Origin of the sequence: Eubacterium sp. An11 (assembly GCF_002161065.1) — a bacterium.
GTDB lineage: Bacteria > Bacillota > Clostridia > Lachnospirales > Lachnospiraceae > Anaerobutyricum > Anaerobutyricum faecale.
In genome coordinates this window covers 346028-402284 of the sequence record NZ_NFLV01000001.1, presented here as the reverse complement: position 1 = coordinate 402284, position 56257 = coordinate 346028, and the positions used below count along the sequence as shown (strand labels likewise).

Sequence of the window (56257 nt, the reverse complement as noted above, 5' to 3'; positions counted from 1 at the left end):
TAATACCTTAAATGCAGTGGTGAAAAATAATACTATTACCACCTACAGCACCCGGAAAAATGAATCCTACTCGGTGGGATTAAATATCACCATTCAGGGAAAGGCGGCTGCGAAGAAATTAAATAAATCAAAGGTGACCGTATCCGGCAACACAGTGTACGGATACCGCCAGGGCATCCAGGTAGTCACCCAGTCTTCTTCCCGCTATAAAAAGGCGGTGCTGAAGAAGAACAAAGCTTACGCTTCTTCCAAGAGCAGCGCCATCGTGACCAGCGGCGCCCGCAGCGTTACCAGTAAGGGAAACAGCGCAAACAAGCGCTGAGTTTTTCGGGGGCAAGGAGGTAGCAGACAGAAGGGATAACACAGGAAAAGCAAACATCCAAAAAGAAAGAGAAAAAGAGGGGGCGGCAGTTATGAAGATAAAAAGAATCCGGGCGGCATCGTTCAGTCCTACCGGCGGCACAAAGCACATCGTCAATCTGCTGGCGGAGGAGATGGGAAAATGTCTGGCACTTCCGGTACATAGGATTTCCTTCACTCTGCCGGACGAGAGAAAAAAGAACTATACATTTACGGAGGAAGATCTGCTGATCCTCGGTACGCCGGTTTACGCCGGGCGGATTCCCAACAAAATCCTCCCCGATGTGGACCAGAGCTTTGAGGGAAAACGCACGCCGGCCGTGGCAGTCAGCGTGTTCGGAAACAGGAATTATGACGACGGGCTCATGGAGCTGGCGCTGCTATTGGAGAATCACGGCTTCCATGTGGCTGCCGCCGCCGCGGCAGCGGCCCGCCACGCATTTTCCGACGATATCGGCGCCGGGCGGCCTGACCAGCAGGATGAAGAAGAACTGCGTGCCTTTGCCCGGCAGGCGGCAGAGAAAATAAAGGAACTGTCCGGAAAAGAAAAGATTGTCGGCGGCAAAAAGGCTGCCGGCGGCATCGGCTGTGGCCCGGAAGACTCATCGGAGCAGCCGCCGGCCTCCTGCGGCGTATCGGCGCTTAAGATTGCCGGCCATAACCCGGTGGGGCCATACTATACGCCCCTGCGGGCCGACGGAAAACCGGCGAAATTCCTGAAAGCCAAACCAGTGACCGACGCAGACCGCTGCATTCAGTGCGGCGCCTGCGCGTCCGTCTGTCCTATGGGAAGCATCCGCAGGGATGACTGCTCGGTGGTGGAGGGCATCTGCATCAAATGTCAGGCGTGTATCCGTGCCTGTCCGACGCAGGCTAAATATTTTACAGACGAAGACTTCCTTTCCCATAAAGAGATGCTTAAGAATCATTATACGAGAAGAGCAGAGAATGCATTTTTCCTGTAAAAGAAGTTGATATACTGTATCATGGAGTTATTACAGGATGATATGATTTACCCCGGTCTTGCCGTACAAACGGGAGACCGGGGCTTTTTCGCCTGCAGAAGCCGATTAAGGGGGAAGGATATACAGGAAAAATAAATATCGTTGGCTTCTGCGAAGCTTTTATTTTATATCTATAAAAATTTTTATTTCATGGAAGATTTCACTTTCTTTCTTACCAGGAAGGCCGGCAAATTACTTTGTAGAATAATGATAAAAAATACTGCTTTTATTCACCATTTTTATGAATTAAGGCGGTATTTTTTTATAAATACAAATAAAATCATGGAAAAGTTAATAACATCATGTCGGGATTTGTTGAATTTTTATCATTCTTGTGATAAAGTTAGAGGTGAGTTTTCTTAACAGGAACGATATGGATGTGCAGATTATAAGGTGGGATCAAAATGGAATTATCACAGCATGTCGCACTGGAGACGAAACAAATCCTTTGTCAGTCGCAGATTCAGTCTCTGGAGATTTTGGCGATGGACGCCATCGAGCTGGAAGAATTTTTGCAAAATGAATATATGAGTAATCCGCTGCTGGACTGTAATCTCGACAGTAGCGTTCCTTCTGGTATGGGGCAGGATGTCCGCTGGTTTGATCATGATACGCGAAAGAGAAGAAATCGCGGGGATGAGGATGAAGACTATGATTCGCGGAATAATCTTGCGGCGCCGGAGGAGGATTATCTGAAAAAGTATTTGTTAAGCCAGATTGAGATGAGCGCTTTTTCCGGCGAGGAGTGGAAGCTGGCGGGTTATCTGGTGGACTGCCTGGAAGATGACGGCTTTTTCCGGATGAGTATAGAAGAGACGGCAAAACTTACCGGCGTACCGGAACAGACTGTGGAAAGAGTCCTGGCCAGGCTGAAAGATCTGGAACCCTTTGGTGTGTTTGCTTCCGGGCTTTCGGAATGTCTTTTAAAGCAGCTGGAAGTCATGGGCGAAGAAGATGAGGGTTTGAAACTGGTGGTGAGCCGGTATCTGCCGGAGGTCAGCGAAGGAAAAATCAGTGTTATTTCCAGACAGACTGGTCTTTCCACAGCGCAGATACGGAAGTACATCGCCCGGATTGCAAAACTGAATCCGAAACCTCTCTCCGGGCTTCAGCAGACGGAAGTCAATTATATTGTGCCGGATATCATCTATGATTTCAGAAATGGCCAGTGGGAGATTTCCATTAATGATCGCTGGTCCGGCAATTATCATGTCAATGATCAATATGTGGCTATGATGCACAGTTCAACAGATGCGGAACTGACGGGTTATTTCAAAAAGAATCTGGACCGGTGCCGGTTCATTTTAAACAGTGTGGAACAGAGAAGGGAGACCATGAAGTCCATTGCCCGGGCAATCCTTGGAAGGCAGGAAGCATATTTTTCGGGCAGGGGGAATCCGGCTCCCATGACCATGTGCGCCCTGGCGGAGGAACTTCATGTACATCCGTCCACGGTGAGCCGTGCGGTGCGGGGAAAATACGTGAAATCGCCGGCGGGCACAATCCTCATGAAAAAGCTGTTTGCAGGCACTGTATCCTGCGAGAGAGGAGAGGAACTTTCCGCAGGACATATCAAAGACCGGATCAAGTCCCTGGTGGACGGTGAGGACAAGCGCAGGCCGTACAGTGATGCCAGACTGGTGGAATTGCTGGTGGCTGAAGGTATTCATATTTCCAGAAGAGCGGTGGCCAAATACCGGGATGAATTATGGATCAAGAGCAGCTTTGACCGGAAAATACGATAAAACAGTCAGGAATATTGTGAAAATTAAAAGAATTCTTAGAAATAAATGAAATATATAGTAGAATTGATTTATTCGTAATGTAGCTATGAAAATCAAAGGAGCAATAGATAGAGAACTTTCCTTATTGTATAGGGTAAAACGAATTGCCCAAAAAGTTATGTTGTTAAAGTAGGTTTTTATAAAAAATTCCGCCAGCCAAAAGACTGACGGAATTTTTTATTACGGGGCATCGATATCATAGAATATCGATACTATGATCATTGTTATTGGGCGGTGGCGTCTTCTTCCAGGATTTTCACCACACTGCAGCGGTCGCTGCCTTCGGTGTATTCCAGGGTGATACTGTCTCCTGTGTTATAGCGGATGACAGAGAGGTTCTCCGCCACATTGACATCATAAATCGTATCGGACTGGTCCAGAAGCAGATAGTAGTGGGAGTTGCCTTCCACGACACTTTCGGCAATCTTGCGGATGGTGCCGGTGACAGTTTTTGTCTCTTTCTCCTCCGGCTGCGTTTCGCTGGTCTCAATGCCGTTGTCGGCCATGAGACTTTTGTAGGCGGCTTCGCATTCCACCACAGAGTTGCCGGTGGCGACAATCTGGTAATTCTGGACATTGACCATGGCATACATTTTCACCAGACCGGCAGCGTCTTTCAGCGCCATGAGATAGGTCGGTTCATTGTCAATATTCAGGAGAAGAGGGAAGGCGGATTTATAACCGAGGTTCTGTACTTTACCTTCCGCCGACGCCATGGCGGAATCCTCGATGGCCCCTTCGACCTCATAGTAGCGGGTCTCCATGGTCCGCTGATTCATAAGGACAAATCCCACGTTGGACTGGTCACTGGTGATGGAAGTGACGCCGGTGTATACCCAGACATCATCTCCGATGGCAAGATAGTTGTAGCCGTTGGTGGTGACCAGGCAGTCCCGCTGACTGATCACGCTGTTGATATAGCCGTGTTTTAAGGTTCCGTAATAATCATAAAGCTGAATCAGGAGGTCTGCCCGGTATACCTGATCCACCCAGCCGGGAACGTCTTCCACAGCATAATCCGTACATTCCCCGGTGATGGCGTTGCAGATGACCACATTGCCGATGGTCTGTCCGCCGAAGAGACCGATGTTATACTTTTTCGTGCTGCAGATCCAGTACGGCGTACCGTTGTCATCCACTTCAAAGCTGATGTTATCAAAGATATAGGTCGGATATTTAAACCGCAGGTGACGGTACAGATTCCGGCCGAAATGGTCATACGGCGTATATTTCATACCTTCATCGAGACGGACAAGTTTGGTCTCCTGGGTTGCCATATCAATCATGATATAGGCCGGAATGCCGTCCTTCCGGTTGGTGAACCATTTGATGATATCGGCATATTTCAGCGGTGTGATCCGTACCGGGGTATCATTGTAGTTGCTCTGGGTATAGAGCTCCGCAACCTCAAACTGGGAGGCCAGATCCACAAGACTTCCCATCTTTCTCTCACCGAGAAGCTCTGCGGACGCCCGGTCCAGAAGAGGAATCTGATCATAGGAAATCTGGGTGATATCTTTGGAGAACTCTCCGGTCTCCACGGTCATAAGCTTCTGATAACGGGAAGCATTGATGATCGGGGAAGATAGCAGGGTACCCGCTCCGTAGATAATGAGCAGCAGCAGGATAATGCCTGCCAGAATCTTAAAGAGAGCAGTATTTAATAGCTTTCCTGCCTGTACAGGGTTCTTCCGGCCGCCGTTGGTGTGAAACTTCTGAACTACATATAGAATAAGAAGAATCACCGGAATTGCAATGATAAACTTCCAGATGGAAGCGTTGTGGATGTTGATGGCCGGCAGCGCAAAATAATAGTAGATGGCTGCCAGTACCACGATCACCGCGATGATCATACATTTATTCAGTTTTTTGCTTTTTTTCATATGACTCCTTTCGTGTGTTTCCTTCATACAGGGTGAAATCCGGCGCGCGGAGCCGTGGCTGTACGGAACCGGAGAAAGGTGAATCATCTGTCCGCCGGCCGTGGAACCCGCGCGCTGGTAAATCTGCTGTGAAAAAAGTATAATACTTTCCCATGGGTTTGTCCAGATAAAACCGGTTTTTCCTTCCGGTAAACCGGGTGTTTTCATAAGGATAAGTTATCACACATAACAGAAATCTATTTTACAATCTTAAAAAAAAGTGTTATATTATTAAATATATCAAAAGCTGGATGCTGCCGGCAGAGAGGCTGAAGTTTGCCGGTGACAGTATTGGGTCAGGGAGGAAACGTATCATGAGAAGAATGGTATTGATTGGCCGCAGTGAGTGCGGCAAGACGACGCTGAAGCAGGCGCTCCGGGGAGAGAAGATTACGTATCATAAGACGCAGTATGTCAGTCAGTATGACTGCCTGATCGATATGCCGGGAGAGTATGCGGAGAATATTGATCTGGCACACGCCATCGCCCTTTACATCGCAGAAGCGGATGTGGTGGGCATTGTGCTGAGCGCCACGGAGCCATATTCGCTTTATCCGCCTAACGTGGCGGCGGTCAGCAACCGGGAGACTATCGGTATCGTGACGAAGATTGATCATTGGTGCGCGAACCCGCAGCAGGCGGCGGAATGGCTGAGGCTGACCGGCTGTGAGCACATCTTTTTTACAAGTTCCTATACCGGCGAGGGTATTGAGGAGATTCATGATTTCCTCAAGGTGGAGCATGAGATCTGTACCGTGGATATGGTAAGTTCGCGGATTCAGGAGGAGACCTTCGAGAAGCCGGCGAAGCTGTATGATTATCATCTATTATAGGAAGCGGAGCCTGATTCTGGTCAGACATAGGATATGCGGAATATCGCAGAAAGATTAAGGAAGACAGCGGGGAACCAGAGAAGGCAGAACATAAAAAACGGGGAACCTCTCCTGCCGGCGCGAAGCTGCCGGCGGGGGAGGTTTTTGTGAATGAAAAGAGGTATGGAAGGGGGCTGGAGGCCGGATAGTTGTTCCGCTAAAAATACTTGACTTAAAATGATATTGTGTTATATTGTTACTCAAAAAGTTTGATAATCAAAATATTCAGGTTTCAAACAATGTGACAGCTCAGTCTTTTCAGGTGCATGGCGGAACTGTTACCAAACAATGTGAAAAAAGATGTACATTTATGAAAAATGATGTACAATAAGAAGTGGAGAAAATCTGTCTCCGGTGCGGTCTGCCGCATGGAAAAAGCGGATGCCGCTCCGGAGAGATATAAGCTGATGAAAGAAAGAGGATAACAGATATGTTTGTAAAGATTGCAGGTACGGGATCCTTTCTGCCGGAGAGGGTGGTCGATAATTTTGAGATTGCCCGGATGGTGGATACTTCCGATGAATGGATTCAGACCCGGACCGGGATACGGACCCGTCATATAGCTACGGATGAAACCGTTGCGGGCATGGCGACAGAAGCTGCGAAGAGGGCAGTGGAGAATGCCGGCATCACTCCGGAGGAGATTGATCTGATCATCGTCTCCACCGTTTCTGCAGAGCAGAGTCTTCCGTGTGTTGCCTGTGAGGTACAGAAGGCTCTGGGAGCGAAAGGTGCGGCTGCTCTCGATGTGAATTCGGCCTGCAGTGGTTTTATTACCGGATATCAGATGGCGGCAGGACAGATCAAGGCAGGATTGGCGAAGACCGCACTGGTCATTGGAAGCGAGTGCCTTTCCAATTATGTGGACTGGACAGACCGGGGAACGTGCATCCTGTTCGGAGACGGGGCGGGAGCGGCCATATTGAAGGCTGACTGTGCTCCGGAAGATTTAAGGATTCCCTGTGTGTTACATGCGGACGGCAGTAAGGGCGATTCCCTGACCTGCAGTCTCGGTCACGGGAAGAACAAGGTACCTTATGATGAATATTACCGCATGGACGGCAGAGCCATTTTCAAGTTTGCAGTGAAGAAGGTGCCGGAGGTCATCCATGAGGTGCTGGATTTGAGCGGCCACACGGTGGAGGAGATTGATTATTTCATTCTTCATCAGGCTAACAAGAGAATTATCGATGCCATTGCCAAGAGACTTCGCCAGGACGAGAGCAAGTTCCCGATGAATATCATGGATAACGGCAACATTTCTTCCGCCTGTATTCCGATGCTTCTGGACGATATGAACCGGAAGGGACTTCTGAAACCGGGAATGAAGCTGGTGCTGGCAGGATTTGGCGCAGGTCTTACCTGGGGCGGTTTCTATCTGGAGTGGTAATCCCCGGCGTGAATGCCGGATTACATAAAAAGCAATGATGACAAATTAAAAAAGGATGAAAGAGAGGACAAGTTATGTTCGAGAAAATTAGAGATTTGATTGTGGAAGAAGTTGGTGTTGACGCGGATCAGGTAACCATGGACGCATCTTTTAAAAACGATCTGAATATCGATTCTCTTGATTTATTTGAGATGGTCATGACTCTGGAGGAGGAATTCGACGTGGAGATCCCGTCCGAAGATCTGGAGAACATTGATACCGTGGGTGATCTCATCAATTACATTGAGAATCACCAGGACTGATCAGAGACGATACTTTACTGAGAATCAACGGAGCTGATGAAAATCAGGACGATTAAGGAAAACAGCGATTGGGAGTAAGATATTATGAAAACGGAAATTACAGAACTTCTTGGAATTGAATACCCGATTATCCAGGGCGGTATGGCCTGGGTTGGTACAAACGAGCTGGCTTCTGCCGTATCTGAGGCAGGCGGCCTGGGAATTATTGGTTCCGGCGGAGCGCCGGCATCCTGGGTAAAAGAACAGATCCAGCAGGTAAAAAAGAAAACAGATAAACCATTCGGTGTCAACGTGATGCTGATGAATCCGGAAGCTGACGCGATCGCGCAGGTGATCGTGGACGAAAAGGTGCCGGTGGTGACTACCGGTGCAGGTAATCCGGAGAAATATATGGAAATGTGGAAGGCTGCCGGCGTGAAAGTGATTCCGGTGGTTGCCAGCGTGGCGCTTGCCAAACGTATGGAAAGAACAGGCGCGGATGCTGTGATCGCAGAGGGAACAGAATCCGGCGGACATATCGGTGAGACCACCACCATGGCGCTGGTTCCTCAGGTAGTGGACGCCGTTTCCATCCCGGTTATCGCCGCAGGCGGTATTGCCGACGGACGTGGTATTGCGGCAGCATTTATGCTGGGTGCGAAAGCAGTACAGATGGGAACCATTTTTGTGGCTTCCAAGGAATCCATTGCCAGCGATGCCTACAAGAATAAAGTGGTGAAAGCAAAAGATATCGATACCAAGGTAACCGGCAGAAGCACCGGTCATCCGGTTCGTTGTATCAGAAATAAACAGACACAGGAATACCTTCGTCTGGAATCAGAGGGAGCCACTCTGGAAGAGCTTGAGCATCTGACACTCGGAGGCTTAAGAAAGGCTGTTGTGGACGGCGATGTGATCAACGGCAGTGTTATGGCAGGACAGATCGCCGGTCTGGTAAAAGAGATCAGAAGCTGTAAGGATATCGTGAAAGGCCTGAATGCACAGGCAGAGGAACTGTTAAAGGGGACAAAGGTTTATGAGTAAGATTGCATTTCTTTATCCGGGACAGGGCGCACAGACTGTCGGAATGGGAAAAGATTTTTATGAGCAGAGCGCTCTTGCTAAAAGTGCTTATGAGGAGAGCGCAAAGATTCTTGATATGGACATCCAGTCCATCTGTTTTGAGGAGAATGATTTACTGAATCGTACCGATTATACACAGGCGGCATTGGTGACTACCTGTCTGGCCATGACCAGAGAGATTGAAGCCCAGGGACTGAAACCGGACATGACAGCAGGTTTAAGCCTTGGCGAGTACTGTGCCATCGTGACAGCAGGCGGTATGAGTTATGAAGATGCTGTGAAGACCATCTGGAAAAGAGGATGTCTCATGCACAATGCCGTTCCGGATGGTTCCGGCGGTATGGCAGCGGTTCTGGGACTCTCCGGGGATCAGGTAAAGGCAGTGACAGACGGAGTGGAGAACGTATCCGTGGCCAACTATAACTGTCCGGGACAGATCGTTATCACCGGAAAGAAAGACGCCATTGAGGCGGTGACTCCGGCGCTGAAAGAGGCAGGAGCCAAGAGAGTGCTTCCGCTGAACGTCAGCGGACCGTTCCATTCTCCGTTCTTAAAAGAAGCGGGAGAGGAACTTTATGAGACCCTCGAAAAGGTAGACTGGAAACCGCTTTCCATCCCGTATGTGACCAATGTAAACGCAGAGGTTATCACGGATATCAGCAAAACAAAGGATCTTCTCCGGGCGCAGGTATCCAGCTCCGTTATGTGGGAGCAGAGTATCCGCCGTATGATCGCGGAAGGTGTGGATATCTTCGTGGAGATCGGACCGGGAAAGACGTTGTCCGGTTTTATGAGAAAGATTGACAGAAGTGTAAACATGTTTAAAATCGGCAGTATGGAAGAAATGCATACCGTCGTAGAAAAGATTAAGGAGTTGACAGGATGTTAGAGGGAAAGGTTGCGGTTGTAACGGGTGCTTCCGGAGGAATCGGAAGAGCGATTGCCCTGGCTTTTGGAAAAGCGGGCGCATCTGTTGCAGTGCATTACAATGGAAATGAAGCGAAGGCGGCTGCCGTGAAGGCCGAGATTGAGGAAGCCGGCGGTAAGGCGGAGATTTTCCGCTGCAACGTGGCAGACTTTGACGCCTGCAATGATTTCATCAAAAGCGTGGTAAAAACATTTGGAAAGATTGACATTCTGGTGAATAACGCAGGTATCACCCGTGACGGGCTGGTTATGGGAATGTCAGAAGAAGATTTTGACGCAGTCATTGATACAAACTTAAAGGGAAGCTTTAACTGTATCCGTTTTGCCAGCCGTCAGATGATGCGCAAAAAATATGGCAGGATCATCAATATCACGTCTGTATCCGGCGTTGCGGGCAATGCGGGGCAGGCAAATTACAGCGCTTCCAAGGCAGGCCTTATTGGTCTTACCAAGTCGGTGGCAAAGGAGCTGGCATCCAGAAATATCACTGCCAACGCCATTGCGCCGGGATTCGTCAAGACAGAGATGACGGAGGTTCTCTCCGACGATGTAAAAGAAGCGGCCATGAAACAGATTCCGCTGGGACGTTTTGCGGAGCCGGAAGATATTGCCAACGCGGCAGTGTTCCTGGCATCTGACATGGCGTCATACATTACCGGACAGGTACTGCTGGTTGACGGCGGAATGGTCATGTAAAACAAAGTAAGAAAGGGTTATGTAAATGGATAAGAGAAGAGTTGTCATTACCGGTATGGGTGCGATTACACCAATCGGAAATACACTGGAAGAATTCTGGAATGGAGTAAAAGAAGAAAAAGTGGGAATCGGTCCGATTACCAAGTTCGATACTGCTGATTACAAGGTGAAAATTGCGGCTGAGGTCAAAGGATTCGTTCCGAAGGAAAGAATGGATGTGAAATCCGCCAGACGTATGGAGACTTTTTCTCAGTACGCGATCGTTGCGGCAACAGAAGCCATGGAAGACGCCGGCCTTAAGATGGAAGAGGAAGATCCGTATCGTGTGGGCGTGATCATCGGCTCCGGTATCGGCGGACTTTCCAGTATGGAAAAAGAACATGAGAAGATCCTCACAAAAGGACCAAAAAGAGTAAGCCCGATGCTGATTCCTATGATGATCAGCAACATGGCGGCAGGAAATGTATCCATCGCCCTGGGCTGCAAAGGTAAATGTACTAACGTGGTGACAGCCTGTGCCACAGGTACACATTCCATCGGTGATGCCCTGCGTGCCATTCAGTATGGAGATGCTGATGTGATGTTTGCAGGAGGAACCGAGAGCAGCATCACTCCGATCGCAGTTGCCGGATTTACCAATCTGACAGCTCTTTCCTCTGCGGAAGATCCGATGAAGGCTTCGATTCCTTTTGACAAGAACCGCAGCGGTTTCGTCATCGGTGAGGGAGCCGGCGTTGTTGTTCTGGAAGAACTGGAACATGCCAAAAAACGTGGCGCGAAGATTTATGCGGAGCTGGCCGGATACGGCGCAACCTCCGACGCTTATCATATTACTTCCCCGGCGGAAGACGGCAGCGGCGCTGCCAAGGCCATGGAGCTTGCCATGGAAGAAGCCGGCGTGAAACCGGAAGAAGTGGATTATGTCAACGCCCATGGAACCGGAACTCACCACAACGACTTATTCGAGACAAGAGCCATTCATCGTGCCTTTGGCGATGCGGCATCACACCTGAAAGTAAGCTCCACCAAGTCCATGATCGGCCATCTTCTGGGAGCAGCCGGTGCGGTGGAACTGATCACCTGTGTGAAATCCATCGAGGAAGGATACATCCATCCGACAGTGGGAACCACAGAACCGGATGAGGAATGTGATCTTGATTATGTAATTAACGGACCAGTACAGCAGGATGTCAATGTGGCCATCTCCAATTCTCTGGGATTTGGCGGTCACAACGCAACCCTTCTGGTTAAGAAATATGAGGAGTGAGAGGTCCGGAAGTAAACTTCCAGATCTACCAGGATTGACGCAGCAGGTGCGTCAGGAAAGGAGAAAAAATGCAGTACGAAGAGATTCTTAAATTAGTAAAAGGTGTCTCCGAGGCGGGACTGACCAACTTTGAATATACAGAGGGAAATATCCGGATTGTCATGAGCTGTCCGGAGAACAAACAGGCACCGGCAGCAGCACCGGTGGTTTCCGTACAGGAAGGCGGACAGCAGGTGGAGATCCCTGCTCCGGCACCGGCTCCTGCGGCACCTGCGCCTGCAGCAGCTCCTGTAGCGCCGGCATCCGATGATCAGTCCGGAAATATCGTAAAATGCCCGCTTGTCGGTACATTTTATGTGGCTCCTTCCGAAGATGCTCCGGCTTACGTTCAGGTCGGTGATACAGTGAAGAAGGGACAGGTTCTCGGTATCGTGGAAGCAATGAAACTGATGAATGAGATTGAGAGCGAATATGACGGCGTGGTAAAAGAGATCTACGTTCAGAATGAAGAAGCTGTAGAATACGGTCAGCCGTTATTCCGGATTGGATAATAACTGCCCGCTGTTTTTAAAAGGAACAGACTGTCTCCGGGAGATGCTGATGCGTATTTTCCGGAGACAATCTGCGGACAGGATGAAAAGGAGATAACAAGATGAGACTGGGAATCAAAGAAATCGAACAAATTATTCCTCACAGACATCCGTTTCTTCTGGTGGACTACATCGAAGATATGGAACCGGGCGTCAGCGCCGTTGGTTATAAATGTGTGACGTTTCATGAAGACTTTTTCCGGGGACATTTCCCTCAGGAACCGGTGATGCCGGGTGTGCTGACAGTGGAGGCACTGGCGCAGGTAGGCGCGGTCGCCATTCTTTCTCTGGAAGAAAATAAAGGAAAAACTGCTTACTTTGGCGGAATCAATAAATGCCGTTTCCGCGGCAAGATCGTTCCGGGTGACAAGGTACGTCTGGAGACAAAGATCATCAAGGTAAAAGGACCGATGGGAATCGGCGAAGCGACAGCCAGCGTGGACGGCAAAGTCGTGGTGAAAGCCGAACTGACATTTATGATTGGATAAAAGGAGAGAAAGATGATTCGGAAAATATTAATTGCAAACCGGGGTGAGATTGCCATTCGCATTATCCGGGCCTGCAGAGAGATGGGGATTGAGACCGTTGCAGTGTATTCCGAAGCGGATCGGGAAGCACTTCATACACAGCTTGCAGATGAAGCGGTCTGTATCGGACCGGCAGCGGCAAAAGACAGTTATCTGAACATGGAGCAGATTATCAGCGCCACGATCGTATCGGGAGCTGATGCGATTCATCCCGGCTATGGTTTCCTCTCGGAGAACAGCCGGTTTGCTGAGCTTTGTGAAGCCTGCAATATTACATTTATCGGCCCGGATTCAAAAACCATAGCGAAACTTGGCAATAAGGCGGAAGCCAGAACAACGATGATCAATGCCGGTGTTCCGGTGATTCCCGGCTGCGAGGAGCCTCTGACAGATGACAAGAGAGCCCTGGAGATTGCCAAAGGAATCGGTTTTCCTGTAATTATCAAGGCGGTGCTCGGCGGCGGCGGAAAAGGAATGCGTGTGGCCTACTCGGAAGAAGAGTTTTCCACAGAGTTCCTGACTGCTCAGAAAGAGGCCTCTCAGGCGTTTGGTGACAACCATATGTATCTGGAACATTTCGTGGAGAATCCGCGCCATATCGAAGTACAGATTCTTGCGGATAATTACGGAAATGTCATCCATTTAGGAGAGAGAGACTGCTCTATCCAGAGAAATCATCAGAAGATGATCGAAGAAGCGCCTTCTGCTGCGGTGAGTGATGAGCTCCGGGAAAAAATGGGAAAGGCGGCCGTTCAGGCGGCAAAGGCAGCGGGATATACCAATGCGGGAACCATCGAATTTCTTCTGGAAGAAGACGAAACCTTCTATTTCATGGAGATGAACACCCGTGTTCAGGTGGAACATCCGGTGACAGAATGGGTTACAGGCATTGATATTGTAAAAGAACAGATTCGTATTGCCAGCGGCAGACATCTGTCCTATACCCAGGATGACGTACACATCACCGGTCACGCCATTGAGTGCCGGATCAATGCGGAAGATCCGAAACATAACTTCCGCCCGTGTCCGGGAACCATCACGGATATGTATCTTCCGGGAGGAAAGGGAATCCGTATTGACAGCGCCATTTACAGCGGCTATACCATTACTCCTTACTACGACTCTATGATAGCCAAGCTGATTGTCTATGCAAAGAGCCGGAAAGAGGCCATTGCAAAGATGCACAGCGCCCTCGGGGAGGTTATCATTGAAGGCATTACGACAAACATTGATTTCCTGTACGACATTATGGAACGGGAGGATTATCAGGAAGGAGATATTAATATTTCCTATCTGGAAAATGTTTTGAAAGAGATGCAGGAGGAGAGTAAATGGATTTAAATAAGATGTTTAAAAAGACTTCCATCCGGCGGCCGTCCAGCCGTTTTGTGGAAGAGGGAAATAAACCGGAAGCGCCAAAAGGCCTTCTGAAAAAATGTAATAAATGCGGAAAAGCCATTTTTACAGAAGAATATAAGAATAATCTTTATATCTGCCCGAAATGTGGCGGATATCTCCGTATGCCTGCCTATGAAAGAATTGCTCTGGTCACAGAGGAAGGATCCTTTGAGGAATGGGATACGGGACTGGTAAACACCAATCCTCTCCGGATGAAAGGATATCCGGATAAAGTAAAGGCACTGCAGGAAAAGACAGGGCTTGATGAGGCGGTTGTGACCGGAAAGGCCAGAATCGGCGAGAATGAAGTGGTCATCATGGTAATGGATGGAAGATTCATGACAGCCAGCATGGGAGCCGTTGTGGGTGAAAAGGTCACACGAGGCATCGAGAAGGCCACAGAGATGAAGCTTCCAATCGTGATCTTTACCTGTTCCGGCGGAGCCAGAATGCAGGAAGGCATGACTTCTCTTATGCAGATGGAAAAGACCGCCGCAGCCTTAAAACGGCACAGTGATGCGGGATTGTTATACATTGCTGTACAGACAGATCCGACCACAGGCGGTGTGACGGCAAGTTTTGCCAGTCTCGGAGACATTATTCTGGCGGAGCCGAAGGCCCTCATTGGTTTTGCCGGCCCTCGTGTTATCGAACAGACCATTCATCAGAAACTGCCAAAGGGATTCCAGCGTTCTGAATTCCTGCTGGAGCACGGATTTGTGGATCGCATCGTGGAACGGCAGAATATGAAAGAAGAACTTCGCCATCTGCTTGACCTGCACAGAGTCGGAAATGACGAGGCGTCAAGAGAGCTTAAGGATCTCAGCGAAGCCGTGAAGAAACAGGGCAAATATAAGGCACCGTACAAAGTTTCCACGGAGCATGCCAAGGATAAGACTGCCTGGGAGCGGGTAGCGCTTGCCAGAGCCAAGGGAAGACCGATCGGCGAAGATTATATTCACGGCCTGTTTGACGAATTTGTGGAATTCCACGGAGACAGATATTTCGGGGATGACCATGCCATCTGCGGCGGTATCGCTCTGTTCCACGGTCAGCCGGTGACGGTCATTGCCCAGATGAAAGGCAAAAATACCCAGGAAAACATGGAGAGGAACTTCGGTATGCCGATGCCGGAAGGATACCGGAAGTCTCTGCGTCTCATGAAGCAGGCGGAGAAGTTCCACCGTCCGATCATCTGTTTTGTGGATACACCTGGCGCTTATCCGGGCATGGGTGCAGAAGAGAGAGGACAGGGCGAGGCCATTGCCCGCAATCTCTTCCATATGTCTGATTTAAAGACGCCGATTCTTTCGATTTTAATTGGAGAAGGCGGCAGCGGCGGTGCGCTTGCCATGGCTGTTGCCGATGAAGTATGGGCTTTGGAAAATGCGATTTATTCCATTTTGTCTCCGGAGGGATTTGCTTCCATTCTCTGGAAGGACGCCAGTCTGGCTGAGAAGGCGGCGAAGGCGATGAAACTGACCTCCTATGACCTTTATAAGGCAGGATTTGTGGAAACGATCATTCCGGAGCCGGAGACGTATACACTGGAAACCATGTTGGAAATCTGTGAACACTTAGACGAAATGATTTGTGCTTTTCTGAAAGAAAAAATGAATCTGCCGGAAGAGGAATTAATAGAGGCCCGTTACGCGCGTTTCCGAAGAATGTAGCACAGGGGTGGAGTTATGGAGAGAAAGACATTTGCCATTAGAAATAAAGAAGTGAAAATCCCGCTGTTACAAGGGGGAATGGGGGTTGGAATCAGCCTCGGCGGTCTTGCCGGAGCCGTTGCGAAGGAAGGCGCTGTGGGGGTGATCTCCGCAGCTCAGCCAGGTTACAGAGAACCTGATTTTTATCAGAATCCTGTGGAAGCCAACAAAAGAGCCATGCGTTCAGAATTAAAGAAGGCCCGGGAGATTGCGCCGGACGGCATCATCGGTTTTAATATCATGGTAGCCATGAATTATTATGAGGATTACGTTCGTGAGGCTGTCAATGCCGGAGCAGATCTGATTGTATCCGGCGCCGGACTTCCGGCGGATCTGCCGGCATATGTGAAAGGAAGCGATGTGGCCATTGCGCCCATCGTATCCACAGAGAAATCCGCCAAAGTAATCTTAAAATACTGGGACAGAAAGTATAAGCGTACAGCGGATCTTCTGGTGATCGAGGGGCCGCTGGCCGGCGGTCATCTCGGTTTTCATATTAAACAGCTGGAAGAATTTACTCCGTCTGTCTACGATGAGGAAGTGAAGAAGATTCTCCAGGTGGTGAAGACCTACGAAGAGAAGTATGACCACAAGATCCCGGTGATTCTGGCCGGAGGTATACGCAACCACGAAGATTATGTTCACGCCATGAATCTTGGGGTGGATGGCATCCAGGTGGCTTCCCGTTTTGTTACCACAGTGGAATGTGATGCTGACGAGAGATACAAAATGGCTTACGTGCAGGCAAAGGAAGAAGATATTGAGATTGTAAAGAGTCCCGTGGGCATGCCGGGCAGGGCAATACACAACAAGCTGATGGACAAAGTGGCGTCCGGCATTCGTGTCCCTGCGATAAAATGCCTGAATTGCATTCATACCTGTAATCCTGCCACGACCCCTTATTGTATCACCGATGCCTTGATCCATGCTGCCAAAGGCGAGCTGGATGACGCTCTGCTGTTCTGTGGCGGAAAAGCCTATGAGGCAGACCACATTGGTACCGTAAAGGAAGTCATCGATTCTTTCCGGTTTTTTGAAGATTAAGTTTTGAAGAGTATGAGTAGATAATCTGGACTGTACGAACCGTATATTCGGTAAAAAGGAAGATGAGAGCAGAAAAATGCAGAGGAATAAATCCATGGATGAAGTAAGAAATACTATCAATACAATGTTAGTAAATACATTTCATGAGATACTGGAATTGGAAGAAAAAGCAATAATTACAGATAAGTTCAGAGATATCAGCAATAATGATATGCATATTATTGAGGCAATCGGAGAGGATTCCGGAGCCAGGATGACGGATATAGCAAAGAAGCTGAAGATTACCGTTGGCTCCCTGACCACGTCTATGAATGGTCTGGTAAATAAAGGATATGTGTCCAGAAAGCGCAGTGAAAATGACCGCCGTGTGGTAAACATTTATCTGCTTGATAAGGGACGGGAAGCGTATGAACATCATAAACAGTTCCACAAGGAGATGACGGATGCTCTGGTCAGCTGCCTGACACCAGAAGAGCTTGGCGTGTGGATGAAGAGCCTTGATTCACTAACTGCATTCTTTCAATCCCACAGAGAAAATAAATAGAAAAAGAGAAAAGAAAAACACTGTATGAAAAGAGAGAGGCCTTCTGGCAAAGGAATTTGCCAGAAGAGAATTGTCCATCATACAGTGTTTTTTATTGTTTGAAACTGTGCCTCCATGAAACTGTGTTTTCGTGAAACTGTGTCTCATGAGACTGCGCTTCCATGAAACTGTGCTCCCGTAAAACTGTGCCTCATGGGACTGTGCTTCTGTGAAACTGTGCCTCCATGAAACAGCGTTTTCAGAAAGAAAACTCTGTTTTGCAGGAAGCGTATCGCTCTCTGGGTCCTGCTGATGTCCCGGTCTATGCAGTACGGACCTCTGCTTCCGGAGGATCTTTCATGATCAGCTTCAAAAGAATCGGCGTGATCAGGGTGGTCACGATAACCACAAGGACGATCGGCGCAAAGAGGGTGTCATCCAGCAGTCCGCACTGGTATCCTTTTTGAGCGACGATCAGGGCCACTTCTCCCCGGGAGATCATTCCCACGCCGATCTGAAAAGCCTGTTTATTCTGGAAGTGGCAGAATTTGGCGCCCAGTCCGCAGCCGATGATTTTTGAAAAAATGGCAATCAGCAGCAAAAGGATGGAGAAGGCCAGGATATTCATATTGAAACCGGAAAGAGAAGTCTTTAATCCGATTCCGGCAAAGAATACCGGTGAGAAGAACAGGTAGGAGGCAATCTCCACCCGGCGTCCCACGTAAGGTCCGATCTTAAGGCTGCACAGAATCAGTCCTGCGAAATATGCGCCGGTGATATCCGCAATGCCGAAGACCGTTTCTGAAATAAAAGAGAGGATCAGACAGAAAGAAACAGCCAGGATGGCGATTCTCCGGAGCTGATTCCACTGTTCCAGATACCGGCGGAACCGGATGATCACGAAGGTGATGGCGGCGATCATGATGAAATAGAGAACAATCTTGATCAGAACCACACTGATATGTACGGAAGAATCCTGTAAGCTGGTGACAATGGTCAGGACGATGATACCAAGAATATCATCGATGACAGCGGCACCCAGAATCGTTGTGCCGACTTTTCCTCTCAGACGTCCCAGCTCCCGGAGCGTCTCCACGGTGATGCTGACAGAGGTGGCAGACAGAACGACACCCACAAATACTGCTTTCAGACAATCCGTATAGCTGTCAAGCGGCACATGGAAAAAGATGGCGTATCCGACGAATCCGCCCAGCACGGGAACGATAACGCCTACGGTGGCTACCACCAGGGCTGCCAGCCAGTTCTCCTTTAATTCTGACAGTTCTGTGCTGAGACCTGCGGAAAACATCAGGAAAATAACGCCGACCTCAGCGGTACATTCGAGAAATGTTCCCGTGTCTCCCTCGAGACTGATGATGCCAAGAAAGGATGGCCCCAGCAGGATTCCTGCCACCAGGGCGCCGACCACCTGCGGCATATGTACTTTTCTTGATATCATTCCTAAAAATTTAGTTGACAGAAGAATGATGGCAAGAAAAAGAAGAAAATTATAAGACTCCATTTCTATTTCCCTTCCTATTTATTTATTGTGAAAAACGAATGAAAACGATCATTGGATAAAATAAACGACAGCGGAACAGAAAATATCGTCTATTTTACCCAATGAAAATCAAAGATCCATTTCTCCGTGAACAGTATACTGCAAAAAACAGTCAGCCGCAAGATAAAATCGGGCAAATACGACAAAAGGTGTGTGTGGTTGCGGTTCGTTCTTTTTTTGTGTATAATGATGCCCATGATGGAAAAAACAGACAGAACAGATAACAGGGCTGCCCGGGGCAAATTATTTGCAGAGAACAGAGCAGCAGCCCGGGGGACAAAAGTTATGACAGAGGGTGCAGCCGCCCATTACCTGAGTTACAGGATAAAAAAAGAAGAGTCCGGTCAGGAGGTCCGCAGCATTTTGTATGGGAAATTGAAGCTGACCACAAGGAAAATCCGGGCCCTCAAGAAGAATTCCCGCGGTCTTTTGTTAAACGGGGAGCCGGTCACCGTGCGTCAGACTGTGAGGGAGGGAGAACTTCTTCAGATCATGATGGACGACAACCCGGATATCTCCGGAAGAAATCATATTCTTCCGGTTCCCATGGATCTTCATATTCTCTATGAAGATGACAATCTGCTTTTTATGGATAAACCCGCGGGGATGGTCTGCCATCCTTCCAAAGGACACCTCACGGATACCCTGTGCAACGGTGTCAGCGGCTATTATGAGAAAACCGGGCAAAATGCCGGTATCCACCTTTTCGGGCGTCTGGATAAGGATACTTCCGGCGTCGTCGGTATTGCCAAAAACAAGGTAACGGCTGAGAGAATGCAGAGCTTGAGAGAACAGGGCCTTTTCAGGAAAGAATACCTGGCTCTGGTTCATGGCTGCCCGTTCCGCCCTTCCGGAACTATCACTGTATCCATGGAAGAAGACCGGAGCGAGGGAATCCTCAAAATGCGCGCAGGCACAAGTCCTTCGGCAAAAAAAGCAGTGACCCATTATCAGACGCTGCGATATTTTTCCGGCGGTGTCCGGGGAAATTCATCTGGCGACCGGCGGCATGCCGCCGGCGGCGACGGAGTCTCTCTCTGCCGGGTGCTCATTGAAACCGGACGCACCCATCAGATTCGTTTTCACATGGCGTCCCTGGGATGTCCCCTGCTGGGTGACCCGCTGTATGGCGATGGAAGCCGAAAAGAAAAAGGAATGGGACGGACAGCCCTTCATGCCTGGAAAGTGAGATTTCCCCACCCCTTCACCGGGGAAGAAGTGACTGTCACAGCCGGACTGCCGGAAGATCTGAAGGGGACGATGGTCCGGATGAAGAGAGGAGAGAAAAATGCGACCACCAGCAATTGAACATTCCACCAGAGAAGAGCGGCGGCAGTACATCGCCGAAACATTCCGATGCCGCAATAACTGTGAACTCTGCGGCATCTGCCGGGTGTACAACGGGAAAGACCCGCTGATCGTCTATGAACCTTACATTGAAGGTAAGGAAGAATTTTACGAGATTGCAGGACGGTACCGTTGAGATTTCGCACATTTTCCCGGATGCTGCATACACTGATTTAGAAAAACGTATGGAGTTTCGGGGGATTATCCATGAATCAAGACTTTAAATGCAGGACGAAAACGGGAAAGGCTGCCACCCTTGTTCTGGCCGGCGCTGCCGTTCTGGCGGCTGTCTTCGGACTGGCTGGCTGCGGCACAAAAAACACCAATCTGAAAACGGTCCGCTTAAATGAGGTAGCCCATTCTATCTTCTATGCGCCGCAGTATGTGGCCATGGAACTGGGCTATTTTGAGGATGAGGGCATCAACCTTGAATTGACCACAGGATTTGGGGCCGATAAAACAGCTACGGCCGTCATCAGCGGCGACGCAGATATCGCCTTTATGGGGCCGGAGGCTACGATCTACCAGTATAATGAAGGCAATGAGAATTATCTGGTCAATTTCGCCCAGCTCACCCAGAGAGCCGGAAACTTTGTGGTCAGCCGGACAAAAGACGATGATTTCCGGTGGGAGGATCTGATCGGGAAAGAAGTGATCGGGGGACGGCCGGGCGGCATGCCGGAGATGGTCTTTGAATATGTGTTAAAGAAACACGGCATTGACCCGCAAAAAGATATCAACCTGGTGCAAAACATTGATTTTGCCAATACCTCCGGCGCCTTTGTCGGCGGCACAGGCGATTATACGGTGGAATTTGAACCGTCGGCGACTCTGATCGAGGAAGAAGGAGCCGGCTATGTGGTGGCTTCCGTGGGAACGGAGAGCGGTTATGTGCCATATACCGCCTACAGCACCACAAAAGAATTTCTGGCAAAGAATAAAGAGCTGCTGCAGTCCTTTACCAAAGCCATTGAGAGAGGGCAGAAGTATGTGGAGGAACACACTGCTGCGGAAGTGGCAAAGGTGATCGCTCCGCAGTTCAAGGAGACTGACGAGAAGACCATCGAAAAAATCATTGATCGTTACGCACAACAGGACAGCTATAAGACCAATACCTATTTTGAGGAAGACAGCTTTACCCTGATTCAGGATATCCTGGAAGAAGCCGGAGAACTCAGCCAGAGAGTGCCTTATGAGGAACTGGTAACGACAGAATTTTCCACCAGATAAAAAGTGATTGTATGAAGCAATAAAATAGCAAAAAGGTCATGATTTCTTGTTTTTTGAAAGACATGGCCTTTTTTCTATGCTATAATAAATATGATAATACATAATGAGGAGGGTTACTATGGGAATTTATACAATGGAAAATGAAAAGATGTCCGTAACCATTGCGGACCACGGGGCGGAGCTTGTGAGCCTTTATGACCGGGAAAACCAGAGAGAGCTGATGTGGCAGGCAGACCCGGCTTATTGGAACAGGCATGCGCCGATCTTGTTTCCGAATGTGGGCAAATATTACGGAGGAAGTTTCACTTATGAGGGGAAAGAATATCCGGAAGGACAGCACGGATTTGCCAGAGACATGGATTTTAAGCGGGTGGAAGGCAATGGAGACCTGGTAAAACACCGGCTGGTTTCCAGTGAAGAGACAAGGGCGAGATATCCCTTTGATTTTCAACTGGACGTGACCCATCTTCTCAATGGAAATCGTCTGACTGTGCGGTGGACCGTGGTCAATCAGGGGGACAAGACCATGTACTTTACCATCGGCGGGCATCCGGCTTTTCGGGTGCAGATTCTTCCGGGCACGAAGTTTGAAGATTATTTTCTGCAGTTTGCGCCGGATGTGGATGAGCTTTCCTATCTGCTGCTCGATACCAGCAGCGGCACGGCCATAGCGGACAAGATCTGGCCGCTGGCACTCAACGACCATCGGTATCGTCTGAGAAAAGATATGTTTGATAAAGACGCTCTGGTGTTTGACGGCGGACAGATTCAGTGGGCGGCGCTGGCACTGCCGGATGGTTCTCCGTACATCGCCCTGGAGAGCAAAGATTTTCCGAATTTTGGCATCTGGTCAAAGCCGGGCGCGCCGTATGTCTGCCTGGAACCGTGGTGCGGACGCTGCGACAACCGGGGCTTTGCGGAAGATATCTCAAAGAAACCGGGCATCAATGCGCTGGCGCCGGGAGAGATCTTTGAGAAGTCGTATGATATTATTGTATATTAATTTCTGAGAGAGAAAAATGCCGCCGCAAAAACTCATATTTGCGGCAGCATTTTTTGTTTAGATTTCTCTTTCAAATAAATATTTCGACAACCGGATCTTCTCCGGATCTTCGGAGCTGTTTAAGAAGGTAACCTGTCCTTTGTGACCGTCGGTGCGGAGCAGTCCTGCCGCAGCGACGCGGCGTCTGAGTTCTCTGGCGGTGCCGAAACTGCCGTCGAAGATCTCCACGGACGGCCCGACGATGGCGCGGATCTCTTTCTTTACAAAAGGATAATGGGTGCAGCCAAGGACGACGCCGGTGAGATTTTTGTCAAGATAAGGGGTGATCTTTTCCCGGAGATATTCGTCCAGATCAGAGCCGTCCAGATCGCCCTGCTCCACAAATTCCATGAGGCCGGGACACGGAAGAGGGTAGATCTCCGCCTGGTCATCGTAGAGAGCCTCCAGATTGTGGAATTTCTCTTCTTTTAGGGTGACCGGGGTGGCCATGACTAAAACCCTCGGATTCTCACAGGCGAAGACGGCCGGTTTGATGGCCGGTTCCACGCCCACCAGAGGGACCGACGGATACATTTTGCGCAAAAGTGCCACCGCGGCGCTGGTGGCAGTATTGCAGGCCACAGCGATGGCTTTGGCGTGTTTGTTTTCGATGAAGTCCGTGATGCGGCTGATGGTCAGGCGGCGGACTTCTTCAGTGGGTTTAGTGCCGTAAGGGGCATGCAGAGAGTCGCCAAAATATATAAAATCTTCCTCCGGCATCAGCCGGACCATTTCTTTCAATACGCTGATACCGCCCATGCCGGAATCAAAGACGGCGATGGGGTCCGTAATCTTTGCCATAATATCCTCCAAAAGTCTGTAAAACAGGTTGTTTCTTTTCTAAAGTCTGTATAACAGATAATTTTTTTAAAATCTGTAAAACGGAATTTTTTTCATTTTTATCCAAAACATAAATAGTATAGTTTCTTTTTCCGGCGAAATCAAGTATAATCTATATTTTAAGAGGACAATAAAGTATGTTAAAGAGGGACTGTTATGGGAAAGAAGATATTGGTGGTCAGTGATAACCATGGAAACTGGGCCAATCTCAATGTGGCCCTGGAATTTATGAAAGGGAAAATGGACGCTCTGGTGCACTGCGGCGATTCAGAATTTACGCCGGAGATGCTTCGGGGTATGGCAGACTGCCCGGTTTATCTGGCGGAAGGAAATTGTGACTATTATTTCGCCGGGGACAGCGAGGATATTTTTGAGCTGGGAGGACATGTCTGTTTTGTAACCCACGGCAACCAGTATGGTGTCAACTGGGGGGAGGATGAACTGCTGGATAAGGCACTGGAAATGGGGGCGGATATTGTATTTTACGGACACACCCATGTGCCGGCCTACCATGTTTATGAGGAGGAAGGCGTGACGATCTTTAATCCGGGAAGCATTGCTCAGCCGAGACAGGATCCGCCGGTTCCGAGCTTCCTGGTGGTGGAATTAAAAGAAGACGGAGAGGTGGAGCCGCATTTTTATAAATTGTAACCGGCGTGCTGGAAAAAGCCAGCCGGATTGAAACGCTGACAGGTATGGGGAGAAATTCTCTGGTCCGAAACGCTGACAGGCATAGGAGAAATTCTCTGGTCTGAAACGCTGACAGGCATGAAGAGAAATTCGCTGGTCCGAAAAACTGACGAATGTGGAGAAGGGTCAACTGGCATTAAAAAATAAACGAAATTGGCTATTCCAGGAAATACCAGATTGTGCTATGATACGAAAGCGGTAATTTAAAAACAGCTGGAGGTTATTATGAATAGACAGAAAAGAGTGGCGGTAATTAACGATGTGACCGGTTTTGGACGCTGCGCTGCGGCGGTGGCACAGCCGATCATTTCCGCCATGAAAATACAGTGTTGTGTGGTTCCCACGGCGATTTTGTCGGTACACACCGGCTTTCCCGATTATTTTCTGCATGATTTTACGCCATATCTCAAATCCTATATTGACAGCTGGGAGAAGACGGGGATCACCTTTGACGGTATCTGCTCCGGGTTCATCGGATCCAAGGAACAGATTTCTCTGGTGATAGATTTTTTTGAGCGATTTAAACAAAAAGATACTCTGGCGGTAGTGGATCCGGTCATGGGCGATTACGGAAAGCTGTACTCTTCCTACACCGACGCCATGTGTCAGGAAATGAAACGGCTGCTTCCGTTTGCGGATGTGCTCACTCCGAATCTGACGGAGGCCTGCCGGATGCTGGATCTGGATTATCACAGCGTGGATATGTCCCCGGATTCTCTGGAGGAGATTTGCCGGGCACTCAGTGAACAGGGGCCGGGCCGGGTGGTCATCACGGGTCTTCAGCAGGGAGCGCAGATTTTTAACTTTGTTTATGAAAAAGATAAAAATGCGAAGCTCATTGCCACCAGAAAGATTGGCGGTGACCGTTCCGGAACGGGAGACGTGTTCTCATCCATTGTCACCGGCGCTCTGATACAGGGAGATGATTTTGAGAAAGCGGTGCGGCGGGCCATCGCATTCCTTGATAAGGCCATCGCGTTTACTGTGCGGCAGGATCTGCCGTGGAATTACGGAATATGTTTCGAAGAATATTTAAAGGAGTTGTAGAACATGATATTATATACAGCAAAAAATGGTGTTTACTATAATCTGGAAGATTTCAGACAGGATTTATCGGATCTGGGAGAAAATGGATTTACCAATAAGATCTATATCAATATGACCAATCGCTGCTCCTGCGCCTGCACTTTCTGTCTGAGAAGTTTAAAAGAATTTAATGAGCATAACAGTCTGTGGCTTCGGGAAGAGCCGACGGTGGAAGAAGTCAAGGCAGAATTTATGAAATACGACTGGTCCCATGTGGCGGAGATCATTTTCTGCGGATTCGGGGAGCCGACCATGCGTCTTGATGATATGCTTGAAGTGGGCGCCTGGTTAAAGAGCGTTCATCCGGATATTCCGATCCGGGTCAACACCAACGGACTGGCAGATCTGGTCTTTGAGAAGCCAACGGCGCCGTGTCTGAAAGGAATCGTGGACACGGTTTCCATCAGCCTCAATTCTTCCGATGCGCAGAAATATCTGGATATCACCCGCAATCACTTTGGTCTTAAGTCCTATCAGGCTATGATTGATTACGCCAAAGCGTGTCAGAAGTATGTCCCTCATGTGGTGATGACTGTGGTGGACATCATCGGCGAGGAAGAAGTGGCGGCCTGCCAGAAGGTCTGCGATGACAACGGACTGACTCTCCGGGTACGTCCGTATGAAGCAAATTAATATGCATAGTTTCTCCGGAAACACAGATACTACCTCCGTAAGGAGGTATTTTTTTATGTCTTATATCGGAAAAAAAGTATGTGAATTTGAGCTGCAGGCATATGCCGATGATAGTTTCCGGACGGTAACGAGAAATGATCTCATGGGACACTGGTCCGTCCTTTTTTTCTATCCGGCGGACTTTACCTTTGTATGTCCCACGGAGCTGGAAGACCTGCAGGATAAGTATGAGGAATTTAAAAATATGGGCTGCGAAGTTTACGGGGTATCCTGTGATTCCCACTTCGTCCATAAAGCCTGGCACGATCATTCCGAGCGGATCGGAAAACTGCAGTATCCGCTGATCGCGGACCCCACCGGTCTTCTGGTGAGAGATCTGGACATCATGATTGAAAAGGACGGAATGGCGGAGCGGGGAACATTTATCTTAAATCCGGACGGAGAGATCACCGCCTACGAGGTTATCGCGGGAAATGTGGGAAGAAATGCTGAGGAGATCATCCGGCGGGTGCAGGCGCTGCAGTTTGTGGCGGAGCACGGAGATGATGTGTGTCCGGCCAAATGGAAGCCGGGCGAAGAAACCTTAAAACCGGGTATTGATTTAGTGGGGATATTATAATGGCAGAAAAACATCAGACAGTGATCATCGGAGGCGGTCCGGCGGGACTGACAGCGGCCATCTATTTAAGAAGGGCCGGTTATGAGGTGCTGGTTCTGGAAAAAGAAGAGGAAGGCGGCCAGATCCGCATTTCTGAGAAAGTGGTCAATTATCCCGGTATCGAGGAGACCGACGGAGAGACACTCATGGAAACCATGCGCCGGCAGGCAGTGAATTTCGGCGCTCAGATCCGGAAAGAGAATGTGATCAGCGCCTCGCTGACCGATCATGGAAAAGTGATCCAGACAGAAAAAAATCATTATGAGGCGCCGGTTGTCATCTATGCTGCAGGCTCAGTTCCAAGAAAGCTGAATTTTCCGGGAGAGAGCGAATTTGCCGGCAGAGGGATTGCCTACTGTGCCACCTGTGACGGAGAATTATTCACAGATAAACCGATTTTTGTGGTGGGCGGCGGTTATGCGGCGGCGGAAGAAGCGATGTATCTGACCCGTTATTCAAAACCGGTGATGCTTATCATCCGGGAACCGGACTTCACCTGTGCCAAAAAGCTGGCCGATGAGGTGAAGGCGCATCCCGATATCAAAATTGAGTACAACACGGAGATTGTCCGGGTGGAAGGAGATACCTCCGTGAAGAAGATTGTCTTTAAAAACGCATTGAGCGGCAAAGAATGGACCTATGAAAATACAGATACCATCGGCATTTTCATTTTTGTCGGTTATCTGCCGCAGACAGATATGGTAAAAAAACAGTTGATCTGTGACAAACAGGGATATCTTCTCACCGATGAGGGAAAACGTACCAATGTGGAGGGCGTGTACGGAGCGGGGGATGTCTGCCAGAAGAGGCTCCGGCAGCTGGTGACAGCGGTGGCCGACGGCGCTGTGGCTGCGGAAACCATTGCCGCCGATTATCCTCTGGATCAGATGCCGGCGCTGGAGTCAGAACATCCGGCACTCCGGGCGGACGATCCGGCATCCCGGGAGGAAAGTCCGGGAGACAGAACCAATAAAACCGGTGCGGACTGCCGTGCGGGCGGTCAGGATGCGCTTATATCCAATGTGCAGAATCAGATTCAGGGAAGAGAAGAAAAGAAATTGTATACCGGAGAGGAAACGGACAGATATGGGGATGTGCGAAATCTGCAAAAACGCGGTCAAAGCACTGCCGGACAGATGGAAGGAGCCATGCGGCCGGATTCTCAGTTTGCAGATATCTATCCGCAGATCAAAGAGGTGGAGAGCCGCTTTGAGACTGTGCCGGAGTGCCGGGTGCTGCTGGATGATTCCACGGTATCGGGGCAGGTAAAGACATTTATGGAAGATCTGGAAGAAGCGATGCCCCGGGTGCACATTTCCTATGAGGAGACCGGTGCGGACGGAGCAGCCAGGACGGCGGGAAAATCTTCCGAAGAGTCCCGCGGGGACGACGCGGCCCGGGAGGTCATTGTGCCCTCCATCGGTATTTCTTCGAAGGACGGGGAACGAAAAGGCATGTTTTTTCACGGGACTCCGGGCGGTCACGAATTCACCAGCTTTTTGTCGGCACTCTATCAGGCAGCGGGACCGGGAAAGCCGTTGATGGATGAGATTCTCACACAGATTGCATCCATCCGGACGCCGGTCCGGCTGGATGTGGGAGTCACTCTTTCCTGTACCAAATGTCCGGAGCTGGTGAGCAGCGCTATGCTGGTTGCCGCGCACAGCCCTCAGGTGGAGGTCCACGTTGTGAATCTGGCGCAGTTCCCGGAATTTAAGGAGAAGCATCAGGTATTCAGTGTTCCGTTTCTGATGGTCAACGGAGAGAAAACCTATTATGGAAAGAAGAGTGTGGAAGAGTTGATGGCGATCATCGGGGAATCCATTGGGAAGGAGGTCGTGCTGCGTGAAGGGTGACGATAAAAGAAAAATCGTGCTGGTGGGAACCGGCATGGTGGGCATGAGTTACGCCTATGCCCTCCTCAATCAGAATTTATGTGACGAATTGGTTTTGATCGATATTGATAAAAAGAGAGCCGAGGGAGAGGCCATGGACTTAAATCACGGCGTGGCTTTCAGCGGCGGCAATATGGAAATCTATGCGGGAGATTATAAGGACTGCCGGGATGCAGATTTGGTGGTGCTGACGGCAGGGCTTCCCCAGAAAGAGGGACAAAGTCGTCTGGATCTTCTGAAAGAGAACCGCAAAGTCTTCCGGTCTATTCTCGAACCGGTATTGGAGAGCGGTTTCCATGGCATCTTTCTGGTGGCTACCAATCCGGTGGATATCATGGCGAGGATTGTCTATGAGATCAGCGGATTTCCTCCGGGAAGGGTGGTGGGAACCGGAACGGCGCTGGACACAGCAAGGCTCCGTTACCTGCTGGGAGAGAAATTTATCATTGATCCGAGAAATATGCACGCCTACGTCATGGGAGAACACGGAGACAGCGAGTTTGTGCCATGGAGCCAGGCGATGATGGCCACGAAACCGATCTTTGATCTGTGCAGTGAGACCGAAGGCTGTCATTTTCAGGAACTGCTGGAGATCGAGGAGGAGGTCCGCATGGCCGCCTACAAAATCATCGAGGCCAAGCGGGCCACCTATTACGGCATCGGCATGGCCATGGCAAGAATCACCAAGGCGATTTTCGGCAATGAGTACAGTGTGCTCACAGTTTCCGCTCTCCTGCAGGGGGAGTACGGGGAAAAAGGCGTTTTCATCGGAATTCCCTGCGTCGTCAACCGTATGGGCGTCAGCCGCATCATCGAGCTTTCTTTAAGCGCGGAGGAAAAGCAGCGCCTGCACCTTTCCTGTGAGACACTCGATCAGACCTATCAGGATCTGGCGTAAAGAAAATCCCCGGGAAAAATTGTAACAGTTCAGCCATGCGCCGGGAAACACAGAAGAAGCGTCGAAAGTTTATTTTCGTAAGCTCTTTTGCCTTTCTGAGATGTCATGGCTGAACGATGACGGAAAATTTCCACAAAAACGGGCAAACTTTTCCTTTTTGTGCTATACTAATGTACTGGTGAGAATGCTTTGAAAAAGAAAGGGTATGGAAGGAGTCAATATGGATTATTTACTGGATGTGCATACACATACAATTGCCAGCGGACATGCCTATAACAGCATGATGGAGATGGCGAGAGCCGGATTTGAGAAAGGACTGAAACTTCTGGGGATCACGGAACATGCGCCGATGATGCCGGGAAGCTGCAGTAATATGTATTTTCGCAACCTGAAGGTGGTGCCGAGATCGCTATGCGGTATAGAAGTGATGCTGGGCGCAGAGCTTAATATTATAGATTATGACGGCCATGTGGATCTGGATGATCATGTGATGCGTCAGCTTGACATAAAGATCGCCAGCCTGCACAGCGTGTGTATTCTTCCCGGAACGAAGGAGGAGAATACCCGGGCGGTGCTGGGGGCCATCCGTAATCCGATGATCGATATCATCGGTCATCCCGACGACGGTATTTATCCGCTGGATTATGAGCCTGTGGTGGAGGCGGCGAAGGAGACGCACACGCTTCTGGAGGTCAATAATAATTCGCTCAATCCCGCGGGTTCCAGAAAGAATACCCGGGGGAATCTGATCACCATGCTGGAGCTTTGTAAGGAATACGGACAGCCGGTGATCATGAACAGCGACGCCCATGTATTTTCTGATGTGGGACGCCGGGATTTTTCTGAGGAGCTGATCCGGGATCTGGATTTTCCGGAGGAACTCATCGTGAATCGTTCCGTCGATGCGTTTAAAGAATATATCAATTTAAAATATCAGGAATAGGGGGAAAGCAATATGGGAAAAAATGTACATACACCGGAGGTGGAGAAGCTGTTAAAGGGTGTTCTCTGTCTGGAAAATGTGGAAGAATGTTACGCGTTTTTTGAGGATTTATGCACCATCAATGAGCTGCTTTCTCTCGGACAGAGATTTGAAGTGGCCAATATGTTAAGAGAACACCGGACGTACAATGAGGTGGCGGAGGAGACAGGAGCGTCCACGGCCACCATCAGCCGGGTCAACCGCTGTTTAAACTATGGAACAGACGGATATGATCTCATCATCCGCCGCCTGAAAGAAAAGGAGGGCGCCGGAGAAGGAGACCGGTAACGGTCCTTCCGAGAACCAGGCGCTTCTAAAAAATAATCCCCGGATGAAAAAGAGTACAGCTTCTGCCTGTGACCGCTGAACCGGCCGGCAGCAAAAGCTGTACTTTTTATTTCTAGGATTCTTTATTATTTTTGGCTGCTTTTTTTGACTTTTTTTCCGCTGAAATATTTTTCTGACGGCGGTAATCAATGATTTTTTCGATGGCCTGCTTGCGCACATAGATATCGTAGCAGAGCTTATAAATGAAAACCAGGTCGTCCAGATACTGAGCGTCTTCTTCAGAAAGTGAATGATCAGCGAAGGAATCTCTGGAATTCTCCCAGTCCGTCAGGATCTGTTCTTCGATACCGGGATGTCTCTCAGAGGTTTCAGAGAGAAGCTTGTCATAGATTTCTTTGAGAGAAAGCCCCGTCTCTTTATTTTCCGGAAAATATTCTGTGGTCAGAGGTTCCAGAATACTCTGGATATCCGTGATGGACAGCATATTTTTCAGCCGGTAGATGAGAAGGAGGAGAAAAATATGTTCCCGGGAATATTTTTTCTTCACCGAAGGTGGAAGAAGATGATTTTTCGTGTAATTATTGATCATGGTCTTGGTCATGATCTTATCGTCAGGGTATCTTCTGGAGTCTGCCAGATGAGTGTCCATAAAAGTGGTAATCTGGTCCATGTACAGGTCAATATTTGGAATATCCGCCGATGGAATGGCGGTCACCTGCAGCAGGGAATGCAGCCAGTCATTTGTATCTTTATTCAAAAAATCGCCTCCATATATTCAAGTGTTTTCCTTTTGATAAATGCAATGGGACATATCCCTGTGATAGCGGATTCTGCTGGGACATGATAGCTATATTATATTGTTTTTATTACCAGATGACAAGAAAAAGTGAAAATATTTTTATTCCACATAAAATTCCATGGGAATTTCTTTAAAAAGAAAAGGCCTTTCGGACCGGAAACGTACCGTCAGCGGACGACAGAAAAACGTGACATCCCGGGCCGGGTATTGTATAATTGGGGTACCGTCATGACAGCCGTCAGGACTGAAAAACCGGCAGAGAACCTGAGACCGGAAGCCGGGCGGCGAAGAGAAAAGTCATGGACGGAACCGGAATACAGAATGAGAATAAACAGCAGATGGGAGGATCATATGGGACTTTTCAGCGGACAATTTGCCAACGTGGTGGAATGGCAGGAGACGAGAGACGACGTTATTTTTTATAAATGGAACAATGATGAGATTAAACGGGGATCCCGGCTGATCATCCGTCCGGGTCAGGATGCGATTTTCATGTATAACGGAAAGACCGAAGGAATTTTTAAAGAAGAAGGGAACTATGATATTGAATCGGATATCATCCCCTTCCTTTCCACGCTAAAGGGGTTCCGCTTCGGTTTTAACAGCGGCCTGCGGGCGGAAGTGCTCTTTGTCAACACAAAAGAATTCAATATGAAGTGGGGCACCAAAAACGCGGTAAATCTCCCACATCCATCGCTGCCGGGAGGAATGCCGGTCCGCGCCAACGGTACCTTCCAGTTTAAGGTGGGGGATTATGAGGTGCTCATTGAGAAAGTTGCGGGCATTAAGAAGCAGTTTACCACTGAGGAAGTGAGAGACCGGGTGCTGTCTCATCTGGATCAGCTGCTTCTCCAGTGGATGGTAAAAGAAGGCAAAGATATGTTTAATCTCCAGGCCAACGCCTCCGAGATTTCCCGGGGGATCATGGCGGATCTGGACCGGGAACTTTCGGATATCGGTCTTTCTATGACCGGATTTCAGATCAATGCCGTCAGCTATCCGGAAGAGATTCAGGAGATGATCAATAAGGTGGCAGGCCAGAGCATGGTGGGAGATATGAACCGCTATCAGCAGATGGCGGTGCTTGATTCCATGACAAAAGGGCAGGGCCAGGGCGGTCAGATGGCTGCGGACATGGCGTCTATGCAGATGGGGATGATGATGGGACAGCAGATTGTGAACCAGATGACCCAGACACAGCAGGGAGGCTCTGCGGCAGCGGCGGGCGATCAGCCGGGCGCCGGAAGTTTCGGGGCGGGAAACGGCACCGGAACGGTACAGTTCCCGGGAGAAACACCTGACGGCACACAGAGTTCCAGGCCGAACTTCTGTCCGAACTGCGGTCAGAAAGTAAGCGGAGCTAACTTCTGTCCCAACTGCGGTCAGAAATTATAGTCAAAGACAAATATATTTTGTCTTTGACTATAAATCCTCCGGGGGATGCGCACGATTTTTGCAAGGAAAGATCTGTGCTTTGCGCAGCAAAAATCGGTGCAGGAAACATCATAATAAAAATTATTATGACGTTTCCTATAAAATAATCAGTAACAGAAAGGAATTCTATGAGTATTTATGACGCATTAAATAAAGAACAAAGGGAGGCGGTCTTCTGTACGGAAGGCCCTCTTCTGATGCTGGCGGGCGCCGGGACAGGAAAAACCCGTTCCCTGACCCACCGGATTGTATATCTGATTGAGGAGAAAGGAGTCAATCCTTGGAATATTCTCGCCATCACTTTCACCAACAAGGCGGCGGATGAGATGAGAGAGAGGGCTGCAAGTCTGGTGGGACCCGGCTCAGAAAATCTGTGGATCAGTACCTTTCACGCCACCTGCAGCCGGATTCTCAGAAGATATGCGGATCTGCTGGGGTATAACAGAAGTTTTACTATTTACGACGCCAATGATCAGAAATCACTGATGAAGGAAGTCTTAAAGGCCATGAAGATTGATACCAAGCAGTTTCCGGAGAAGGCGGTGCTGTCTGCCATCTCCGCGGCCAAGGATGAGTGCAAGTCGCCGCTGGATCTCCGGAACGACTGCGGGGATAATTACCGGGATATCCGGATCAGCGAGATTTACGAGGAGTATCAGAAGCGGCTGAAAGAGAATGACGCCATGGATTTTGACGATCTGCTCGTAAAGACGGTGGAACTGTTCCAGGCCAATCCGGATATCCTTGATTATTATCAGGAACGGTTCCGCTATATCATGGTGGACGAGTACCAGGATACCAACACGGTGCAGTTTATGCTGGTGAAACTTTTAGCTTCCAAATACCGCAATCTCTGCGTGGTGGGTGACGATGACCAGTCCATTTACCGGTTCCGGGGGGCGAATATTTTCAATATTTTGAACTTTGAGAAATATTTTCCTGGCGCCCACGTGATCCGTCTGGAACAAAACTACCGCTCTACGCAGAATATTTTGAATGCTGCCAACGGTGTCATTGTCAATAACAAAGGGCGGAAAGAAAAGAAGCTCTGGACGGAAAACGCACCGGGAGAGCTGGTGCATTTTAAGCAGTATGACTCGGAATATGACGAGGCGGAGGGCGTGGTTTCTTATATTAATTTCCTTGCCATGCGCGGGGTGCCCTATGAAGATATGGCCATTTTATACAGGACCAATGCCCAGTCCCGCATCTTTGAGGAGAAGCTAAAACAGAGGGCGATTCCTTATGCCATTGTCCGGGGTATCAGCTTCTACGACAGAAAAGAGATCAAGGATTTGATGGCCTATCTGAAAGTGGTGGATAACGGAAATGACGATCTGGCTGTGAAACGGATCATCAATGTGCCGAAAAGAGGAATCGGCCAGACCACGGTGGACAGGATCCAGAATTATGCAATTCTCCATCAGATCAGTTTCCTGGAAGCCGTGTTCCGGGCAGATTCTATCACGGAGCTTGGAAGATCGGCATCCAAGATCAAAAAGTTTGGAGAGATGATCCGGGATTTCCGGGAGTATGCCATGGAAAATGACATCAGCGAGCTGATGCTCTACATACTGGATGTGACTGGTTATAAAAATGAACTGGAAATGGAAGGCACGGATGAGGCCAGAAGCCGTCTCGAGGATATTGACGAGCTGATCAATGACATTGTCTATTTTGAGGAAAATAATGAAGAGCCTACCCTCACGGATTTCCTGGTGGAAAAGGATATGTATACTCTCAACGCGGGTATTGACAATCTGGAGGAAAGTTCCAATAAGGTGCTGCTCATGACCCTGCATAACGCCAAGGGACTGGAGTTTGCCAATGTATTTCTGGGCGGCATGGAGGAAGGCGTTTTTCCGGGATATGGCGCCATGATCTCCGGGGATGAATCAGAGATTGAGGAAGAACGCAGACTCTGTTATGTGGGGATTACCCGGGCGAAGGAGAGACTCTACTTAAGCGCTGCCCGGAGAAGAATGCAGCGGGGACAGGCCCAGTATAACCGGGTGTCCAGATTTGTGGATGAGATTCCGGAGGAATATCTGGACCGCGCCAAAAAGAAGACGGTGCAGGAGAAAGTGGAGCAGACCGGTTCCAGGAGTATGGCCGGGGCAGGCTTCCGCAATTATTCCTATGGTACCAGAGGCAAAAAGCCGTACAGTCTTGACGATTACAAGGTAAAGCCGCTCTCCTCCCTTGATTATGGCGTGGGAGACCGGGTGAAACATATCAAATTCGGCGAAGGTACCGTGGTGGATATTGTCCATGGCGGGAAGGATTTTGAGGTCTCGGTGGATTTTGATCGGGTGGGCCGCAAAAAAATGTTTGCATCGTTCGCAAAATTGAAAAAAGTGAAATAATGTATTGGTAAAGAAGCCTGTTGCGTGATATAATAAAAGAAAACAGCAAGGAGGCATAGGAACATGAAAAATATCGATGAATTAATCGGAGTAGCAAAGTTATCCAACCTGATGAACAGCCGGAAGGAAGAGGAAGAGTCCAGAAAGATCTTATGGATTCTGGCAATCATCGGAGCTGTTGCCGCAGTGGCAGGAATCGCCGCTCTGGTTTATAAATATTTATCCCCGGATTATCTCGATGACGTGGATGAAGATTTTGATGATTTCGACGATGATTTCTTTGACGATGACGAAGAGGCAGAAGAGCCGTCAGAAGATGCCGAGGAAGCTACAGAAGAATAAGGTTCGTAAGAGAGGATACGGAGCTGCCGTATCCTCTTTCCAGTTGTTTAAATTGTTTAAAAAATATATATAATTAAAAATTTAAGAAAAAAATGAAAAAAACTGTTGACATTTATTTCTGCCTGTTATATAATGCTACTTGTCAATGCGAGAGCGGTTGACAGAGAGCACATCGGGGTGTGGCTCAGCTTGGCTAGAGCGCTTGATTTGGGATCAAGAGGCCGCAGGTTCGAATCCTGTCACCCCGATCACCTGCGGGTGTAGTTCAATGGTAGAACACTAGCCTTCCAAGCTAGATACGTGGGTTCGATTCCCATCACCCGCTTCTGCTTTTAAGCAGAAAGAACAATTTTATATTGTTTCATCATGATGCGTGTCCGTAGCTCAGCTGGATAGAGCAACGGCCTTCTAAGCCGTGGGTCGGGGGTTCGAATCCCTTCGGGCACGTTTGTCAGGCTGTCCTGACTATGGTGGGTGTGGCGCAGTTGGTTAGCGCGCCAGATTGTGGCTCTGGAGGCCGAGGGTTCGAATCCCTCTACCCACCTTAATGGGCTATCGCCAAGCGGTAAGGCACAGGACTTTGACTCCTGCATTCGCTGGTTCGAATCCAGCTAGTCCAGTTGGACCGCAGATTCGAACTTCTGCGTCTGTAGTGAGTAAGGTGCGAGGTGCTGTGCTCATTTTTTTGTTATTATGAGAGTTATTCTCATTATGGGATATTAGCTCAGTTGGTAGAGCACTTGACTTTTAATCAAGTTGTCCGGGGTTCGAATCCCCGATGTCTCATTGGAAATCGTTGCAGTGCAGCGATTTCTCTTTTTGTCTAAAACAGAATATGCCGGGGTGTGGCTCAGCTTGGCTAGAGCGCTTGATTTGGGATCAAGAGGCCGCAGGTTCGAATCCTGTCACCCCGATTTTTTTGCGGGTGTAGTTCAATGGTAGAACACTAGCCTTCCAAGCTAGATACGTGGGTTCGATTCCCATCACCCGCTTTGTTGTTATCTATATAAGCGGTTGCGGCGGGGAGTTTTCCCCTGCATGTATGAACAGGCGGATATGGCGGAATTGGCAGACGCGCCAGATTTAGGTTCTGGTGGGACACCCGTGCAGGTTCAAGTCCTGTTATCCGCATTTTCAAGGACACCCGGGAGCCCTATTTATGCGGCTTTCGGGTTTTTTATTTATATACAACCGGAGTGAAGGCGCCCCGGGAAAGCTTTTACAGCCTGAGGAGGAGAAATATGAAGCAGGATCAAAGAATCTGTATCTGGGACAATCTGAAATGTTTCCTGATGCTCTCGGTTGTCCTCGGACATTTCGTGAACCAGTATCCGGATTCTTCTTTTATGAGAAGTATGTCTATCATCATTTATTCCTACCACATGCCTCTGTTTATTTTTGTGGCGGGATTGCTGCAGAAAAAATGGACAAAAGAGCGTCCGTTTCGATGGGATAAGCCGGTTTACTATATTATTCTGGGGTATCTTCTTAAGATCTTCATTTATATGGTGAAGGTGGCTTTTGGACAGGAGGCGGTGTTCTCGTTGTTTACAGATACCGGTATACCATGGTATATGTTTGCCATGGCAGCCTACATGGTCATCGCCTGGGGCATCAGAAAATGGAATCCGAAGATCTGTCTTGTGGTTTCTGTGGTTTTGGCTCTTCTGGCCGGATACGTGGTGGAAATCGGAAGCTTTCTTTATCTGTCAAGAATTCTTGTGTTCTTTCCTTTTTATTATGCCGGGTATCTGCTGGATTCCGAAACGGTTCTTGCCTTTACCAGACAGAAGTGGGTGAGGGCTGCCTCGGTATTCGTGATCCTCGTCGGTCTTTTTGTGAGTTTTTACTGGATCGATGATATTTTTTCCATCATCCGGATGTTTACAGGAAGAAACGCCTATGCGCTGATCCGGATTCCGGGATGCGGATGGCAGCATCGTCTGCTGTGTTATGCTGTCACCGTGGTGGTCAGTGTGGCGCTTATCAGCCTGATGCCTGACAAGAGGCTGGCTCCGGCGGAAGCTGTGGGGAAAAATACGCTGCAGATTTATTTCTGGCATCGTCTGGTCCTGTATATCATGATGTTTTCAGGGTTCAGTGATGCCATCCGGCAAAACTGCGGTATGTTCTGGATCCCGGTTTATCTGCTCATTGCTGTTCTTTTGACCTTTGTGCTGTCTTTGCGCTGTTTTGGATGGCCTCTTCAAAAGGTCAAAGAATTGCAGATGTGTATCAAAAATGCCATGTAAAAACCATATTGTAATTATCCGGAGAATTCATCTGCTGTGATGATCAGATGGTGCGACGGAGCGTATAATATGTAAATATAAAACAGTTTTTCTGAATCAGCCCCTGCGGGAAAATGTGCGGTCTGCACAGATTTCCGCAGGGGTTTTGAGTTTAAAAGAATTTTGTTTTGTCAGAAATATTTCCGGGACAAAAGGATAGGGCCTATTCTCTGTTCTGGCGGATTCTCCCGTACATGGTGAGCATGTAAATACCGGAAATACCGACCAGATCATAGATGAGCCTTGTAAAAAAGCTGGAATCGCCAAATAAAGCGGAGACAAGGTTGAACTGAAAAAGTCCGATTAATCCCCAGACGATGGCACCGATGATGGTCAGTGTTAACGCAATATAATCAATCCATTTCATATAGATTCTCCTTTCTGTGTTCTGTTATCCAGTATGTCCAGAAAACAGGGAATTAATCATCGGCCGGCTGAAATAAAAATAAAAACATTTGGTATAGATGCAGAAAATGTGTGGATAATAAGAAAGAATTAAAAGACGAAAGGAGAATTTTCATGATAAGAATGAAAAAAAACGTGATAACCATGGTATTTCTTTTGTCCGCACTTTTTCTGATAGCGGGGTGTGGAAATAATAACGACAGAAAGGACAGTACAACCTCTTCGGAGATGACAGAGCAAAAAGAAGGTTCCACGGAAAGTACGGTTGGGACAGATGACAGCGGTGTGGGTGCTTCCACTGAAGATGCCCGTCAGGAAGATGCCGCGAACGATGCAGCTGGCGGCACCGGAGATAACAGGGATGATACTTCCGGGGATGCAGCCGGCGACCTGGGCAATGATATGAAGGATGCCGCTGAAGATGTGGGCGATGCCGCCAGAGATGTGGTGGATGACGCCGGAAAAGCCGTTGATGATGTGGCGGATGGCGTGGGGGATGCCATTGATAATTTGGGCGGTGGTTCCTTTGACAGTTATGAGGATGCCAAAACGTATCTTCTGGAGAAACTGAAGAAAGACAATGCCGGAGCCAATTATGAGGTCAGAGATGAGACAAAAGATCTCACCGCTTATAACAATAATGATTCCGGAGCGGAAGGGTACCAGTTCTCGATATATGAGACGGACGGCAATGAGAAGATCGGTATTTATTATGTGGATAAAGATACAGGAAAAATATACCGTTATATGGGCAAAAACTCCATAGAGGCTTATTGATCTGTCATTGACAGACGGCCGCTCTTTCTGGCGGATGACAGGCGCCTGCGGTATGCCTTTTCCCTTTGTGCGGGGAATGGGCTGCCGTAGGCTGTTTTGCCTCAGTAAATGTAAAAAAAAGTAAAAAAATATAATATTTTACTGGAAAAATATGGAATGTATGGTATTATAGTATTTATAAAAAATAAATAATAACAGGAGGATGCCATATGATGAGTTTTGAAGAGTTCCTTTACTATGTGGAGGAACATATTTTAAAGGGCTGGAAAGAAGATGCGGAGGTCGTCATCCAGGAGACAAAGAAGAACAATGGAGTTACATATCAGGGCCTTTCCATCAGGGAGGTGGAAGAAGCGGTGGCTCCCTGTATTTATCTGGAAGAATTTTATAAAGATTATCAGAAGGGCGAGGATATGGAGAAGGTTCTCGCGAGGATCCGGGAAGAATACCAGTGGGCTATGGAGCGTTCGGCGTTTTATGAGCTGGATGTCCTCCAATACGGGCATATGAAGGACAGAATCATTTTCCGTCTGGTGAATTATGAGAGAAATCAGGAGCTGCTTGCGGACTGCCCCTATATTAAGATGTATGATCTGGTACTGACCTTCCGGTGGGTGGCCCATACGGATTCCGTCGGGATTTCGACCGCGCTGATCACTAACCGGGAGCTGAAGTTCTGGAACATATCGCTTCATGAATTGCTGCTGGTGGCCCGGGAGAATACCCGTAGGATTTTCCCGCCGCGTATTATCAATATGGATGCCTTTCTCCTGGAGGCGGGAAAGAAGAGCATGAACCTTGGGCCGGGGAAGACGATGTATATTCTGACCAATGAACAGCAGGTGAATGGGGCCACCGTGATGGTCTATGACGGGATCCTGCAGGAGTTTGCCGACAGGATTCAGGAGGACTTTTACATTCTGCCCAGCAGTATCCATGAACTGATCCTCATTCCGGTCAGTGAGTTTCCGGAAGCGGAGAAGCTTCCGGTGATGGTGGAAGAGGCGAATCGTTCCATTGTATCGCCGGTGGACATGTTGTCGGATTCTGCCTACTATTATAATAGAAGAAAGAATCAGCTGACACCGCTGCTGTATGGGGAGAAGAAAGATTGACCGCAATACTGCGCAGGAAGGAAGAACCGGATTCTTCCGGCATATTAGGAAGGAAGAGCCGGATCCCACCGGCATATAAGGAGAAGACGGGAGAATTTACTGTCCGTTTCCGGGGAGAGATTTCTTTCGATTTTTAAAAATTGGTATGGCGGGGTTGATATGTGTTAGGGATATTGCTATACTGATACAAAAGGATAAAATGGAAAAGATTGGAAGGTGCTCTGATGAAAAGATGGCAGATTGGTTTGAATATCATAAGTGAGATATTGTTTTTTTTGATTGGCGCAGCGCTGCTCATTTTCATTGTCCCGAGACTCCTTGGATTTTTCTGGCCTTTTGTGGCCAGCTGGATTCTTGCGATGCTGGCGACGCCGCTGTGTAATTTCCTTGAGAAGCATATCCGGTTAAAGAAGCAGTGGGCGTCGGCCTTTATCATAATATTTGTTCTTCTGATTCTGGCAGGCATCGGGTATCTGCTGATCACCAAGCTGGGAAGAGAGACGATTTCCTTTCTGTCAGATGCACCAGTGTATTACAGTTATTTTCAGAATACCATAGAGATGCTCAGCGCCAGGCTGAATGATGTGCTCGCGCCGATTTCCGGTGATTTCGGCAATCAGATCGAGACGGCCTTCAATGATCTTTTGCTGCAGGCGGGAACGACGATCAATAATTTTGCTCCAAAAGGAGTGGAATTTATGGGAAGCGCCGCCGCCAACATCACCAACGGCCTGGTGGGGACCCTGGTGATGATTCTCGCGGCGTATTTTTTTATCGCTGAGAGAGAAAAGATTTCAGTACAGCTGCTTCGGATGGTGCCGTCGGATATGCAGGAGCATGTCAGAAAGATCAGGGACAGGCTGATGTCTGCTCTGGGAGGATTTCTGCTGGCGCAGTTTAAGATCATGTTCATCATTTTTCTCATTCTGCTGGCCGGACTTCTGATTCTGCGTAATCCCTATGCGCTGTTTCTGGCGCTGTTGATCGCCTTTCTGGACCTGCTGCCGATTCTTGGAACAGGAACGGTGCTCATTCCGTGGGCAGTGATCGTATTTTTCAGCGGACATTTCCGGCAGGGGATCATTCTGCTGATCATCTATGTGATCTGTCTGCTCACGAGACAGATTCTCCAGCCGAAGATTATCGGGGACAGTATCGGTATGGGAACATTATCCACGCTGTTTCTGATCTACACGGGATTTAAGCTGCAGGGGGTGCAGGGAATGATTCTTGCCCTTCTGCTGGGAACCATTGTGATCACTTTATACAGACTGGGACTCTTTGATAACAAGATTAAGCGGCTGCGCTGTCTGATCGATGCGTACCGTCACTATGATGACCAGCGATTTGGGGATGCCGGGCAGGCAAATGACGAAAAATAATAATTTTCAGAAAATTATGTCGCATACTCCTTAATAGTCAGAATTTATATTGACTTGAGATTTCCTTTATGCTAAGATGTGGATGCCTGTCAGAGGAAGAATATGTTTCCTTCCGCGGCGGCAGTATCTGTTTTCGCTGCACAGGACAGGAAGTATAGGAGATGGAGGTATTCCAATGTTTAAGGGAACAGTAAAATGGTTTAACAATCAAAAGGGGTATGGTTTTATTCAGGACGAGGATGGAAAAGATATCTTTGTACATTATACCGGGCTTGATATGGAAGGGTTTCGCTCCCTGGATGAGGGAAATAAAGTAGAGTTCGATATTGTGGAAGGAGAGAAGGGACTGCAGGCTTCTCATGTGGTGAAAGTGCAGAATTAAAAGGTGCATGCGGAAGCTGCGGTGTGGAGACATGCCGACGGCAAAGGTAAGAAGCCCGGTGCATGACAGAGCAGCAGAGAAGGAAGAATGACAGACGAAAGAGAGACAGCATCATGAGAATATATTTGGTACGCCATGGGGAGACCGTCCTCAATCAGAAGGGCTGTTACTATGGAAGGACGGAGGCGGCGCTTTCTTCCCGGGGAAGAGAGCAGGCCAAAAAGCTGGGGACTTTTTTTAAAAATGTTCCGCTTCTGCGGATCGTGGCCAGCCCCCGTCTCCGGGCGGCGGAGACCGCGGACATCATCATGGCGGAATATACAAATGAGAGGCGGGAAGAGCTGCAGATTGAGAGAGAAGAAAGGCTGACGGAGCAGGATTTCGGCATTTTTGAGGGCGGTACTTTCCGGGAACTGGCAAAGAGGTATCCGGAGGAATGGGAACAGTGGAACCGGGATTTTTCCGGTTACAGGATTCCCGGGGGCGAGAGTTTTGCTGATGTTCGGAGGAGGACAGAGGATTTCCTACGGGATTTAAAGGGATTTTCAGAAACAGTCGACCGGGAGACCGCCATACTTCTGGTGGCCCACAAGGGGACTCTGGGGCATTTCCTGGCGGCCTGTCTGGAACTGCCTCTGGAAGGATACTGGAATTTTGTGTTTGAGCAGGGATGCTACAGCCGGGTGGATCTGGAAGATGGTTACGCGATCATCCGCCGGCTCAATCAGAGTGTGTGAAAATGTGATAAATTTATTTTAAAGATACAAGAAGAGAGGCACGAGATACATGGATTTATTTGATTATATGCGGATGGAGCGGAAGAAGCAGGAATCGCCCCTGGCGGTGCGGATGCGGCCGCGGACTCTGGATGAGGTGGTGGGACAGTCGCACATTATCGGAAAGGACAGACTGCTGTACCGGGCCATCAAGGCAGATAAGATCAGCTCGCTGATTTTTTACGGACCGCCGGGAACCGGAAAGACCACCCTGGCAAAGGTCATTGCCAACACGACCAGTGCGCAGTTTGTGCAGATGAATGCGACGACTTCCGGCAAGAAAGATATGGAGCAGGCGGTCAGTCAGGCCAAAGATGTGTTCGGAATGTACGGAAACCGGACCATTCTTTTTATTGACGAGATTCACCGGTTTAATAAGGCTCAGCAGGATTATCTGCTGCCTTATGTGGAAGACGGAACCATAGTGCTGATCGGCGCCACCACAGAGAATCCTTATTTTGAGGTGAACAGCGCTCTTTTGTCCCGGTCTAAGATTTTTCATCTGGAGCCATTGTCAAAAGAAGACATTGCCGGACTCATACGGACAGCCGTGACGGATGATGAGAGAGGGATGGGGGCCTACGGCGCAGAGATCACAGAAGAGGCGGTCGATTTCATCGCGGAGATGGCGGGCGGGGACGCCCGGGCGGCGCTGAATGCTGTGGAGCTGGGAGTTATTACCACAGAACCCGGTGCGGACGGAAGAATCGTCATTGATCTGGATGTGGCCCAGGAGTGTATCCAGAGGAAGGCGTTAAATTACGATAAAAACGGTGATAATCACTATGATGTGATTTCCGCCTTCATTAAAAGTATGCGGGGGACGGACCCGGATGCGGCAGTATTTTATCTGGCGAGGATGCTGGATGCGGGAGAAGATCCGAAGTTTATCGCCAGAAGAATCATGATCTGTGCTTCAGAGGATGTGGGAAATGCAGATCCGCAGGCCTTACAGGTTGCCGTGGCAGCTTCCCTGGCTGTGGAAAGAGTGGGGCTTCCTGAGGGGAGGATCATCCTGTCCCAGGCGGCGTCCTATGTGGCCAGCGCTCCAAAAAGTAATGCCTGTGTTGCGGCCATCGATAAGGCCCAGGAGATGGTAAAACGGTCGGATACCGGGCAGGTCCCTCCATATCTGAGGGATGCTCATTACGGAGGGGCAAAGGATCTGGGACATGGTATCGGTTACCGGTATGCCCATGATTATCCGGAGAATTATGTAAAGCAGCAGTATCTGCCGGATGCCATCCGGGACGAGCGGTTTTATATTCCTACAGAAAATGGATACGAGAAGAAGATAAAGATGCATCTGGAACATCTGAGGAACAGGGAGGAAGAATAAAATGAATAAACTGAAACGGATTGCCGCGCTGGTTCTGGTCGTTGTCCTGGCAGGGCTGGTTTTTCTGACCCTCTACTGTGCTGTGACGGGAAGCCGGTTCTTCATGGCGTCTCTGGTCGTCACACTGGTCCTGCCGGTTCTCCTGTATGCGTATATGCTTATTTACCGTCTGTTAAAAAAGAACGGGGAAGATGAAAAAGTGTCCGGCGATGGCGATGATCCCGGGATTTGAGGGGGAAGACAGCATCGGCGGCAAAAGGGAAATGATTCTGCCGGGTGGCCGGGAAAATAATCCTTTCCGACCTATTGACAAGCCGGGCAGAAAGGAATAATATAATATCAGTAGTTATTACTATTTTTAAATTACTTCACGAAAGTAGGAAAGAGAGGTATATCATGCCAAATTTAAAAGGAACAAAAACAGAACAGAACTTAATGACTGCATTCGCTGGAGAGTCTCAGGCTACTAATAAATACACATATTTTTCCAGCAAAGCGAAAAAGGACGGTTATGTACAGATCGCTAACATCTTTGCTGAAACAGCAGCTAACGAAAGAGAACATGCAAAAATGTGGTTCAAATTATTAGAGGGCGGCGCAATCCGTTCTACTATCGAGAACCTGCAGGCAGCAGCAGACGGTGAGAACTATGAGTGGACAGACATGTACGCACAGTTCGCAAAAGAAGCAAGAGAAGAAGGCTTCTACGAGATTGCTGACAAGTTCGACGGCGTTGCAGCAGTAGAAAAAGAGCATGAAGCAAGATACTTAAAACTTCTTGACAATGTAAAGAAAGAAGTTGTCTTCTCTAAAGATAACGATGTCATCTGGCAGTGCGCAAACTGCGGACATATCTGCATCGGCAAGAAAGCGCCGGAAGTATGTCCAGTATGCGATCATCCACAGTCCTACTTCCAGATCAAACCGGAGAACTACTAAGATCGTTTCTTTATAAAGAGTTTGTGGTTGCAGGCGCCGCCGGAGAAGAATTTCGCGCTGTGGAGTTCTTTCCTGACCGTGCGGGCTGAGATAAATTTTTTCAAAGAGGTGTATAATTTTTTCTAAGATGGCAATAATGATAATATCCGATGGGGACATCGGATATGACAGTCGTCAGGAAAAAACTTATATCCTCCCCTTTCTAACGGGCATCTGCTTTTGATAAAAAGCAGGTGCCTGTTTGTCTGTGGGTAAAAAACATTTTAAATTTGCAAGGAAAAATACTTGACAAATCCAACCCTTTCCCATATAATCATCTTCGGTAAAGGAAAAACACTTTACACGAGGTGATAATCATTGGACAGAATCGTAGAGAAAGCTCTGCTGTTTGATTTTTACGGTGAGCTTCTGACAGAGAATCAGAAAGAAGTGTATGGTGAGCACATCCAGAATGATCTGTCTGTTTCGGAGATTGCGGATCTTCGGGGGATCAGCAGACAGGGTGTGCATGATATGATTCGAAGATGCGAGAAGATTCTCGCGGAGTATGAAGACAGACTTCATCTGGTGGAGCATTTCCTCACCGTGAAGAAGATGGTGGGCGTCATCCACCGGTATGCGGAAGAGATATCCACCTGCGGGGACAAGGAGAAGATGCAGGAGCGCATCGCAGATATCAAGCGGATATCCAGTGAGATTCTGGAACAGTATTAATGAGGAGGCTCTTATGGCATTTGAAAGCCTTACAGATAAACTTCAGAATGTCTTTAAGAATTTGAGAAGCAAGGGGCGTCTGACCGAGGCCGATGTCAAGGAGGCCATGAAGGAAGTGAAGCGTGCTCTGCTGGAAGCGGATGTCAATTTCCGCGTGGTCAAGACATTCATTAAGACAGTGACAGACCGTGCCATCGGACAGGATGTTCTTACGGGACTGAATCCGGGGCAGATGGTCATTAAGATAGTAAAAGAAGAGATGGAAGCTCTGATGGGTTCTGAGATGACAGAGCTGGTGATCAAGCCGGGTAACGAGATTACTGTATATCTCATGGCAGGTCTCCAGGGTGCTGGTAAGACCACTACGGCGGCCAAGATTGCCGGACAGCTCAAGAAGAAAGGCAAGAACCCGCTTCTGGTTGCCTGCGATGTTTACCGTCCGGCGGCGATCAAGCAGCTGGAGATCAACGGTGAGAAGCAGGAAGTTCCGGTGTTTTCCATGGGGGATAAGAAGAACCCGGTGGATATAGCCCGGGCGTCCATTGAGTATGCCAAGGAGAATGGCAGGAATATTGTCATTCTGGATACGGCGGGACGACTTCATGTGGATGATTCCATGATGGAAGAGCTTCAGAACATCAAGGATAATGTGGATGTGACGCAGACCGTTCTGGTGGTGGATGCCATGACGGGACAGGATGCGGTCAATGTGGCTAAGACATTTGAAGATAAGGTCGGCATCGACGGAGTGATCCTGACGAAGCTGGACGGCGATACGAGAGGCGGAGCGGCGCTCTCCATCCGGGCCGTCACCGGCAAGCCGATTTTATATATAGGTATGGGTGAGAAGCTGGAAGATCTTCAGCAGTTCTATCCGGACCGTATGACCAGCCGTATTTTAGGCATGGGCGATGTGCTCACTCTCATCGAGAAGGCACAGAACGCGGTGGACGAAGAGTCCGCCAGAGAGCTGGAGCAGAAGCTTCGCAAGGCCGAGTTTGGTTTTGACGACTTCCTGGCTCAGATGCAGCAGGTTAAGAATATGGGAGGCATCGCTGATCTGCTTTCCATGATTCCGGGCGTTGGCAGCCAGATCAAGAATATTGACATTGATGACAGCGCCATGGATCGCATAGAGGCGATCATCTATTCGATGACGCCGGAGGAGAGATCCAATCCGAATCTGCTGAACCCTTCCCGCAAGAAGCGAATTGCAAATGGCGCCGGCGTCAGCCTTCAGGAAGTCAACAAGCTGTGTAAGCAGTTTGAGCAGTCACGCAAGATGATGAAGCAGATGAACGGCATGATGGGAAAGGGCGGCCGCAGAAGAGGCGGCTTCAATCTCGGAGGCATGAAGTTCCCGTTTTAGGGAAGAGGTTTCCGGCGGATTTAAAGCCGGTTCCGGCCAGTATAATGCAGGATACCGGAATATTCCGGTTCCATATAGATGAATAAGAAAGATGAAAGAGGTGAAATCACATGGCAGTAAAAATGAGATTAAAAAGAATGGGTAAAAAGAGAAATCCTATCTATAGAGTTGTCGTAGCAGACGCAAGATCTCCAAGAGATGGAAGAAACATCGATGAAATCGGTTTCTATGACCCAAACCAGGAGCCTGCAGTCGTTAAATTTGACGAGGAAGCAGCAAAAGCATGGCTTAACAAAGGTGCACAGCCGACAGACACAGTTGCAAGATTATTAAAGAATGCCGGTATTGAAAAATAATAACTGGGGGCTTGTGTAATGAAAGAGTTAGTAAAAGTAATTGCCGTATCTCTGGTTGATCATCCGGAAGATGTCGTAGTCACAGAAAAAGAGACTGACCATTCCATCATTCTGGAGCTTCATGTTGCTCCGGATGATATGGGAAAGGTTATTGGCAAACAGGGACGGATTGCGAGAGCTATGCGTACTGTGGTGAAGGCTGCGGCTTCCCGGGAAGATAAAAAAGTGATAGTAGATATCGCTCAATAATACAAACGGATTTTTCTCCGCCTTCGTGGGCGGAGGGGAGAATCCCGGTTATGAATCATTGGCATGAAACTGTTACCTGTCCGGCAGGTAGCAGTTTTTTCGTAAAAACAGAAAATAAAAGGCAGACAGCATAAAGATAAATCATGTAAAAACAGGCGATAGAAAGACAGATAAGAAGTAGTATATTCAGGAGTATATAAATGGAAGATTTATTACAGGTGGGAATTATTACCGGAACTCACGGACTGAAGGGAGAAGTCAAGGTTTTCCCGACGACAGATGACAAAGAGCGGTTTCTGGATCTGGAGGACGTCCTGCTGGATACGGGGAGCGAGCTTCTGGAATTAAAAGTGGAATACTGCAAATTTTTTAAAAAATTTGTTTTTGTCAAGTTTGAGGGGCTTGACGATATCAATGAAGTGGAAAAATATAAACGGTGTCCTCTGCTGGTGACCAGAGAGAATGCGGTGGAACTGGAAGAAGACGAATATTTTGTGGCAGATCTTCTGGGCCTTACCATTGTGGATGACAGCGGTGTCACCGTCGGAAAGCTGGAAAATGTCATTTCCACAGGTGCCAACGACGTCTACGAAGTGCTCACCGAGGACGGCGGACGTATTCTGCTTCCTGCCATCAAGGAATGCATTCTCGATGTGGACATGAACGAGGGAATTATATTGGTACATTTGCTGAAAGGACTGGCGGACTGATGAAGTTTCATGTTCTCACATTGTTTCCGGAGATGATCCGGCAGGGATTTGGCACCAGCGTCACCGGAAGAGCCATGAAAAACGGCCTGCTTGCGCTTAACGCGGTGGATATCCGGGAGTATTCCAAAGATAAACATAAACATGTGGATGATTATCCGTACGGTGGAGGCGCCGGCATGGTCATGCAGCCGGAACCCATTGGACTGGCCTATGCGGATATCACAAAAGATATGCAAAAGAAACCAAGAGTGATCTATGTGACGCCCCAGGGCAGCGTATTCAGACAGAGTATGGCAGAAGAGTTTGCCAGAGAGGACGAGCTGATTTTCCTTTGCGGCCATTATGAGGGCGTGGATGAGCGGATTCTGGAAGAAATCGTGACAGACTATGTGTCCATCGGTGATTATGTGCTTACCGGAGGGGAACTGCCGGCCCTGGTGATGATGGACGCCATTTCCCGGCTGGTACCGGGAGTCTTAAACAATGAAGATTCGGCAGAGTTTGAATCGTTCCATGATAATTTGCTGGAGCACCCTCATTATACCCGGCCGGTGGAATATCACGGGAAGCGGGTGCCGGATGTACTGCTGTCCGGTCATCATGAAAATATTGACCGGTGGAGAAGAGAACAGTCATTGAAACGGACGCTGGAAAGACGTCCGGATCTGCTGGAGACCGCTGTTCTCACTTCAAAGGATCTGGAATATCTGCAGAGCCTGGGCTGGAATCATTCCCCGGTATCTGAAAATGTAAAATGAAAACTCAAAAAACTCTTGCATGATAGGTGGATTCATGCTATTATCTTATAGTTGTGAAAAAAGGTGGTCCGCTGTTACGAAAGGTATTAAGAACACCAAGATTATATAGGAGGTCACACATGAAAGACATTATCAAAAGCATTGAAGATGCACAGTTAAAACCAGAAGTAGAAAGCTTCCGTGTCGGCGACACTGTACGTGTTTCCGCAAAGGTAGTTGAGGGAAGCCGTGAAAGAATTCAGGTATTCGAAGGTACTGTAATTAAAAGACAGAACGGCGGAGCAAAAGAGACTTTTACTGTAAGAAAGTTCTCCAACGGCATCGGTGTTGAGAAGACCTGGCCTGTACACTCTCCAATCGTTACAAAGATTGAAGTGATAAGAAAAGGTAAAGTAAGAAGAGCAAAACTGTACTACTTACGTGACAGAATTGGTAAGAAGGCTAAGGTTAAAGAGTTAGTTAAATAGTATCAGAGGATGAGACAGGGGCGAGTATTTATACTTGCCCTGTTTTACCATATGGAGATTTTGTTATGGCTGTAAAAAACTATCGATATAAAGAACGAAGAGACAGAATGATCCGCCGGATTGGTCTGTGGGTGGGGGAGATCGCCGTGGCGATTCTGCTGGCCTTTGTGATCATACAGTTTTGTTTTCAAACGGTGACTGTTCACGGGGAATCCATGCAGCCCACTTATTATGACGATGATGTTCTGTTAGTCAACAAGCTCAGCTATCGGATCGGGGACCCGAAGCGGTATGATCCGGTGCTTTTGGAAATTGAAAATGGAACGGCGGTTCATTATACGGTAAAGAGAGTCATCGGTCTTCCGGGGGAGACCGTGCAGATTGCAGGAGGGGAGATTCTCATTGACGGAGAGGCTCTGGATTATTCCTTTAATGAGCAGATCCTGTCTGCGGGACTGGCCGCCTACGAAATAGAACTGGGAGACGACGAATATTTTGTCATGGGAGATAACTGCAATAACAGCGAGGATTCCCGGGTGGCAAATATCGGAAATATAAAAAGGACACAATTTGTCGGTAAAATAGCAGGGAGAATTGGCAGCGGCCAATAATCTGAAAAATGGTCCGGGCAGACGCCGCGCGTCGGTTCGGTCAGATATATAATGGAGGATAATATGCACTTTCAATGGTATCCGGGACATATGACAAAAGCCCGGCGGATGATGCAGGAAAATATTAAGCTCATTGATCTGATGGTGGAGCTGGTGGATGCCCGCGTGCCTTACAGCAGTAAAAACCCGGATATTGATGAGCTGGCGAGAAATAAATCACGGCTGATTATTTTGAACAAAGCGGACATGGCGGATGCCCAGGTGACAAAAGAGTGGGAAGCCTATTATAAAGAAAAAGGATTTTTCGTGGCGAAGGTCAATTCCCAGAAAGGAACCGGGATCAAGGAAGTGAAAAAGCTTATCGAGGAAGCCTGCCGTGAGAAAAAGGAGAGGGACAGAAAGAGAGGAATTCTCAACCGTCCCGTCCGCGCCATGGTGGCGGGGATTCCCAATGTGGGCAAATCCACCTTTATCAATTCCTTTGCGGGAAAGGCCTGCGCCAAAACCGGAAATAAGCCGGGCGTGACAAAGGGAAAACAATGGATTAAAATTAATAAAAATGTGGAACTGTTAGACACTCCGGGAATCCTGTGGCCGAAGTTTGAGGACCAGGAAGTGGGTCTGCGCCTGGCATGGATCGGATCCATCAAAGAAGAGGTGTTAAACACCACGGAGCTGGCAGTGGAACTGCTTGGTTTTCTGAAAGAACAGTATCCGGGAGTGATCCGGGAGCGTTACGGCGTGGAAGAAGAAGCAGAACCGGTACAGATTCTTGAGAAAATTGCCGAGATCCGCGGATGCCTCATGAAAGGAAATCAGGTGGACGTGGAAAAGGCAGGCCTTCTTGTTTTGGATGATTACCGTTCGCTGCGTCTGGGACAGATTTCCCTGGAGCGTCCGGAGAAGTCCGCGGAGACCGTCTGATAGGAGGAATAGAAAATGGAAGAAAGTAAACAGCACGAAGGTTCCGACACAAGAAAGAAACATGATCCTGCAGAGGGAAAAAAGAAAAGTGTCATGAGAGAAATTATCGGTACCATCGCCTATGTGGCGGTGATCTGTCTGGTTGTCTTTCTGGTGCTGCGTTTTGTGGGCCAGAGGACAGTGGTCAATGGACATTCCATGGACCCAACCCTTGCTAATCAGGAGAATCTGATCATGGACAAGCTGTCCTATCATTTTACAGATCCCAAACGGTTTGATATCGTGATCTTCCCAGGCCCGGAAGAGGGCGGCGAACATCCGTATTACATTAAGCGGGTGATCGGTCTGCCGGGAGAGACCGTTCAGATCATAGACGGAAAGGTTTACATCAACGGCGAGGAGCTGACTGATGATGTCTACGGTATCACGGACTATATTGAGGAGCCGGGAATCGCCGCGGAACCGCTTACTCTGGGCGAAGATGAATATTTCTGTCTGGGAGATAACCGGCCGGTAAGTTATGACAGCCGGTATGAGGCTGTGGGGCCGGTGCACCGTTCGGAGATCATCGGAAAAGTGTGGATCCGTATCTGGCCGCTGTCCAAATTCGGACCGGTAGATTAGGATAGCCAGAACGAATGATACAGTGCGCTGGAAATCGGCAAACGAAAGCATAAAGGGAAATCAGCAAACGAAAAAAGCATAAAAGAGAATAAATAAAAGCGTAAGATATAAGAAGAGGGAGAGTATGGCAGTAAAAAGTATCCGTGAGATAAGAGAAGAGTTTAAAGCCCTTTCACCGGAAGAGATTCCGGAGCATATGGAGCTGTACCGGGGAGATGCCAGAAAAGGCGTACAGGATTTCTTAAAAACCCAGGAAAATCGCTTAAAAAAATATGAGGCGGAGCTGCTCCGGATTGAGGAGCTTTGTTCTTTTGAGAAAAAATACAGTGATTATACTTATATCTGCGGCGTCGATGAGGTGGGACGTGGCCCTCTTGCCGGCCCGGTAGTGGCCGGAGCGGTCATTTTGCCGAAGGACTGCCGGATCATGTATATCAACGATTCCAAAAAACTTTCCGCTAAAAAGCGGGAAGAGCTTTCCCGGGAGATTCATGCGCAGGCCCTTGCCATTGGCATTGGACTGTCCACCCAGGAACGGATTGACGAGATAAATATCCTGCAGGCGACCTATGAGGCCATGAGAAAGGCTGTCGCTTCTCTGTCCGTGACGCCATCCCTTCTTTTAAATGACGCGGTGACCATCCCGGAGGTGGACATTCCCCAGGTGGCTATTGTCAAGGGAGATGCCAGAAGTATCTCCATCGGCGCGGCCAGCATTGTGGCGAAAGTATACCGGGATAAAATGATGGAAGAGTACGACAGTATGTATCCGGGATACGGATTCGCTTCCAACAAAGGCTACGGTTCCAAAGAACACATAGAGGCTCTTCACCGGCTGGGACCGTGTCCGCTTCACCGGCGGAGTTTTTTAAAATCAATATTGTAGAATGTATACATAATAAGGAAATGTATTCCGGAAAGATGTGAAATGCATCACAGAATCATAAGGATAGAGATCCGGATAAAAAAGGAGCAGAATGGAGAACAGAAAAGAACGGGGACGGGCTGGAGAGACCGCGGCGGCATCTTTTCTGGCAGAGCAGGGAGTACAGATTCTGTACCGGAATTATACCTGCCGGCAGGGAGAGATTGATCTTATCGGCAGAGAAGGCGGTACCCTGCTCATTGTGGAAGTAAAAATGAGAAAAAATCGTCGGCAGGGAAGTCCCTGCGAGGCGGTGGACTGGCGGAAGCAGCGGAAGATCTGCCGGGTATTTGACTATTTCCGCATGAAGCACCGGCTGGATGATTATGTGCCGGTGCGGTTTGATGTGGTGGAGGTAGACAGCGCTTATCGCTGTCACTGGATAAAAAATGCCTTTGAATATCAGGAAATGTGAGCAGGCTGGAATCAGGCAGAAAATGTGGCAGAAAAAGGATAAGGAGCAGAACATGGACTGGATTTATGCAAATAATAATCATTCGACCATTGTCAATGAAAAAGACGGCGTGGTGTATCTGACTTTTCCCAAATTGGTAAAGGCCGGGGTGCGTCATGGTTTTTCCACTCGTATGGGCGGTGTCAGTGAAGGAAATCTTGGCACGATGAACCTCTCCTTTACCCGGGGAGACGGGGATGAGAATGTCCGGGAGAATTTCCGCCGGATTGCGGATGCCATCGGATTTCATGCGGAAGATCTGGTATTTTCCTCACAGGTACATGAGACCAGATTGCGAAAGGTGACGGCTGCAGACCGGGGCGAGGGAATCCTCCGGGAGACAGTGCCGGGAATTGACGGCCTTGCCACCGATGAGGCGAGAGTTCCCATGTATACATCCTATGCGGATTGTGTGCCGCTGTTATTTTTTGATCCGGAAAAAAGAGTTGCAGCCATGGCACATTCCGGATGGAGAGGCACTGCCGCCCGTATTGGTGCTAAAATGATACATTTCATGGAAGAGGAGTATGGAAGCCGGGCGGAAAATATCATTGCCGCCATCGGGCCATCCATCTGCCGGAAATGTTATGAGGTCAGTGAGGATGTGGCGCAGGCATTCCGGAAGACTTTTTTGCCGGAACAATTTCCGGAGATCTTTGATGAAAAAGGCGGCGGAAAATATCAGCTGGATCTGTGGGAGGCCAACCGGATTATTCTCACCGAGGCAGGGATCCTTCCGGAACATCTGGATATCACAGATTTATGTACCTGCTGCAACCATGACAAGCTCTTTTCTCACAGAGCCAGCCATGGCAGGCGGGGAAATATGGGATGTTTCATGTGCCTGGATGAGGAAGAATAAAAGATTGGCAGAACTGGTTTCCGTGATGACGGACACAGACGTTGGATATACGACCGGGTTCTGCCGTTTTAAACGCAGGGAGAAAGACTATGGAAAAACAGTGGCATCTCATCACCGGAGTGGAGCCGGGAAGCATTGCGGAAGAATGCGGGCTGGAACCGGGCGACCGGATCGGGGCTGTCAACGGTCATGAGATAGAAGATTTTTTTGATTATCAATATTATATAGAAGAAGAGTTTTTGCGGGTGGAGGTTCTCACAAAAGACGGTGAGGAGTGTACCCTGGAGATCGAGAAGGAAGAGGATGAAGATCTGGGACTTGTGTTTGAGTCTTTTTTGATGGATGATTATAATTCCTGCTGTAATAAATGTATGTTCTGTTTTATCGATCAGATGCCTCCCGGAATGCGGGAGACCCTTTATTTTAAAGATGACGATTCCAGGCTGTCATTTCTGCAGGGCAATTATATCACCCTCACTAATATGAAGGAAAAAGACATAGACCGGGTGATCCGCTATCACCTGGCTCCCATTAATATTTCTGTTCACACCACAAACCCGGAGCTTCGCTGCCGGATGCTCCACAACCGGTTTGCCGGAGATGTGATGGAAAAAATCCGTCGTTTTTCGGATGCAGGCATCCCCATGAACAGCCAGGTGGTGCTGTGTAAAGGGATCAACGACGGAGAAGAACTGGACCGGACCATCCGGGAACTGGGAGATTTCCTTCCGTGCATGGAGAGCCTTTCTGTGGTGCCGGTGGGACTGACGAAGTACCGGGATGATCTTCCGAAACTGGAAGCGTTTACGAAGGAAGATGCGAAAAAGGTGCTTTCCCAGATTCAGGGCTGGCAGAAACATTTCCTGGAGACCAGGGGAACTTCGTTTGTCCATGCCAGCGATGAATGGTTCATACTGGCCGGGGAGGAGTTTCCTCCGGTGGATTATTATGAGGGATTCGGTCAGCTGGAAAATGGTGTCGGCATGATGCGCCTGCTCATTTCAGAGGTGGAGGAACGGCTGTCAGAACTGACCGGGGATGACAGGGAGAAATCTGTCTCCATCGCCACGGCAAAGCTGGCATTTCCTACCATCAGGAAGCTGGCGGAGCAGGTGACGGCGAAATATCCCCGGATGCATATTCACGTGTACTGTATCGAGAATACATTTTTTGGAGAACAGATCACAGTATCGGGTCTTCTCACCGGACAGGATATCGAGAGACAGCTCAAAGGCAGGGAGCTGGGCGACGAACTTTTGCTGCCCTGCAATGTGCTGAAGGCGGATGAAGACATTTTTCTTGACGATATGAGTCTTTCTGCCCTTTCCGAATCTTTACAAGTGCCGGTGAATATTATACAATCAGAAGGACAAGATTTTGTAAATAAAATAATCAGTAAGTAAGCAGGCTGTTTGGGCCGTGTGGCCGGGAGCGGGATATGTTCCCGGCGGACAGTCAAAGACAGCGATAGAGAAAATGGAGGTAAAACATGAGTAAACCAGTTGTAGCAGTGGTGGGTCGCCCTAATGTGGGCAAGTCCACATTATTCAATGCGCTGGCGGGAAGCAGAATTTCCATCGTAGAAGATACCCCCGGAGTAACCAGAGACCGGATTTATGCCGATGTCTCCTGGCTGAATTATCCATTTACCCTGATTGATACGGGAGGAATTGAGCCGGAATCCAAAGATATCATTCTCTCCCGGATGCGGGAACAGGCGGAGACGGCCATCATGACCGCCGATGTGATTCTTTTTCTGACCGATGTACGCCAGGGTCTGGTGGATGCGGATTTCAAGGTGGCAGATATGTTAAGAAGATCCGGACGACCGGTTCTCCTGGTTGTCAATAAGGTAGACAGTTTTGAGAAGTTTATGCCGGACGTTTATGAGTTTTATAATCTGGGTCTCGGAGATCCGATTCCGATTTCTGCGGCCGGCAAGCTGGGTCTTGGAGATATGCTTGACGAAGTGGTAAAGCATTTTCCGGATGCTTCCCAGGAGGAAGAAGAAGATGAGCGGCCGAAGATCGCGGTCATTGGCAAGCCGAATGCCGGCAAGTCTTCCATCATCAACCGGCTTCTGGGAGAGGAGAGAGTGATCGTCTCACCGATCGCCGGTACTACCAGAGATGCCATCGATACTACTGTGACGAGAAATGGACAGGAATATGTGTTCATTGATACAGCGGGGCTGCGCAGAAAGAGCAAGGTAAAAGAGGAACTGGAGCGGTACAGCATTATCCGTACGGTCACTGCCGTGGAGCGATGCGATGTGGCAGTGCTCATCATCGACGCGGAGGAAGGCATTACCGAACAGGATGCCAAGATCGCCGGGATTGCCCACGAGAGAGGCAAGG

At 48.7% G+C, this 56257-nt stretch carries 62 protein-coding genes and 9 tRNA genes (2 of these 71 cut by a window edge); 65 read left to right on the top strand and 6 right to left on the bottom strand.

The window, feature by feature from the left end:
- From B5E53_RS01820 to rpoN, 3 genes are all read left to right on the top strand, one after another.
- Positions 1–322, top strand: the final stretch of a protein-coding gene (locus B5E53_RS01820) for a right-handed parallel beta-helix repeat-containing protein (RefSeq protein ID WP_087312151.1). Its footprint begins 989 nt before the window's first position; the window shows 322 of its 1311 coding nt (coding positions 990–1311); its start codon lies off the left edge, out of view; its stop codon occupies positions 320–322.
- A 91-nt stretch (positions 323–413) separates the two neighbouring features.
- Entirely contained in the window at positions 414–1325 is a 912-nt protein-coding gene (locus B5E53_RS01815; RefSeq protein WP_087312149.1) for a 4Fe-4S dicluster domain-containing protein, read from the top strand.
- Positions 1326–1768: 443 nt separating this feature from the next.
- Positions 1769–3109, top strand: coding sequence for an RNA polymerase factor sigma-54 (gene rpoN / locus B5E53_RS01810; protein ID WP_087312147.1), 1341 nt, complete (start codon positions 1769–1771; stop codon positions 3107–3109).
- Between the two features lie 263 nt (positions 3110–3372).
- Here rpoN and B5E53_RS01805 read toward each other — a convergent pair whose 3' ends face one another.
- A complete protein-coding gene (locus B5E53_RS01805) occupies positions 3373–5031 on the bottom strand; it encodes a hypothetical protein (RefSeq protein WP_087312229.1) in 1659 nt (552 codons plus the stop codon).
- Positions 5032–5384: 353 nt separating this feature from the next.
- Here B5E53_RS01805 and B5E53_RS01800 point away from each other — a divergent pair, with 353 nt between their 5' ends.
- The 13 genes from B5E53_RS01800 to B5E53_RS01740 all read left to right on the top strand — a co-directional run bounded on the left by B5E53_RS01800 (position 5385) and on the right by B5E53_RS01740 (position 17401).
- Positions 5385–5903, top strand: coding sequence for a EutP/PduV family microcompartment system protein (locus tag B5E53_RS01800; protein ID WP_087312145.1), 519 nt, complete (start codon positions 5385–5387; stop codon positions 5901–5903).
- 469 nt (positions 5904–6372) lie between these two features.
- The gene (locus tag B5E53_RS01795) at positions 6373–7332 is read left to right on the top strand and encodes a beta-ketoacyl-ACP synthase III (protein WP_087312143.1); all 960 of its coding nucleotides are present in this window, start codon (positions 6373–6375) and stop codon (positions 7330–7332) included.
- A gap of 74 nt (positions 7333–7406) precedes the next feature.
- Complete coding sequence (acpP, locus tag B5E53_RS01790; protein ID WP_087312141.1) at positions 7407–7634, top strand: acyl carrier protein; 228 nt, start codon at positions 7407–7409, stop codon at positions 7632–7634.
- An 84-nt stretch (positions 7635–7718) separates the two neighbouring features.
- A complete protein-coding gene (gene fabK / locus B5E53_RS01785) occupies positions 7719–8657 on the top strand; it encodes an enoyl-[acyl-carrier-protein] reductase FabK (protein WP_087312139.1) in 939 nt (312 codons plus the stop codon).
- A complete protein-coding gene (gene fabD / locus B5E53_RS01780) occupies positions 8650–9585 on the top strand; it encodes an ACP S-malonyltransferase (RefSeq protein WP_087312137.1) in 936 nt (311 codons plus the stop codon). Before fabK ends, fabD begins: the two co-directional genes overlap by 8 nt.
- Positions 9579–10319: a 3-oxoacyl-[acyl-carrier-protein] reductase gene (gene fabG / locus B5E53_RS01775; RefSeq protein ID WP_087312135.1), complete on the top strand. Its 741-nt coding sequence runs from the start codon at positions 9579–9581 to the stop codon at positions 10317–10319. Before fabD ends, fabG begins: the two co-directional genes overlap by 7 nt.
- A gap of 25 nt (positions 10320–10344) precedes the next feature.
- Entirely contained in the window at positions 10345–11586 is a 1242-nt protein-coding gene (fabF, locus tag B5E53_RS01770; protein ID WP_087312133.1) for a beta-ketoacyl-ACP synthase II, read from the top strand.
- A gap of 68 nt (positions 11587–11654) precedes the next feature.
- Entirely contained in the window at positions 11655–12137 is a 483-nt protein-coding gene (gene accB, locus B5E53_RS01765) for an acetyl-CoA carboxylase biotin carboxyl carrier protein (RefSeq protein WP_087312131.1), read from the top strand.
- Positions 12138–12238: 101 nt separating this feature from the next.
- Positions 12239–12664, top strand: coding sequence for a 3-hydroxyacyl-ACP dehydratase FabZ (fabZ, locus tag B5E53_RS01760; protein ID WP_087312129.1), 426 nt, complete (start codon positions 12239–12241; stop codon positions 12662–12664).
- Positions 12665–12676: 12 nt separating this feature from the next.
- Positions 12677–14044, top strand: coding sequence for an acetyl-CoA carboxylase biotin carboxylase subunit (locus B5E53_RS01755; protein WP_087312127.1), 1368 nt, complete (start codon positions 12677–12679; stop codon positions 14042–14044).
- Positions 14035–15774 (top strand): acetyl-CoA carboxylase carboxyltransferase subunit alpha, encoded by a 1740-nt coding sequence (locus B5E53_RS01750; RefSeq protein WP_087312125.1) that lies wholly within the window; start codon positions 14035–14037, stop codon positions 15772–15774. Before B5E53_RS01755 ends, B5E53_RS01750 begins: the two co-directional genes overlap by 10 nt.
- Before the next feature lie 15 nt (positions 15775–15789).
- Positions 15790–16857: a nitronate monooxygenase family protein gene (locus B5E53_RS01745; protein ID WP_087312123.1), complete on the top strand. Its 1068-nt coding sequence runs from the start codon at positions 15790–15792 to the stop codon at positions 16855–16857.
- Between the two features lie 94 nt (positions 16858–16951).
- Positions 16952–17401 (top strand): MarR family transcriptional regulator, encoded by a 450-nt coding sequence (locus B5E53_RS01740; RefSeq protein ID WP_087312227.1) that lies wholly within the window; start codon positions 16952–16954, stop codon positions 17399–17401.
- Positions 17402–17702: 301 nt separating this feature from the next.
- Here the strand turns inward: B5E53_RS01740 and B5E53_RS01735 are convergent, their stop codons facing one another.
- Positions 17703–18902 carry a cation:proton antiporter gene (locus tag B5E53_RS01735; RefSeq protein ID WP_087312121.1) on the bottom strand — a complete coding sequence of 400 codons (1200 nt, stop codon included), beginning with the start codon at positions 18900–18902 and terminating at the stop codon, positions 17703–17705.
- Between the two features lie 234 nt (positions 18903–19136).
- Between B5E53_RS01735 and B5E53_RS01730 the strand changes: the two genes are divergently transcribed.
- From B5E53_RS01730 to B5E53_RS01715, 4 genes are all read left to right on the top strand, one after another.
- A complete protein-coding gene (locus B5E53_RS01730) occupies positions 19137–20249 on the top strand; it encodes an RluA family pseudouridine synthase (protein ID WP_162611742.1) in 1113 nt (370 codons plus the stop codon).
- Positions 20230–20424, top strand: a complete 195-nt coding sequence (locus B5E53_RS01725) for a hypothetical protein (RefSeq protein ID WP_087312117.1) — start codon at positions 20230–20232, stop codon at positions 20422–20424. Before B5E53_RS01730 ends, B5E53_RS01725 begins: the two co-directional genes overlap by 20 nt.
- 71 nt (positions 20425–20495) lie before the next feature.
- Positions 20496–21518, top strand: coding sequence for an ABC transporter substrate-binding protein (locus tag B5E53_RS01720; RefSeq protein WP_087312115.1), 1023 nt, complete (start codon positions 20496–20498; stop codon positions 21516–21518).
- 118 nt (positions 21519–21636) lie between these two features.
- A complete protein-coding gene (locus tag B5E53_RS01715) occupies positions 21637–22521 on the top strand; it encodes an aldose 1-epimerase family protein (protein WP_087312113.1) in 885 nt (294 codons plus the stop codon).
- 57 nt (positions 22522–22578) lie between these two features.
- Here the strand turns inward: B5E53_RS01715 and murI are convergent, their stop codons facing one another.
- Together murI and B5E53_RS19030 are read right to left on the bottom strand one after the other, a co-directional pair.
- Positions 22579–23361, bottom strand: a complete 783-nt coding sequence (gene murI, locus B5E53_RS01710; protein WP_087312111.1) for a glutamate racemase — start codon at positions 23359–23361, stop codon at positions 22579–22581.
- Positions 23327–23467, bottom strand: coding sequence for a hypothetical protein (locus B5E53_RS19030; RefSeq protein WP_162611741.1), 141 nt, complete (start codon positions 23465–23467; stop codon positions 23327–23329). The genes murI and B5E53_RS19030 overlap by 35 nt, the downstream gene beginning before the upstream one ends.
- Before the next feature lie 89 nt (positions 23468–23556).
- Between B5E53_RS19030 and B5E53_RS01705 the strand changes: the two genes are divergently transcribed.
- The 8 genes from B5E53_RS01705 to B5E53_RS01670 all read left to right on the top strand — a co-directional run bounded on the left by B5E53_RS01705 (position 23557) and on the right by B5E53_RS01670 (position 30530).
- The gene (locus tag B5E53_RS01705) at positions 23557–24051 is read left to right on the top strand and encodes a metallophosphoesterase (protein WP_087312109.1); all 495 of its coding nucleotides are present in this window, start codon (positions 23557–23559) and stop codon (positions 24049–24051) included.
- Between the two features lie 264 nt (positions 24052–24315).
- The gene (locus B5E53_RS01700; protein ID WP_087312107.1) at positions 24316–25137 is read left to right on the top strand and encodes a pyridoxamine kinase; all 822 of its coding nucleotides are present in this window, start codon (positions 24316–24318) and stop codon (positions 25135–25137) included.
- 3 nt (positions 25138–25140) lie between these two features.
- The gene (locus B5E53_RS01695) at positions 25141–25809 is read left to right on the top strand and encodes a TatD family nuclease-associated radical SAM protein (RefSeq protein ID WP_087312105.1); all 669 of its coding nucleotides are present in this window, start codon (positions 25141–25143) and stop codon (positions 25807–25809) included.
- 55 nt (positions 25810–25864) lie between these two features.
- A complete protein-coding gene (ahpC, locus tag B5E53_RS01690; protein WP_087312103.1) occupies positions 25865–26428 on the top strand; it encodes an alkyl hydroperoxide reductase subunit C in 564 nt (187 codons plus the stop codon).
- Positions 26428–28323 carry an FAD-dependent oxidoreductase gene (locus B5E53_RS01685; protein WP_087312101.1) on the top strand — a complete coding sequence of 632 codons (1896 nt, stop codon included), beginning with the start codon at positions 26428–26430 and terminating at the stop codon, positions 28321–28323. Before ahpC ends, B5E53_RS01685 begins: the two co-directional genes overlap by 1 nt.
- Entirely contained in the window at positions 28313–29260 is a 948-nt protein-coding gene (locus B5E53_RS01680; RefSeq protein WP_087312099.1) for an L-lactate dehydrogenase, read from the top strand. Before B5E53_RS01685 ends, B5E53_RS01680 begins: the two co-directional genes overlap by 11 nt.
- A gap of 220 nt (positions 29261–29480) precedes the next feature.
- Positions 29481–30203: a phosphatase gene (locus B5E53_RS01675; protein ID WP_087312097.1), complete on the top strand. Its 723-nt coding sequence runs from the start codon at positions 29481–29483 to the stop codon at positions 30201–30203.
- A 12-nt stretch (positions 30204–30215) separates the two neighbouring features.
- Positions 30216–30530, top strand: coding sequence for a YerC/YecD family TrpR-related protein (locus tag B5E53_RS01670; RefSeq protein ID WP_087312095.1), 315 nt, complete (start codon positions 30216–30218; stop codon positions 30528–30530).
- A gap of 112 nt (positions 30531–30642) precedes the next feature.
- Here B5E53_RS01670 and B5E53_RS01665 read toward each other — a convergent pair whose 3' ends face one another.
- Entirely contained in the window at positions 30643–31287 is a 645-nt protein-coding gene (locus tag B5E53_RS01665) for a DUF1836 domain-containing protein (RefSeq protein WP_242963471.1), read from the bottom strand.
- A 393-nt stretch (positions 31288–31680) separates the two neighbouring features.
- On the opposite strand from B5E53_RS01665, the gene B5E53_RS01660 reads away from it, so the two are divergent.
- The 13 genes from B5E53_RS01660 to B5E53_RS01600 all read left to right on the top strand — a co-directional run bounded on the left by B5E53_RS01660 (position 31681) and on the right by B5E53_RS01600 (position 37723).
- A complete protein-coding gene (locus B5E53_RS01660) occupies positions 31681–32724 on the top strand; it encodes an SPFH domain-containing protein (protein ID WP_087312223.1) in 1044 nt (347 codons plus the stop codon).
- A gap of 167 nt (positions 32725–32891) precedes the next feature.
- On the top strand, positions 32892–35129 hold the full coding sequence (locus B5E53_RS01655) for a UvrD-helicase domain-containing protein (RefSeq protein WP_087312093.1): 2238 nt from the start codon (positions 32892–32894) through the stop codon (positions 35127–35129).
- Positions 35130–35192: 63 nt separating this feature from the next.
- A complete protein-coding gene (locus tag B5E53_RS01650) occupies positions 35193–35471 on the top strand; it encodes a DUF4366 domain-containing protein (protein WP_087312091.1) in 279 nt (92 codons plus the stop codon).
- A 173-nt stretch (positions 35472–35644) separates the two neighbouring features.
- Positions 35645–35719: transfer RNA gene (locus B5E53_RS01645), tRNA-Pro, on the top strand.
- Between the two features lie 6 nt (positions 35720–35725).
- Positions 35726–35796: transfer RNA gene (locus B5E53_RS01640), tRNA-Gly, on the top strand.
- A 48-nt stretch (positions 35797–35844) separates the two neighbouring features.
- Positions 35845–35918, top strand: a tRNA-Arg gene (locus tag B5E53_RS01635).
- A 23-nt stretch (positions 35919–35941) separates the two neighbouring features.
- A tRNA-His gene (locus tag B5E53_RS01630) sits at positions 35942–36015 on the top strand.
- Positions 36016–36019: 4 nt separating this feature from the next.
- A tRNA-Gln gene (locus tag B5E53_RS01625) sits at positions 36020–36091 on the top strand.
- A 93-nt stretch (positions 36092–36184) separates the two neighbouring features.
- Positions 36185–36257: transfer RNA gene (locus tag B5E53_RS01620), tRNA-Lys, on the top strand.
- 53 nt (positions 36258–36310) lie between these two features.
- Positions 36311–36385, top strand: a tRNA-Pro gene (locus tag B5E53_RS01615).
- Positions 36386–36392: 7 nt separating this feature from the next.
- Positions 36393–36463 (top strand) — tRNA-Gly (locus B5E53_RS01610).
- Positions 36464–36521: 58 nt separating this feature from the next.
- Positions 36522–36602, top strand: a tRNA-Leu gene (locus tag B5E53_RS01605).
- Positions 36603–36712: 110 nt separating this feature from the next.
- On the top strand, positions 36713–37723 hold the full coding sequence (locus B5E53_RS01600; protein ID WP_087312089.1) for an acyltransferase family protein: 1011 nt from the start codon (positions 36713–36715) through the stop codon (positions 37721–37723).
- 202 nt (positions 37724–37925) lie between these two features.
- Here B5E53_RS01600 and B5E53_RS01595 read toward each other — a convergent pair whose 3' ends face one another.
- Positions 37926–38129 (bottom strand): DUF378 domain-containing protein, encoded by a 204-nt coding sequence (locus B5E53_RS01595; RefSeq protein ID WP_162611740.1) that lies wholly within the window; start codon positions 38127–38129, stop codon positions 37926–37928.
- A 152-nt stretch (positions 38130–38281) separates the two neighbouring features.
- On the opposite strand from B5E53_RS01595, the gene B5E53_RS01590 reads away from it, so the two are divergent.
- From B5E53_RS01590 to der, 24 genes are all read left to right on the top strand, one after another.
- Positions 38282–38944: a hypothetical protein gene (locus B5E53_RS01590; RefSeq protein WP_087312085.1), complete on the top strand. Its 663-nt coding sequence runs from the start codon at positions 38282–38284 to the stop codon at positions 38942–38944.
- Positions 38945–39153: 209 nt separating this feature from the next.
- Complete coding sequence (locus tag B5E53_RS01585; protein WP_087312081.1) at positions 39154–40059, top strand: DUF5688 family protein; 906 nt, start codon at positions 39154–39156, stop codon at positions 40057–40059.
- The gene (locus B5E53_RS19025; RefSeq protein ID WP_162611739.1) at positions 40056–40196 is read left to right on the top strand and encodes a hypothetical protein; all 141 of its coding nucleotides are present in this window, start codon (positions 40056–40058) and stop codon (positions 40194–40196) included. The genes B5E53_RS01585 and B5E53_RS19025 overlap by 4 nt, the downstream gene beginning before the upstream one ends.
- Positions 40197–40283: 87 nt before the next feature.
- Complete coding sequence (ytvI, locus tag B5E53_RS01580) at positions 40284–41441, top strand: sporulation integral membrane protein YtvI (RefSeq protein ID WP_087312079.1); 1158 nt, start codon at positions 40284–40286, stop codon at positions 41439–41441.
- A gap of 175 nt (positions 41442–41616) precedes the next feature.
- Entirely contained in the window at positions 41617–41823 is a 207-nt protein-coding gene (locus B5E53_RS01575) for a cold shock domain-containing protein (RefSeq protein ID WP_087312076.1), read from the top strand.
- A gap of 113 nt (positions 41824–41936) precedes the next feature.
- On the top strand, positions 41937–42560 hold the full coding sequence (locus B5E53_RS01570) for a histidine phosphatase family protein (RefSeq protein ID WP_162611738.1): 624 nt from the start codon (positions 41937–41939) through the stop codon (positions 42558–42560).
- Positions 42561–42609: 49 nt separating this feature from the next.
- Positions 42610–43938: a replication-associated recombination protein A gene (locus B5E53_RS01565; protein ID WP_087312072.1), complete on the top strand. Its 1329-nt coding sequence runs from the start codon at positions 42610–42612 to the stop codon at positions 43936–43938.
- Position 43939: 1 nt separating this feature from the next.
- Positions 43940–44170, top strand: coding sequence for a hypothetical protein (locus B5E53_RS01560; protein WP_087312071.1), 231 nt, complete (start codon positions 43940–43942; stop codon positions 44168–44170).
- A gap of 164 nt (positions 44171–44334) precedes the next feature.
- Positions 44335–44877, top strand: a complete 543-nt coding sequence (rbr, locus tag B5E53_RS01555; protein WP_087312070.1) for a rubrerythrin — start codon at positions 44335–44337, stop codon at positions 44875–44877.
- Between the two features lie 357 nt (positions 44878–45234).
- Positions 45235–45591: a YlxM family DNA-binding protein gene (gene ylxM / locus B5E53_RS01550; protein WP_087312067.1), complete on the top strand. Its 357-nt coding sequence runs from the start codon at positions 45235–45237 to the stop codon at positions 45589–45591.
- Positions 45592–45604: 13 nt separating this feature from the next.
- Positions 45605–46960 carry a signal recognition particle protein gene (gene ffh, locus B5E53_RS01545; protein ID WP_087312066.1) on the top strand — a complete coding sequence of 452 codons (1356 nt, stop codon included), beginning with the start codon at positions 45605–45607 and terminating at the stop codon, positions 46958–46960.
- A 110-nt stretch (positions 46961–47070) separates the two neighbouring features.
- On the top strand, positions 47071–47316 hold the full coding sequence (gene rpsP, locus B5E53_RS01540; protein ID WP_087280864.1) for a 30S ribosomal protein S16: 246 nt from the start codon (positions 47071–47073) through the stop codon (positions 47314–47316).
- A gap of 18 nt (positions 47317–47334) precedes the next feature.
- The gene (locus tag B5E53_RS01535; RefSeq protein ID WP_087312064.1) at positions 47335–47565 is read left to right on the top strand and encodes a KH domain-containing protein; all 231 of its coding nucleotides are present in this window, start codon (positions 47335–47337) and stop codon (positions 47563–47565) included.
- Between the two features lie 200 nt (positions 47566–47765).
- Positions 47766–48275, top strand: a complete 510-nt coding sequence (rimM, locus tag B5E53_RS01530) for a ribosome maturation factor RimM (protein ID WP_087312062.1) — start codon at positions 47766–47768, stop codon at positions 48273–48275.
- Positions 48275–49033 (top strand): tRNA (guanosine(37)-N1)-methyltransferase TrmD, encoded by a 759-nt coding sequence (trmD, locus tag B5E53_RS01525; RefSeq protein ID WP_087312060.1) that lies wholly within the window; start codon positions 48275–48277, stop codon positions 49031–49033. Before rimM ends, trmD begins: the two co-directional genes overlap by 1 nt.
- Before the next feature lie 119 nt (positions 49034–49152).
- The gene (gene rplS / locus B5E53_RS01520; protein ID WP_087312058.1) at positions 49153–49500 is read left to right on the top strand and encodes a 50S ribosomal protein L19; all 348 of its coding nucleotides are present in this window, start codon (positions 49153–49155) and stop codon (positions 49498–49500) included.
- Between the two features lie 65 nt (positions 49501–49565).
- Entirely contained in the window at positions 49566–50111 is a 546-nt protein-coding gene (gene lepB / locus B5E53_RS01515) for a signal peptidase I (protein ID WP_242963470.1), read from the top strand.
- A gap of 63 nt (positions 50112–50174) precedes the next feature.
- On the top strand, positions 50175–51035 hold the full coding sequence (gene ylqF, locus B5E53_RS01510; RefSeq protein WP_087312056.1) for a ribosome biogenesis GTPase YlqF: 861 nt from the start codon (positions 50175–50177) through the stop codon (positions 51033–51035).
- 15 nt (positions 51036–51050) lie between these two features.
- Positions 51051–51659, top strand: coding sequence for a signal peptidase I (gene lepB, locus B5E53_RS01505; protein WP_087312054.1), 609 nt, complete (start codon positions 51051–51053; stop codon positions 51657–51659).
- Positions 51660–51783: 124 nt separating this feature from the next.
- Positions 51784–52545, top strand: coding sequence for a ribonuclease HII (locus tag B5E53_RS01500; protein ID WP_087312052.1), 762 nt, complete (start codon positions 51784–51786; stop codon positions 52543–52545).
- A 91-nt stretch (positions 52546–52636) separates the two neighbouring features.
- Complete coding sequence (locus tag B5E53_RS01495) at positions 52637–52999, top strand: YraN family protein (protein WP_087312050.1); 363 nt, start codon at positions 52637–52639, stop codon at positions 52997–52999.
- 22 nt (positions 53000–53021) lie between these two features.
- Positions 53022–53900: a peptidoglycan editing factor PgeF gene (gene pgeF / locus B5E53_RS01490; protein WP_343215570.1), complete on the top strand. Its 879-nt coding sequence runs from the start codon at positions 53022–53024 to the stop codon at positions 53898–53900.
- Between the two features lie 89 nt (positions 53901–53989).
- A complete protein-coding gene (locus tag B5E53_RS01485; protein WP_087312048.1) occupies positions 53990–55303 on the top strand; it encodes a DUF512 domain-containing protein in 1314 nt (437 codons plus the stop codon).
- Between the two features lie 86 nt (positions 55304–55389).
- On the top strand, positions 55390–56257 hold the 5' portion of the coding sequence (gene der / locus B5E53_RS01480; protein ID WP_087312046.1) for a ribosome biogenesis GTPase Der. Its footprint extends 455 nt past the window's final position; only the first 868 of its 1323 coding nucleotides appear in the window; it begins with the start codon at positions 55390–55392; its stop codon lies off the right edge, out of view.

Excerpts from the sequence above, each read along its gene's own strand:
- ahpC (WP_087312103.1), top strand. The coding sequence starts at position 25,865 with ATGTCTTATATCGGAAAAAAAGTATGTGAATTTGAGCTGCAGGCATAT.
- accB (WP_087312131.1), top strand. The coding sequence starts at position 11,655 with ATGCAGTACGAAGAGATTCTTAAATTAGTAAAAGGTGTCTCCGAGGCG.
- B5E53_RS01745 (WP_087312123.1), top strand. The coding sequence starts at position 15,790 with ATGGAGAGAAAGACATTTGCCATTAGAAATAAAGAAGTGAAAATCCCG.
- acpP (WP_087312141.1), top strand. The coding sequence starts at position 7,407 with ATGTTCGAGAAAATTAGAGATTTGATTGTGGAAGAAGTTGGTGTTGAC.
- rpsP (WP_087280864.1), top strand. The coding sequence starts at position 47,071 with ATGGCAGTAAAAATGAGATTAAAAAGAATGGGTAAAAAGAGAAATCCT.
- B5E53_RS01685 (WP_087312101.1), top strand. The coding sequence starts at position 26,428 with ATGGCAGAAAAACATCAGACAGTGATCATCGGAGGCGGTCCGGCGGGA.
- B5E53_RS01800 (WP_087312145.1), top strand. The coding sequence starts at position 5,385 with ATGAGAAGAATGGTATTGATTGGCCGCAGTGAGTGCGGCAAGACGACG.
- B5E53_RS01815 (WP_087312149.1), top strand. The coding sequence starts at position 414 with ATGAAGATAAAAAGAATCCGGGCGGCATCGTTCAGTCCTACCGGCGGC.
- rpoN (WP_087312147.1), top strand. The coding sequence starts at position 1,769 with ATGGAATTATCACAGCATGTCGCACTGGAGACGAAACAAATCCTTTGT.
- B5E53_RS01725 (WP_087312117.1), top strand. The coding sequence starts at position 20,230 with ATGCGACCACCAGCAATTGAACATTCCACCAGAGAAGAGCGGCGGCAG.
- fabK (WP_087312139.1), top strand. The coding sequence starts at position 7,719 with ATGAAAACGGAAATTACAGAACTTCTTGGAATTGAATACCCGATTATC.
- lepB (WP_087312054.1), top strand. The coding sequence starts at position 51,051 with ATGGAAGAAAGTAAACAGCACGAAGGTTCCGACACAAGAAAGAAACAT.
- B5E53_RS01735 (WP_087312121.1), bottom strand. The coding sequence starts at position 18,902 with ATGGAGTCTTATAATTTTCTTCTTTTTCTTGCCATCATTCTTCTGTCA.
- trmD (WP_087312060.1), top strand. The coding sequence starts at position 48,275 with ATGAAGTTTCATGTTCTCACATTGTTTCCGGAGATGATCCGGCAGGGA.
- B5E53_RS01570 (WP_162611738.1), top strand. The coding sequence starts at position 41,937 with ATGAGAATATATTTGGTACGCCATGGGGAGACCGTCCTCAATCAGAAG.
- ylqF (WP_087312056.1), top strand. The coding sequence starts at position 50,175 with ATGCACTTTCAATGGTATCCGGGACATATGACAAAAGCCCGGCGGATG.
- B5E53_RS01600 (WP_087312089.1), top strand. The coding sequence starts at position 36,713 with ATGAAGCAGGATCAAAGAATCTGTATCTGGGACAATCTGAAATGTTTC.
- B5E53_RS01670 (WP_087312095.1), top strand. The coding sequence starts at position 30,216 with ATGGGAAAAAATGTACATACACCGGAGGTGGAGAAGCTGTTAAAGGGT.
- B5E53_RS01575 (WP_087312076.1), top strand. The coding sequence starts at position 41,617 with ATGTTTAAGGGAACAGTAAAATGGTTTAACAATCAAAAGGGGTATGGT.
- B5E53_RS01660 (WP_087312223.1), top strand. The coding sequence starts at position 31,681 with ATGGGACTTTTCAGCGGACAATTTGCCAACGTGGTGGAATGGCAGGAG.
- B5E53_RS01795 (WP_087312143.1), top strand. The coding sequence starts at position 6,373 with ATGTTTGTAAAGATTGCAGGTACGGGATCCTTTCTGCCGGAGAGGGTG.
- B5E53_RS01565 (WP_087312072.1), top strand. The coding sequence starts at position 42,610 with ATGGATTTATTTGATTATATGCGGATGGAGCGGAAGAAGCAGGAATCG.
- B5E53_RS01590 (WP_087312085.1), top strand. The coding sequence starts at position 38,282 with ATGATAAGAATGAAAAAAAACGTGATAACCATGGTATTTCTTTTGTCC.
- lepB (WP_242963470.1), top strand. The coding sequence starts at position 49,566 with ATGGCTGTAAAAAACTATCGATATAAAGAACGAAGAGACAGAATGATC.
- B5E53_RS01700 (WP_087312107.1), top strand. The coding sequence starts at position 24,316 with ATGAATAGACAGAAAAGAGTGGCGGTAATTAACGATGTGACCGGTTTT.
- rimM (WP_087312062.1), top strand. The coding sequence starts at position 47,766 with ATGGAAGATTTATTACAGGTGGGAATTATTACCGGAACTCACGGACTG.
- fabF (WP_087312133.1), top strand. The coding sequence starts at position 10,345 with ATGGATAAGAGAAGAGTTGTCATTACCGGTATGGGTGCGATTACACCA.
- B5E53_RS01805 (WP_087312229.1), bottom strand. The coding sequence starts at position 5,031 with ATGAAAAAAAGCAAAAAACTGAATAAATGTATGATCATCGCGGTGATC.
- ffh (WP_087312066.1), top strand. The coding sequence starts at position 45,605 with ATGGCATTTGAAAGCCTTACAGATAAACTTCAGAATGTCTTTAAGAAT.
- B5E53_RS01675 (WP_087312097.1), top strand. The coding sequence starts at position 29,481 with ATGGATTATTTACTGGATGTGCATACACATACAATTGCCAGCGGACAT.
- B5E53_RS01595 (WP_162611740.1), bottom strand. The coding sequence starts at position 38,129 with ATGAAATGGATTGATTATATTGCGTTAACACTGACCATCATCGGTGCC.
- rbr (WP_087312070.1), top strand. The coding sequence starts at position 44,335 with ATGCCAAATTTAAAAGGAACAAAAACAGAACAGAACTTAATGACTGCA.
- B5E53_RS01560 (WP_087312071.1), top strand. The coding sequence starts at position 43,940 with ATGAATAAACTGAAACGGATTGCCGCGCTGGTTCTGGTCGTTGTCCTG.
- B5E53_RS01730 (WP_162611742.1), top strand. The coding sequence starts at position 19,137 with ATGATGGAAAAAACAGACAGAACAGATAACAGGGCTGCCCGGGGCAAA.
- ytvI (WP_087312079.1), top strand. The coding sequence starts at position 40,284 with ATGAAAAGATGGCAGATTGGTTTGAATATCATAAGTGAGATATTGTTT.
- fabZ (WP_087312129.1), top strand. The coding sequence starts at position 12,239 with ATGAGACTGGGAATCAAAGAAATCGAACAAATTATTCCTCACAGACAT.
- B5E53_RS01485 (WP_087312048.1), top strand. The coding sequence starts at position 53,990 with ATGGAAAAACAGTGGCATCTCATCACCGGAGTGGAGCCGGGAAGCATT.
- B5E53_RS01755 (WP_087312127.1), top strand. The coding sequence starts at position 12,677 with ATGATTCGGAAAATATTAATTGCAAACCGGGGTGAGATTGCCATTCGC.
- B5E53_RS01750 (WP_087312125.1), top strand. The coding sequence starts at position 14,035 with ATGGATTTAAATAAGATGTTTAAAAAGACTTCCATCCGGCGGCCGTCC.
- B5E53_RS01500 (WP_087312052.1), top strand. The coding sequence starts at position 51,784 with ATGGCAGTAAAAAGTATCCGTGAGATAAGAGAAGAGTTTAAAGCCCTT.
- B5E53_RS01585 (WP_087312081.1), top strand. The coding sequence starts at position 39,154 with ATGATGAGTTTTGAAGAGTTCCTTTACTATGTGGAGGAACATATTTTA.
- pgeF (WP_343215570.1), top strand. The coding sequence starts at position 53,022 with ATGTGGCAGAAAAAGGATAAGGAGCAGAACATGGACTGGATTTATGCA.
- B5E53_RS01705 (WP_087312109.1), top strand. The coding sequence starts at position 23,557 with ATGGGAAAGAAGATATTGGTGGTCAGTGATAACCATGGAAACTGGGCC.
- murI (WP_087312111.1), bottom strand. The coding sequence starts at position 23,361 with ATGGCAAAGATTACGGACCCCATCGCCGTCTTTGATTCCGGCATGGGC.
- B5E53_RS01535 (WP_087312064.1), top strand. The coding sequence starts at position 47,335 with ATGAAAGAGTTAGTAAAAGTAATTGCCGTATCTCTGGTTGATCATCCG.
- B5E53_RS01655 (WP_087312093.1), top strand. The coding sequence starts at position 32,892 with ATGAGTATTTATGACGCATTAAATAAAGAACAAAGGGAGGCGGTCTTC.
- fabG (WP_087312135.1), top strand. The coding sequence starts at position 9,579 with ATGTTAGAGGGAAAGGTTGCGGTTGTAACGGGTGCTTCCGGAGGAATC.
- B5E53_RS01740 (WP_087312227.1), top strand. The coding sequence starts at position 16,952 with ATGGATGAAGTAAGAAATACTATCAATACAATGTTAGTAAATACATTT.
- B5E53_RS01695 (WP_087312105.1), top strand. The coding sequence starts at position 25,141 with ATGATATTATATACAGCAAAAAATGGTGTTTACTATAATCTGGAAGAT.
- B5E53_RS01650 (WP_087312091.1), top strand. The coding sequence starts at position 35,193 with ATGAAAAATATCGATGAATTAATCGGAGTAGCAAAGTTATCCAACCTG.
- fabD (WP_087312137.1), top strand. The coding sequence starts at position 8,650 with ATGAGTAAGATTGCATTTCTTTATCCGGGACAGGGCGCACAGACTGTC.
- B5E53_RS01720 (WP_087312115.1), top strand. The coding sequence starts at position 20,496 with ATGAATCAAGACTTTAAATGCAGGACGAAAACGGGAAAGGCTGCCACC.
- B5E53_RS01495 (WP_087312050.1), top strand. The coding sequence starts at position 52,637 with ATGGAGAACAGAAAAGAACGGGGACGGGCTGGAGAGACCGCGGCGGCA.
- B5E53_RS01715 (WP_087312113.1), top strand. The coding sequence starts at position 21,637 with ATGGGAATTTATACAATGGAAAATGAAAAGATGTCCGTAACCATTGCG.
- rplS (WP_087312058.1), top strand. The coding sequence starts at position 49,153 with ATGAAAGACATTATCAAAAGCATTGAAGATGCACAGTTAAAACCAGAA.